The sequence below is a fragment of the Agrobacterium sp. a22-2 genome (assembly GCF_012276985.1).
Classification (GTDB): domain Bacteria; phylum Pseudomonadota; class Alphaproteobacteria; order Rhizobiales; family Rhizobiaceae; genus Allorhizobium.
Window position 1 is genome coordinate 57,672 of the sequence record NZ_JAAXMM010000017.1, and the last position, 57,671, is coordinate 115,342.

The 57,671-nt window shown below is 60.3% G+C and carries 51 protein-coding genes and 1 pseudogene (2 of these 52 cut by a window edge); 26 read left to right on the plus strand and 26 right to left on the minus strand.

Features of this window, described 5'->3' with window-relative positions; all coding sequences use genetic code 11:
* On the minus strand, positions 1-979 hold the 5' portion of the coding sequence (locus HFC70_RS22605) for a propionyl-CoA synthetase (RefSeq protein WP_168475558.1). Its footprint begins 941 nt before the window's first position; 979 of the gene's 1,920 nt are visible here — the first part of the coding sequence; it begins with the start codon at positions 977-979; its stop codon lies off the left edge, out of view.
* A gap of 161 nt (positions 980-1,140) precedes the next feature.
* On the minus strand, positions 1,141-1,800 hold the full coding sequence (locus tag HFC70_RS22610; RefSeq protein WP_168475559.1) for a YggS family pyridoxal phosphate-dependent enzyme: 660 nt from the start codon (positions 1,798-1,800) through the stop codon (positions 1,141-1,143).
* A 181-nt stretch (positions 1,801-1,981) separates the two neighbouring features.
* Here HFC70_RS22610 and leuS point away from each other — a divergent pair, with 181 nt between their 5' ends.
* The 3 genes from leuS to holA are packed head-to-tail and all read left to right on the plus strand — an operon-like array spanning position 1,982 to position 6,177.
* The gene (gene leuS, locus HFC70_RS22615) at positions 1,982-4,612 is read left to right on the plus strand and encodes a leucine--tRNA ligase (protein WP_168475560.1); all 2,631 of its coding nucleotides are present in this window, start codon (positions 1,982-1,984) and stop codon (positions 4,610-4,612) included.
* Positions 4,602-5,123: an LPS assembly lipoprotein LptE gene (gene lptE / locus HFC70_RS22620; protein ID WP_168475561.1), complete on the plus strand. Its 522-nt coding sequence runs from the start codon at positions 4,602-4,604 to the stop codon at positions 5,121-5,123. The genes leuS and lptE overlap by 11 nt, the downstream gene beginning before the upstream one ends.
* Before the next feature lie 13 nt (positions 5,124-5,136).
* Positions 5,137-6,177, plus strand: a complete 1,041-nt coding sequence (holA, locus tag HFC70_RS22625) for a DNA polymerase III subunit delta (RefSeq protein WP_168475562.1) — start codon at positions 5,137-5,139, stop codon at positions 6,175-6,177.
* 45 nt (positions 6,178-6,222) lie between these two features.
* Here the strand turns inward: holA and HFC70_RS22630 are convergent, their stop codons facing one another.
* The 8 genes from HFC70_RS22630 to hemE form a co-directional block, all read right to left on the minus strand.
* Entirely contained in the window at positions 6,223-7,101 is an 879-nt protein-coding gene (locus HFC70_RS22630) for a ParB/RepB/Spo0J family partition protein (protein ID WP_168475563.1), read from the minus strand.
* A gap of 35 nt (positions 7,102-7,136) precedes the next feature.
* A complete protein-coding gene (locus HFC70_RS22635; protein WP_168475564.1) occupies positions 7,137-7,931 on the minus strand; it encodes a ParA family protein in 795 nt (264 codons plus the stop codon).
* A 17-nt stretch (positions 7,932-7,948) separates the two neighbouring features.
* A complete protein-coding gene (gene rsmG, locus HFC70_RS22640) occupies positions 7,949-8,584 on the minus strand; it encodes a 16S rRNA (guanine(527)-N(7))-methyltransferase RsmG (RefSeq protein ID WP_168475565.1) in 636 nt (211 codons plus the stop codon).
* A 4-nt stretch (positions 8,585-8,588) separates the two neighbouring features.
* The gene (mnmG, locus tag HFC70_RS22645) at positions 8,589-10,472 is read right to left on the minus strand and encodes a tRNA uridine-5-carboxymethylaminomethyl(34) synthesis enzyme MnmG (RefSeq protein WP_246735919.1); all 1,884 of its coding nucleotides are present in this window, start codon (positions 10,470-10,472) and stop codon (positions 8,589-8,591) included.
* A gap of 43 nt (positions 10,473-10,515) precedes the next feature.
* Positions 10,516-11,832, minus strand: a complete 1,317-nt coding sequence (gene mnmE / locus HFC70_RS22650) for a tRNA uridine-5-carboxymethylaminomethyl(34) synthesis GTPase MnmE (protein ID WP_168475566.1) — start codon at positions 11,830-11,832, stop codon at positions 10,516-10,518.
* A 75-nt stretch (positions 11,833-11,907) separates the two neighbouring features.
* Positions 11,908-13,173 (minus strand): transcription termination factor Rho, encoded by a 1,266-nt coding sequence (rho, locus tag HFC70_RS22655; RefSeq protein ID WP_210259397.1) that lies wholly within the window; start codon positions 13,171-13,173, stop codon positions 11,908-11,910.
* 186 nt (positions 13,174-13,359) lie between these two features.
* On the minus strand, positions 13,360-13,902 hold the full coding sequence (gene hemJ, locus HFC70_RS22660) for a protoporphyrinogen oxidase HemJ (protein WP_168475567.1): 543 nt from the start codon (positions 13,900-13,902) through the stop codon (positions 13,360-13,362).
* Complete coding sequence (hemE, locus tag HFC70_RS22665; RefSeq protein ID WP_168475568.1) at positions 13,902-14,936, minus strand: uroporphyrinogen decarboxylase; 1,035 nt, start codon at positions 14,934-14,936, stop codon at positions 13,902-13,904. Before hemE ends, hemJ begins: the two co-directional genes overlap by 1 nt.
* A 402-nt stretch (positions 14,937-15,338) precedes the next feature.
* On the opposite strand from hemE, the gene HFC70_RS22670 reads away from it, so the two are divergent.
* The 5 genes from HFC70_RS22670 to dnaQ are packed head-to-tail and all read left to right on the plus strand — an operon-like array spanning position 15,339 to position 18,958.
* Positions 15,339-16,160, plus strand: coding sequence for a pyruvate, water dikinase regulatory protein (locus HFC70_RS22670; RefSeq protein ID WP_168475569.1), 822 nt, complete (start codon positions 15,339-15,341; stop codon positions 16,158-16,160).
* Between the two features lie 39 nt (positions 16,161-16,199).
* Positions 16,200-16,799, plus strand: coding sequence for a Maf-like protein (locus tag HFC70_RS22675; protein WP_168475570.1), 600 nt, complete (start codon positions 16,200-16,202; stop codon positions 16,797-16,799).
* Positions 16,792-17,652: a shikimate dehydrogenase gene (locus tag HFC70_RS22680; protein ID WP_168475571.1), complete on the plus strand. Its 861-nt coding sequence runs from the start codon at positions 16,792-16,794 to the stop codon at positions 17,650-17,652. Before HFC70_RS22675 ends, HFC70_RS22680 begins: the two co-directional genes overlap by 8 nt.
* Positions 17,649-18,248, plus strand: a complete 600-nt coding sequence (gene coaE / locus HFC70_RS22685) for a dephospho-CoA kinase (RefSeq protein ID WP_168475572.1) — start codon at positions 17,649-17,651, stop codon at positions 18,246-18,248. Before HFC70_RS22680 ends, coaE begins: the two co-directional genes overlap by 4 nt.
* Positions 18,249-18,250: 2 nt before the next feature.
* Positions 18,251-18,958: a DNA polymerase III subunit epsilon gene (gene dnaQ, locus HFC70_RS22690; RefSeq protein WP_168475573.1), complete on the plus strand. Its 708-nt coding sequence runs from the start codon at positions 18,251-18,253 to the stop codon at positions 18,956-18,958.
* A 69-nt stretch (positions 18,959-19,027) separates the two neighbouring features.
* Here dnaQ and secB read toward each other — a convergent pair whose 3' ends face one another.
* Together secB and HFC70_RS22700 are read right to left on the minus strand one after the other, a co-directional pair.
* Positions 19,028-19,510 (minus strand): protein-export chaperone SecB, encoded by a 483-nt coding sequence (secB, locus tag HFC70_RS22695; RefSeq protein WP_168475574.1) that lies wholly within the window; start codon positions 19,508-19,510, stop codon positions 19,028-19,030.
* A gap of 101 nt (positions 19,511-19,611) precedes the next feature.
* Complete coding sequence (locus tag HFC70_RS22700) at positions 19,612-20,109, minus strand: FxsA family protein (protein WP_168475575.1); 498 nt, start codon at positions 20,107-20,109, stop codon at positions 19,612-19,614.
* A 158-nt stretch (positions 20,110-20,267) separates the two neighbouring features.
* On the opposite strand from HFC70_RS22700, the gene HFC70_RS22705 reads away from it, so the two are divergent.
* The 5 genes from HFC70_RS22705 to gyrB all read left to right on the plus strand — a co-directional run bounded on the left by HFC70_RS22705 (position 20,268) and on the right by gyrB (position 25,578).
* Positions 20,268-20,966: a Tim44/TimA family putative adaptor protein gene (locus HFC70_RS22705; RefSeq protein ID WP_168475576.1), complete on the plus strand. Its 699-nt coding sequence runs from the start codon at positions 20,268-20,270 to the stop codon at positions 20,964-20,966.
* Positions 20,963-22,081, plus strand: a complete 1,119-nt coding sequence (locus tag HFC70_RS22710) for a murein transglycosylase A (RefSeq protein ID WP_168475577.1) — start codon at positions 20,963-20,965, stop codon at positions 22,079-22,081. Before HFC70_RS22705 ends, HFC70_RS22710 begins: the two co-directional genes overlap by 4 nt.
* Positions 22,081-22,638 (plus strand): Smr/MutS family protein, encoded by a 558-nt coding sequence (locus tag HFC70_RS22715; protein ID WP_168475578.1) that lies wholly within the window; start codon positions 22,081-22,083, stop codon positions 22,636-22,638. Before HFC70_RS22710 ends, HFC70_RS22715 begins: the two co-directional genes overlap by 1 nt.
* Positions 22,635-23,000, plus strand: a complete 366-nt coding sequence (locus tag HFC70_RS22720; protein WP_168475579.1) for a helix-turn-helix transcriptional regulator — start codon at positions 22,635-22,637, stop codon at positions 22,998-23,000. The genes HFC70_RS22715 and HFC70_RS22720 overlap by 4 nt, the downstream gene beginning before the upstream one ends.
* 142 nt (positions 23,001-23,142) lie before the next feature.
* Complete coding sequence (gene gyrB, locus HFC70_RS22725) at positions 23,143-25,578, plus strand: DNA topoisomerase (ATP-hydrolyzing) subunit B (protein WP_168475580.1); 2,436 nt, start codon at positions 23,143-23,145, stop codon at positions 25,576-25,578.
* 60 nt (positions 25,579-25,638) lie between these two features.
* Here the strand turns inward: gyrB and HFC70_RS22730 are convergent, their stop codons facing one another.
* Entirely contained in the window at positions 25,639-26,238 is a 600-nt protein-coding gene (locus HFC70_RS22730) for a nitroreductase family protein (RefSeq protein WP_168475581.1), read from the minus strand.
* A 350-nt stretch (positions 26,239-26,588) separates the two neighbouring features.
* On the opposite strand from HFC70_RS22730, the gene HFC70_RS22735 reads away from it, so the two are divergent.
* The 8 genes from HFC70_RS22735 (at position 26,589) to HFC70_RS22770 (ending at position 34,441) form a co-directional block, all read left to right on the plus strand.
* A complete protein-coding gene (locus HFC70_RS22735) occupies positions 26,589-27,866 on the plus strand; it encodes a polyhydroxyalkanoate depolymerase (RefSeq protein ID WP_168475582.1) in 1,278 nt (425 codons plus the stop codon).
* Between the two features lie 138 nt (positions 27,867-28,004).
* A complete protein-coding gene (locus HFC70_RS22740) occupies positions 28,005-28,442 on the plus strand; it encodes a DUF2852 domain-containing protein (RefSeq protein WP_168475583.1) in 438 nt (145 codons plus the stop codon).
* Between the two features lie 94 nt (positions 28,443-28,536).
* Positions 28,537-29,298, plus strand: a complete 762-nt coding sequence (locus HFC70_RS22745) for a M48 family metallopeptidase (RefSeq protein ID WP_168475584.1) — start codon at positions 28,537-28,539, stop codon at positions 29,296-29,298.
* 72 nt (positions 29,299-29,370) lie between these two features.
* Positions 29,371-30,045 (plus strand): phosphoribosylanthranilate isomerase, encoded by a 675-nt coding sequence (locus HFC70_RS22750; protein ID WP_168475585.1) that lies wholly within the window; start codon positions 29,371-29,373, stop codon positions 30,043-30,045.
* Positions 30,042-31,262 (plus strand): tryptophan synthase subunit beta, encoded by a 1,221-nt coding sequence (gene trpB / locus HFC70_RS22755; RefSeq protein ID WP_168475586.1) that lies wholly within the window; start codon positions 30,042-30,044, stop codon positions 31,260-31,262. Before HFC70_RS22750 ends, trpB begins: the two co-directional genes overlap by 4 nt.
* Position 31,263: 1 nt before the next feature.
* Entirely contained in the window at positions 31,264-32,103 is an 840-nt protein-coding gene (gene trpA / locus HFC70_RS22760) for a tryptophan synthase subunit alpha (RefSeq protein WP_168475587.1), read from the plus strand.
* Between the two features lie 39 nt (positions 32,104-32,142).
* Complete coding sequence (gene accD / locus HFC70_RS22765; RefSeq protein WP_246735920.1) at positions 32,143-33,051, plus strand: acetyl-CoA carboxylase, carboxyltransferase subunit beta; 909 nt, start codon at positions 32,143-32,145, stop codon at positions 33,049-33,051.
* 46 nt (positions 33,052-33,097) lie between these two features.
* Entirely contained in the window at positions 33,098-34,441 is a 1,344-nt protein-coding gene (locus HFC70_RS22770) for a folylpolyglutamate synthase/dihydrofolate synthase family protein (protein WP_246735921.1), read from the plus strand.
* A 60-nt stretch (positions 34,442-34,501) separates the two neighbouring features.
* Here the strand turns inward: HFC70_RS22770 and trxA are convergent, their stop codons facing one another.
* From trxA to HFC70_RS22830, 12 genes and pseudogenes are all read right to left on the minus strand, one after another.
* Positions 34,502-34,822 (minus strand): thioredoxin, encoded by a 321-nt coding sequence (gene trxA, locus HFC70_RS22775; RefSeq protein ID WP_168475588.1) that lies wholly within the window; start codon positions 34,820-34,822, stop codon positions 34,502-34,504.
* A 73-nt stretch (positions 34,823-34,895) separates the two neighbouring features.
* Positions 34,896-38,450: a double-strand break repair helicase AddA gene (addA, locus tag HFC70_RS22780; protein ID WP_168475589.1), complete on the minus strand. Its 3,555-nt coding sequence runs from the start codon at positions 38,448-38,450 to the stop codon at positions 34,896-34,898.
* Positions 38,440-41,631, minus strand: a complete 3,192-nt coding sequence (addB, locus tag HFC70_RS22785) for a double-strand break repair protein AddB (RefSeq protein WP_168475590.1) — start codon at positions 41,629-41,631, stop codon at positions 38,440-38,442. The genes addA and addB overlap by 11 nt, the downstream gene beginning before the upstream one ends.
* Positions 41,632-41,634: 3 nt before the next feature.
* On the minus strand, positions 41,635-42,366 hold the full coding sequence (locus HFC70_RS22790; RefSeq protein ID WP_168475591.1) for a nucleotidyltransferase family protein: 732 nt from the start codon (positions 42,364-42,366) through the stop codon (positions 41,635-41,637).
* On the minus strand, positions 42,363-43,886 hold the full coding sequence (tsaE, locus tag HFC70_RS22795) for a tRNA (adenosine(37)-N6)-threonylcarbamoyltransferase complex ATPase subunit type 1 TsaE (protein ID WP_168475592.1): 1,524 nt from the start codon (positions 43,884-43,886) through the stop codon (positions 42,363-42,365). Before tsaE ends, HFC70_RS22790 begins: the two co-directional genes overlap by 4 nt.
* 4 nt (positions 43,887-43,890) lie before the next feature.
* Complete coding sequence (locus tag HFC70_RS22800) at positions 43,891-46,377, minus strand: ATP-binding protein (RefSeq protein WP_246735924.1); 2,487 nt, start codon at positions 46,375-46,377, stop codon at positions 43,891-43,893.
* 316 nt (positions 46,378-46,693) lie between these two features.
* Positions 46,694-48,094: an adenosylhomocysteinase gene (ahcY, locus tag HFC70_RS22805; protein WP_168475594.1), complete on the minus strand. Its 1,401-nt coding sequence runs from the start codon at positions 48,092-48,094 to the stop codon at positions 46,694-46,696.
* A 182-nt stretch (positions 48,095-48,276) separates the two neighbouring features.
* Positions 48,277-48,561 carry an HPr family phosphocarrier protein gene (locus HFC70_RS22810; protein ID WP_168475595.1) on the minus strand — a complete coding sequence of 95 codons (285 nt, stop codon included), beginning with the start codon at positions 48,559-48,561 and terminating at the stop codon, positions 48,277-48,279.
* Positions 48,562-48,573: 12 nt separating this feature from the next.
* Positions 48,574-48,975, minus strand: a complete 402-nt coding sequence (locus tag HFC70_RS22815; RefSeq protein ID WP_168475596.1) for a PTS sugar transporter subunit IIA — start codon at positions 48,973-48,975, stop codon at positions 48,574-48,576.
* A gap of 108 nt (positions 48,976-49,083) precedes the next feature.
* Positions 49,084-49,563 carry an HPr kinase/phosphorylase gene (locus tag HFC70_RS22820; protein WP_168475597.1) on the minus strand — a complete coding sequence of 160 codons (480 nt, stop codon included), beginning with the start codon at positions 49,561-49,563 and terminating at the stop codon, positions 49,084-49,086.
* Positions 49,560-51,275, minus strand: a pseudogene (locus tag HFC70_RS22825) (stimulus-sensing domain-containing protein); the annotation flags it as partial. The gene HFC70_RS22820 and the pseudogene HFC70_RS22825, both read right to left, overlap by 4 nt.
* Before the next feature lie 149 nt (positions 51,276-51,424).
* Complete coding sequence (locus tag HFC70_RS22830; protein WP_210259398.1) at positions 51,425-52,153, minus strand: response regulator transcription factor; 729 nt, start codon at positions 52,151-52,153, stop codon at positions 51,425-51,427.
* Positions 52,154-52,490: 337 nt separating this feature from the next.
* Between HFC70_RS22830 and HFC70_RS22835 the strand changes: the two genes are divergently transcribed.
* The 5 genes from HFC70_RS22835 (at position 52,491) to HFC70_RS22855 (ending at position 57,114) form a co-directional block, all read left to right on the plus strand.
* The gene (locus HFC70_RS22835; protein ID WP_168475600.1) at positions 52,491-54,101 is read left to right on the plus strand and encodes a phosphoenolpyruvate carboxykinase; all 1,611 of its coding nucleotides are present in this window, start codon (positions 52,491-52,493) and stop codon (positions 54,099-54,101) included.
* Positions 54,102-54,211: 110 nt separating this feature from the next.
* Complete coding sequence (gene arfB / locus HFC70_RS22840) at positions 54,212-54,646, plus strand: alternative ribosome rescue aminoacyl-tRNA hydrolase ArfB (protein WP_168475601.1); 435 nt, start codon at positions 54,212-54,214, stop codon at positions 54,644-54,646.
* Positions 54,647-54,735: 89 nt separating this feature from the next.
* Positions 54,736-55,191, plus strand: a complete 456-nt coding sequence (gene lysM, locus HFC70_RS22845; RefSeq protein ID WP_168475602.1) for a peptidoglycan-binding protein LysM — start codon at positions 54,736-54,738, stop codon at positions 55,189-55,191.
* 50 nt (positions 55,192-55,241) lie between these two features.
* Positions 55,242-55,862, plus strand: a complete 621-nt coding sequence (locus HFC70_RS22850; RefSeq protein ID WP_246735922.1) for an alpha-ketoglutarate-dependent dioxygenase AlkB — start codon at positions 55,242-55,244, stop codon at positions 55,860-55,862.
* A gap of 46 nt (positions 55,863-55,908) precedes the next feature.
* The gene (locus tag HFC70_RS22855) at positions 55,909-57,114 is read left to right on the plus strand and encodes a glycosyltransferase family 87 protein (protein ID WP_168475603.1); all 1,206 of its coding nucleotides are present in this window, start codon (positions 55,909-55,911) and stop codon (positions 57,112-57,114) included.
* Positions 57,115-57,129: 15 nt separating this feature from the next.
* Here the strand turns inward: HFC70_RS22855 and coaA are convergent, their stop codons facing one another.
* Positions 57,130-57,671, minus strand: the 3' portion of a protein-coding gene (gene coaA / locus HFC70_RS22860) for a type I pantothenate kinase (protein ID WP_168475604.1). 454 nt of this gene lie beyond the right edge of the window; 542 of the gene's 996 nt are visible here — the last part of the coding sequence; the start codon falls outside the window, past its right edge — the gene reads right to left on this strand; its stop codon occupies positions 57,130-57,132.

Below are 57,671 nucleotides of genomic sequence, written 5' to 3' on the forward strand. Positions count from 1 at the left end.
GCCAGAAAGTGCCGGCATCCGGTGTTCCGATCGGCTTTCCTTCGAAAATCACCGTGGCATTGCCGGCCAGCAGGGGCCCATAGACGATGTAGGAATGACCGACGACCCAGCCGATATCCGAGGCCGCCCAGAACACCTCTCCGGGCTTGACGCCGTAGATATTCTCCATCGTCCAGCTAAGTGCGACCATATGGCCGCCATTGTCCCGCACCACGCCCTTGGGCTGACCTGTGGTGCCGGACGTATAGAGAATGTAGAGCGGATCGGTAGATTGCACCGGCACGCAGGGAACCGAAGTTCCGTTGACCTTCTCCACCTCGACGGCATGGGCGAGATCGACATCGCCATGCTCGTAGCGCAGCGGCGCATGCAGCTGATCCCTCTGCAGGATGAAGCAATATTCCGGCTTGACGGTGGCCATGTCGACCGCGTGATCGAGCAGGGGTTTGTAGGGCACGACACGGCCCGGTTCCAGGCCGCAACTGGCGCAGATCACCACCTTCGCCTTGCAGTCGTCGATGCGGGTGGCAAGTTCATGGGCGGCGAACCCGCCGAACACCACGGAATGCACCGCGCCGATGCGGGCGCAGGCCAGCATGGAGAACACCGCTTCGGGTATCATCGGCATATAGATGACGACACGATCGCCCTTGGATACGCCATGGTTCTTCAGCACCCCGGCGATGGCTTCGACCTCCGTCAACGCCTCGGTGTAGCTGAACCTCTGCTTGATGCCCGTGACCGGGCTGTCGTAGATGATGGCGACCTCGTCGCCGCGGCCCGCATGAACATGACGGTCGAGGCAATTGTGACAGGTATTGGTTTCGCCTCCCGCAAACCAGCGACCGTATTCGCCCTGGTCGGCGTCGAACACGGTGTCGAATGGTCGCGACCAGTCGAGCTTTTCCGCCGCCGCTCGCCAGAACTGCTCCGGATCCTCTTTCCAGGATTGATAAACGTCAGAATATTGGCTGTCCATTGGCATCCTCCCAGGCAACGCATGACAATTTCTGTCTCGCGATAATAGGGGAGGGTGCCGTTTCATGGATACCCAGACGAAAGCGGTATCACGAAGCGCTGCGACATTTTGACCTAGGGCGAACCGCGCACTTGCCCGCTGGATCAGCAGACCCGGTGTTTTCAGCGCGTTCCGAAAATGGCCGATCCGACCCGTACGCTTGTCGCGCCGAAAGCGATGGCCGTCTCGAAATCGCCCGACATGCCCATGGAAAGACGGGACAGTCCGCACGCCTCGGCAAGCTTGGCCAGCAACGCGAAATGCGGACCCGGATTTTCATCGGCCGGCGGGATGCACATCAGGCCTTCGACGGGAAGACCGAGCTCGCCACGGCATAAACCGACAAAAGCAACCGTGTCGTCGGGAGCAATGCCCGCCTTCTGTGGCTCAAGCCCGGTATTGACCTGGACATAGCAGCGAAGGGAACGGTCCTGTCGTTTCATTTCATCGGCTAGCGCCCGCGCAATCTTTTCACGGTCGACCGTTTCGATAACATCAAAGAGAGCCACGGCATCGGCGGCCTTGTTGGACTGCAAGGGGCCGATCAGGTGCAATTCAAGATCGGGCGTCTCGGATTTCAGCAGCGGCCACTTACCCTGCGCCTCCTGCACCCGGTTCTCGCCGAACACGTGCTGGCCGGCAACGATGACGGGCCGGATCGCATCGGCATCGAACGTCTTGGACACCGCAACCAGTTGCACGGCGTCGGGCTCGCGTTTGGCCTGGCGCGTGGCGTCAGCGATCCGTCCTTTGACCTCGACCAGTCTCTCTTCAATCGTCATCTTGCAATCCCGTCATTGAACACCATCATTTACGGGATGAGGTGCAAACACGGCAAGGGCGGAACCGATGAACTTCGCTGCTATTTGAAACATGGCCGCAAAGGCCTGAAAACTTGACGCTTGCCCTGTTTCATGGTGAAGGTCACCGCCAAATTCTCCTTGTTCCCGGAATAGCAGACAGATGAGCACCGAACGTTACAATCCGCGTGATGCCGAACCCCGTTGGCAGTCCAGATGGGCGGACGAATCCGTCTTCACCACCGACAATGACGACCCGCGCGAAAAATACTACGTGCTCGAAATGTTCCCTTATCCATCCGGGCGCATTCACATGGGCCATGTGCGCAACTATGCGATGGGCGATGTGGTAGCGCGCTATAAGCGGGCTCGCGGCTACAATGTCCTGCATCCCATGGGATGGGACGCGTTCGGCATGCCGGCTGAAAATGCCGCCATGCAGAACAACGTCCATCCCAAGGACTGGACCTACCAGAACATCGCCACCATGCGCGGCCAGCTGAAGTCGATGGGCCTGTCGCTGGACTGGTCGCGCGAATTCGCCACCTGCGACGTGGACTATTACCATCGCCAGCAGCATCTCTTCCTCGACATGATGGAAAAGGGCCTGGTCTATCGCAAGCAGTCCAAGGTCAACTGGGATCCGGTCGACCATACGGTGCTGGCCAATGAGCAGGTGATCGACGGCCGCGGCTGGCGCTCCGGCGCTGTCGTCGAGCAGCGCGAGTTGACCCAGTGGTTCTTCAAGATCACCGACTACAGCCAGGATTTGCTCGACGCCCTCGACACGCTCGATCATTGGCCGGAAAAAGTGCGGCTGATGCAGAAGAACTGGATCGGCCGTTCGGAAGGCCTGGTGCTGCGCTGGGAAATTGTGCCGTCCAGCCAGACGGCCGGCTTCTCGGAAGTCACCGTTTACACGACCCGTCCCGACACGCTGTTCGGCGCATCCTTCCTCGCCATTGCCGCCGATCATCCGCTGGCGAAAATGGTCTCGGAGAGCAATGCCGAGATTACCGCCTTCTGCGAAGACACACGGCGCGCCGGAACGTCGCTGGCCGCATTGGAGACCGCTGAAAAGAAGGGCATCGACACCGGCATTCGCGTTCGCCACCCCTTTGATCCCTCCTGGGAACTGCCGGTCTATGTCGCCAACTTCGTGCTGATGGACTATGGCACGGGCGCCATTTTCGGCTGCCCGTCCGGCGACCAGCGCGATCTGGATTTCGCCCGCAAATACGACCTCCCGGTCGTACCGGTGGTCATGCCGAAAGATGGTGACGCCGCGACCTTTGCCGTTGGCGACACCGCCTATGACGGCGATGGCGTGATGATCAATTCGCGCTTCCTGGACGGCATGACGACCGACGAGGCCTTCACGGCCGTGGCCGACAAACTGTCGGCGACAAATCTCGGCAATGCGCCGCAGGGCGAGCGCAAGGTGAATTTCCGCCTGCGCGACTGGGGCATTTCGCGCCAGCGCTACTGGGGCTGCCCGATCCCGGTCATCCATTGCGAGGATTGCGGTGTGGTCCCCGTCCCCAAGGCCGACCTTCCCGTCAAGCTGCCCGACGACGTGACCTTCGACGTGCCCGGCAATCCGCTCGACCGTCACCCGACCTGGCGCCATGTGGCCTGCCCCCAATGTGGCAAGGACGCCCGGCGCGAGACGGACACCATGGACACGTTCGTCGATTCCAGCTGGTACTACGCCCGCTTCACGGCGCCTTGGGAAGATAACCCGACCAATCCGGCCGTGGCCGATCACTGGCTGCCGGTCGACCAGTATATCGGCGGTATCGAGCATGCGATCCTGCATCTGCTCTATTCCCGCTTCTTTACCCGTGCCATGCGCGAGACCGGCCATGTCAACCTGAGCGAACCCTTCAAGGGCCTGTTCACTCAAGGCATGGTCGTGCACGAAACCTACCGCCTTGGCGAAGGCGCCGCGGGCCAGTGGGTGGCGCCGGCCGATATCCGTATCGAAGAGATCGACGGCGCCCGTCGGGCGGTCATGCTTTCGACGGGCGATGAAGTGGCCATCGGTTCGATCGAAAAGATGTCGAAGTCGAAGAAGAATGTCGTCGATCCGGACGATATCATTGCCTCCTACGGTGCCGACACGGCGCGTTTCTTCGTCCTGTCGGATTCGCCGCCCGAACGGGACGTCATCTGGTCGGAATCCGGTGTCGAAGGCGCACACCGCTTCGTGCAGCGCGTCTGGCGGCTGATATCCGAAGCAGCTCCCGTCCTGCGCGATGTCCGCGGGAATCCGGCTAAAGAAGGCGAGGGGCTTGCCGTTTCACAGGTCGCCCACCGGACGCTGAAAGCCGTTCAGGGCGACCTCGACAAGCTTGCCTTCAACAAGGCCGTGGCGCGCATCTACGAACTGGTCAATGCCCTGGCCGCTCCGCTGTCACGCGTGTCGGCCGGCTCGGCGGATCCGGCCTTTGTCGCGGCCGTCAGAAATGCAGCCGAAATCCTGATCCAGCTGTTTGCACCGATGACGCCGCATCTGGCCGAAGAATGCTGGGCGGTGCTCGGTAATGAAGGTCTTGCGGCCACCGCGCCCTGGCCGGTATTCGATGCCGATCTGGTGGCTGAGAACGAGATCATGCTTCCCGTTCAAATCAACGGAAAGAAGCGTGCCGAATTGACAATCGGACGCGATGCGGATCAAAATACCGTCGAAGCGGCAGCACTCGCACTCGATGCCGTCAAGACTGCCTTGAACGGGCAGGCACCGAAGAAAATCATCGTGGTCCCGCAGAGGATTGTGAACATTGTCATTTAATCCTTTTGCTGTCATGGCCGGCCGTTTCAGGCTTATCGCTCTATTGGGATTGCTGGGCCTTGTCGCCGGCTGCCAGGTCCGGCCACTCTACGACGAGGCCTCGGGCACCCAGCAAAGCCTGGGATCCATCGCCTTTTCTTCAGCGGACGACCGCGTCGAGCTGGAGGTTCGCAACCAGTTGATCTTTCTGGTGGCGGGCGGGGCCGGGGAGCCGGCCGCACCGGAATACACGGTCGACCTGAAGGTCAAGTCCGAGACGATCGGTGTGCTGCTGGAGCAGTCCTCCGATACACCGAGGGCTGGGCGTGTTGTCGTCAGCGCCGATTACACGCTGAGCCGCACAAAGGACGGAACGGTGCTGCGCATGGCGCATCGGCAGTCTGTGGCACTGGTGGATTTCCCTGAACAGGAATTTGCCAAGCTGCGCGCCATCCGTGATGCCGAGAACCGGGCAGCCCGCGAGCTTGCCGAACTGATCCGCGCCGACCTTGCAGCGGCCCTGAGCCGTTGAGGCGGCTCCACGCATGAGCGAAATCAAATCCCACGAATTTGATGCGTTCCTGCAGAAGTCGGTCAGGCACTACCGCCTCTTCGTGCTTTATGGACCGGATCATGGCTTGGTGTCGGAACGGGCAGCGGTCATAGCAAAGGCCTCCGGCGTCGATCTCGGCGATCCCTTCTCGCTGATCAGGCTCGATGGTTCCGACATTCAAGCAGACCCCGGACGGTTGATCGACGAGATGAACGCCTTCGGGCTGTTCGGTGGCGAAAAACTGGTCTGGATCCGCGGCGCCAACAATGAAAAAGGCCTGGTTGATGGCCTGCAATATCTCTCCGAGTCACCACCGGAAACCAGCACGCTTATCGTCGAGGCAGGGGATCTCAAGAAAGGGTCGGCCACCCGCAAGATCGCCGAGGCGGCCCGTTCAATCGCCATCACCGCCTGTTATCCGGACGACGCAAGAGCCCTGAATGCCCTGGTCGATGCTGAATTGGCCGCCGCCGGCAAGCGGATCACGCCCAGCGCCCGCAAGCTGCTGCTCGAATCGCTGGGGGGAGACCGCATCGCCTCCCGCAACGAACTGTCCAAGCTGCTGCTCTACTGTCTGCATGAGGCCTTGATCGACGACGATCACGTCATCGGTATTATCGGCGATGCCAGCGCGGTATCAACCGACCAGGCCGTCGACGCGGTTCTGACCGGCGACGCCCAGGCGCTGCTGCACGCGACCCAGAAGATCTCCACGTCGAAGACACCGATTTTCATGGTGCTGCAAGGCTGCCTGCGGCAATTCCAGCAACTGGACCTGATGCGCTGTGAGATGGATCAGAAGAAGCTGCAACCGGCGCAGGTCATGCAGACGCTCGGCCGCCAGGTGCATTTCAAACGTAAGCCGATCGTCGAGCGCGCCCTTCGCAACTGGCCTAGTACTGCCCTGGCGCAGGAAAGCAACCGTTTGCAATCGACCATTTTGGCAAGCCGCCAAAGGCCGGGCCTCGAAGACAGTCTGGCCCTTCAAACGCTTCTGGCTTTGACATTGCAATCGGCGCGGCGCAATCGCTGACCTGATCGTGCCGAGAGCCTGAAATACGGTTATTCGTGAAACGCCCTAACGGGCTTCCAACAGCCGGCAGATCTCTTCAAGCTGCTCGAGCGACTGATAATTGATCCGCAACTGGCCGCCGCCGCCCTTGTGGGTGATGGCGACGTTCAGGCCAAGACGGTCCGAAAGGCTGCGCTCCAGGGCGATCGTATCGGAATCCTTGGAAACCACACCGGCCGCCGGCTTCGGATCGTTCTGCGCCTTGATGCTGTTCTGCGCCAGCCGTTCGGCGTCACGCACCGACAGCCCCTTGGAGGCGATGGTCTTTGCCAGCGGAATGGGGTCGGATGTCGAGACCAGGGCACGGGCATGGCCGGCCGACAGGCTGCCATCAGCCAGCATGTCGCGCACCTGTTCCGGCAATTTCAACAGACGCAAGCTGTTGGCCACATGGCTGCGGCTCTTGCCGATAATCTCGCCAAGATCGTTCTGTGTGTAGCCGTGTTCGGCGATCAACTGCTCATAGCCAAGTGCTTCTTCGAGTGGATTGAGGTCGGCGCGCTGCACGTTCTCGACGATTGCCAGTTCCAGGGCCGTCCGGTCATCGACATCTCGCACGATCACCGGAATTTCCACCAGCCCGGCCAGCTGCGCAGCACGCCAGCGGCGTTCGCCGGCAATGATCTCGTAGCGGTCGCGCTCGGTCGGACGAACGACGACCGGCTGCACGATGCCATGCTGGCGGATCGAACCTGCGAGTTCCTGAAGAACGCTTTCGTCGAAATAGCGGCGCGGATTGCGGGGGTTGCGGGCGACGAACTCGATCGGCACCGTCCGGTCGGCACTGACCGCACGACTGTCGCCGACCGGCACGGGCTGGTCCATTTCGCCGATCAGGGCCGCAAGTCCGCGACCAAGGCGCCGTTTGGAAATGTCGTCACTCATACGCTAAAACCTCAAAAACCGTCTCGAAGGAACCCTCAGGCCGCCTTTCGCTGCCGCTCTCTCTGTATCACTTCCGAAGCCAATTGCAGATAGGCTTGGCTGCCGGCACATTTCAGGTCATAAAGGATAGCCGGCTTTCCATAGGATGGCGCCTCCGAAACCCTGACGTTGCGCGGAATAAGTGTACGGTACACTTTTTCACCCAGATGTGTGCGCACGTCATTGACGACCTGCTGCGCAAGATTGTTGCGCGCATCGAACATTGTGAGAACGATACCCTGAATATCAAGGCTCGGATTGACGCCGCGACGCACCTGGTTGATCGTTTCGAGCAGCTGGCTAAGGCCTTCCAGGGCAAAGAACTCGCATTGCAGGGGAACAAGCACGGAATGCGCCGCCGCCATGGCGTTCATTGTCAACAGATTGAACGACGGCGGGCAATCGACCAGAATATAGGAATAGGCGAGGCCGCCCGTCTGATCGAGCGCCTTTTTCAGGCGATAAACCCGGTCGGGCTGCTGAGAAATTTCCATTTCCAGCCCAAGCAGATCAAGCGTCGAGGGGATGATCGACAGATTGGGCACGGCGGTATCTATCGCGGCCTCTTCGACCGTGTGGCTGCCCACCAGCAGATCGTATGACGAGAGTTTGCGGTCGCGCCTCTGGATCCCGAGCCCGGTGCTGGCATTGCCCTGCGGGTCAAGGTCGACGATCAGAACCCGCTCGCCGATTGCTGCCAGCGCCGTCGCCAGATTGATCGCTGTCGTCGTTTTCCCGACACCGCCTTTTTGATTGGCGATGGTGATAATTCGGTTTCTCTCGCTAGCCATTCCGCACCCGACGATCGTTAAACCTTCAGCGCCTGATTGGTGATCTCCAAAATAACGGAATCCCTTTCCAGTGCACTTGGATGTATTACCAGATCAAACCGCCAGCGACCACGCGCTTTCTCGATTTCCGCCTGATAATCCCGGCCTTTGTGGAAAAGGCAGCGCAGATCAGGCATTTTTTTTGCCCAGGGATTCGTATAATCGAGCAGCAGATCGAGATCCGCCAGCGCGCGCGCCGAGATTGCTTCGCATTCGGTCACCTTTTGCCGCGCATCTTCAATACGGCAGACATGGATACTGCCGCGCGCACCGGTTTCGCTGAGAGCGAGACGCAGGAAACTGGCCTTCTTGTGATTGCTTTCGACCAGGTGAACCCATCCAGATCCGGCCTCGGCCAAGAGGATTGCGGTGATCACACCCGGAAAGCCACCACCGCTGCCGAGATCGACCCATTGTTTCGGTTCCGGCAGGATTTTAAAGAGCTGAGCGCTATCCGCAATGTGTCGTTGCCAGATCTGCTGTTTTGTCGATGGTGCGATAAGATTGATAGACCGCGACCATTTTTCAAACAGTGAAACGAAGTGATCAAGGCGTTCGGATGTTTCACGTGAAACACGCAATCCGATCATATCCGACAAAAGACTCTCCGACATTGAATCAACTGGCCTTTGCCAGCAACTCACCCTTCTTAAGGTAAGCCATGATAAGGGATAGCGCCGCTGGAGTCATGCCATCCACCCGCCCAGCTTGGGCAAGATTAGCCGGCCGGGCAGCCGTCAGTTTCAATCGAAGCTCGTTGGACAGTCCAGGCAAAGCCTCGAAGCTGAAATCAGCTGGAATAATCCGGACCTCATCGCGCCGAGTTGCGGCAATATCAGCGTCCTGGCGATCCAGATAGACGGAATAAGCTGCATGGATCTCAACCGCCTCCGCAATCCGATCAGACATTGGCGATAAATCCGGCCATGCGCGGTAGATATCATCCAACGTCCTATCGGGATAGGCAAGGATCTCCAGCGCGCTACGCCGACGGCCGTCCTGGTTGAGCGTCAACCCACGCTGGATCGCCTCATTGGGCGTAATGCTCAATTCCTGCAATTGCAAAATTGCTTGATCGAGGCTTGTCTTATAACTTGTGAACTTCACTTTCCGGGACGTGCTCACGCAACCAAGTGAAATGCCTAGAGGTGTCAAACGCATATCCGCATTGTCGGCACGCAAGGACAAACGGTATTCCGCCCTCGACGTGAACATCCGGTACGGTTCGGTAATCCCCCGCGATGTCAAATCGTCAATCATCACGCCAATATAGGATTCCGTCCGGCTGAACTCGGCAGGAGGCTTACCAGCTGCCAAGAGCGCCGCATTCAGGCCTGCAACAAGACCCTGAGCTGCTGCTTCCTCGTATCCCGTAGTTCCATTGATCTGGCCAGCCAGAAACAAGCCCGACAACCGTCTGAGCTGCAGATCGGATGTCAGTTCCCGCGGATCCACATGATCGTATTCGATGGCATAGCCCGTTTGCAGGATCGAGACGTGCTCCAAACCCGGCATCGTACGGATAAAGGCCTCCTGGACCTCTTCCGGCAGCGATGTCGAAATGCCGTTGGGATAGACGGTATGGTCATCGAGGCCCTCAGGCTCCAGGAAAACCTGGTGTCCGTCCCGGTCCCCAAACCGCATGATCTTGTCCTCGATGGACGGGCAATAGCGCGGACCAACCCCTTCGATCTGGCCGGAATACATGGCAGACAGGTGGATATTGTCTCGAATGAGCTGGTGGGTCGCCGGCGTGGTGCGGGTAATTCCGCACTCTATCTGTGGCGTGGTAATTTTATCCGTCATGAAGGAAAACGGCACAGGCACCTCATCGGCCGCCTGTGTGTCCAGCACGGCCCAATCGATCGTCCGCCCATCCAGGCGCGCCGGAGTTCCCGTCTTCAGACGACCAAGCCGAAGTCCCAAGCGTGCCAGCCTGTCACTCAAGCCAACAGACGGCGCCTCTCCGACCCGACCGGCCGGAATTTTTCGGTTGCCGATATGGATCAAACCGCGAAGGAACGTGCCACTGGTCAAAACCACCGTGCGTGCGCCGATCTCCCGGCCATCATTCAGAACCACGCCGCTAACGTGATTCGGCTCCTGTTGCAGGAGATCGAAAACGTCCCCCTCGATGATATCGAGGTTTTCGATCTCGAGAAGCGCCGCTTGCATGGCCGCCTTATAGAGCTTTCTATCGGCCTGCGTGCGCGGGCCGCGCACTGCCGGGCCTTTTTTTCGATTGAGAAGGCGAAACTGGATGCCGGCCGAGTCTGCACAACGGCCCATCAGCCCGTCAAGCGCATCGATTTCGCGAACCAAGTGACCTTTTCCAAGGCCCCCAATGGCAGGATTGCACGACATAGTGCCGATCGTTTCGGCTTTATGGGTAACCAGCGCTGTAGCAGCGCCCATGCGGGCCGCGGCGGCGGCGGCTTCGCAGCCGGCATGCCCGCCACCGATCACAAGCACATCATATTGCTTTTTCATCACTTTAGCCATCAGCCCAATTGCGCCAAATCTTCGTCGTAGTGTTTCACGTGAATCATTTCCCGATGCAAAATTCCGAGAAGATCTTTCCCAATAACGTTTCGACATCGACTCGACCGACGACCCGTCCAAGTGCCTCTGCAGACTGACGCAAATGCTCGGCGCGCAGCTCAAGGCCCTTTGCATCATCAAGCGCCAGGTCGATTTCGTCCAAGGCCGTCTGCAAAAACTGCCGTTGACGAATCCGGCTAGGGATAGCCAACGACCCACCATCAACACGACCCTTCACCGCAGACAGTATCAAATTGCGAACGGCGCCGACATCCTCGTCCCTTAAAGTCGAGATACAGATATCGAACCGATCCGATCGTTCCGCACCGCCTAGGTCACGCTTGGTGCCGACATTAAATTTCGGACCCGAAATGTCTGTCTGCTCAGCAACCTGATCGGTGGACATATCTGAGAGGAGCAACACCAGATCCGCCTCATCGATCTTTTGCTGCGCCCGGCGGATCCCCTCGCGTTCGACAACATCTGCCGTCTCCCGGATGCCTGCGGTGTCATACAGCTTAACCGCATAGCCTTCAATATCGAGATCGCACTGGATGACATCACGCGTCGTTCCCGCATATTCGGTGACGATGGCGATATCGCGGCGGGCAAGGGCATTCATCAGACTCGACTTGCCGGCATTTGGGGGGCCGGCAATGACAACCTTGAACCCGTCCCGAATGATCTCGCCGCGCTTTTCGTCATCTACGTTGCGGGAAATCTCGTCCCGAAGAATCACCAGAGATGCCCACACCCGATCGGACACCGCACCAGGCACATCGCTCTCATCGGCGAAATCCAGCTCCGCCTCAATCAACGCGCGGGCCGTCAACAACCGCTCACGCCAATCGTCAAACACTTTCGAAACATTGCCCAGGCTTTGCTCGATAGCCAACCGCCGTTGCATCTCTGTCTCGGCAACCAGCAGGTCGGCAAGGCCCTCGATCTCGACCAGATCGACCTTGCCGTTCTCAAATGCCCGACGGGAAAACTCGCCGGCCTCCGCCAGGCGACAACCGTCAAAACCCTGTAATTCTTCAAGCAGAGCCGAAATTACCGCCTTGCTGCCGTGAAGATGCAGTTCGGCGCAGTCCTCGCCGGTAAATGACCGGGGTCCGGGAAAGACAACAACCAACCCACGATCGAGAACAAGACCGTTGCGGGAGCGAATCGACCTCAAGGCGAACTCACGCGAGGCAGGAAGATCGCCGAACAAGTCCGTACAAACGGACAGTGTCCGCGGCCCACTGATACGAACCACCGCCACGCCAGAGGGCAAGGAGCCCGACGACAGCGCAAATATGGTATCCTGATGGGACATGACAATCCTCGCCGGCAGCCTGCCTGTCAAACCCGCTCCGATCGCGCGATGTATAAACAGGCAGGGTCAGCCCAACTAGGTGTTCATCGAATCGAAGAAATCGCCGTTCGTCTTGGTCTGTTTGAGTTTGTCGATCAGGAACTCGATGGCGTCGGTCGTGCCCATCGGCGCCAGGATACGACGCAGCACGAAGATCTTCTGCAGGTCCTGACGCGGCACGAGTAGGTCTTCCTTGCGGGTGCCGGATTTCAGAATGTCCATCGACGGGAAGATGCGCTTGTCGGCGACCTTGCGATCGAGCACGATTTCCGAGTTGCCGGTGCCCTTGAACTCTTCGAAGATGACTTCGTCCATGCGGCTGCCGGTGTCGATCAGCGCTGTCGCAATGATGGTCAGCGAGCCGCCTTCCTCGATATTGCGTGCCGCACCAAAGAAACGCTTCGGCCGCTGCAGGGCATTGGCGTCCACACCACCGGTCAGGACCTTGCCGGAGGAGGGGACAACGGTGTTATAGGCGCGCCCCAGACGGGTGATCGAATCCAGAAGAATCACCACATCACGGCCGTGCTCGACCAGACGCTTGGCCTTCTCGATGACCATTTCGGCCACCTGGACATGCCGGACCGCCGGTTCGTCGAAGGTGGAAGAGACGACTTCGCCGCGCACTGAGCGCTGCATATCCGTCACTTCTTCCGGCCGCTCGTCGATCAACAGCACGATCAGATAACATTCCGGATGATTGGCAGTGATGGAATGGGCAATGTTCTGCAGCAGAACGGTCTTACCCGTCCGCGGCGGTGCGACGATCAAGCCGCGCTGGCCCTTGCCGAGCGGCGCGATCAGGTCGATGACGCGCGCCGACAGATCCTTGGAGGTCGGCACTTCCAGTTCCATCTTGAAGCGCTCGTTCGGATAAAGCGGCGTCAGATTGTCGAAATGCACCTTGTGGCGGATCTTTTCAGGGTCTTCGAAATTGATCGTATTGACCTTGAGCAGGGCAAAATAGCGCTCGCCTTCCTTCGGACCGCGGATAGGCCCTTCCACCGTGTCGCCGGTCTTCAGCGAAAAACGGCGGATCTGTGAAGGGGAGATATAGATATCGTCCGGGCCTGGCAGATAATTGGCATTTGCCGACCGCAGGAAGCCGAAGCCATCCTGTAGCACTTCGACGACGCCCTCGCCGATGATCTCGACGTCCTGGCTCGCCAGCATCTTCAGAATGGCGAACATCAGCTCCTGCTTGCGCATCGTGCTGGCGTTTTCGACCTCGAGAGATTCGGCAAAGGTCAAGAGATCGGTCGGAGACTTGCTCTTAAGTTCTTGTAGCTTCATTTCAGCCATGAAGGGGGACCACATTCGATTTAAAGGGAAGGGCGTGCCGGGGGACATCGGTACTATCGCGAGAAACCGCAAATGACTGAATGTTATGCAAGCCGCGTAGGATAAGGTTGCCGGAAAATAGCGATTCACCTGGCTGGCTGCAAGGGAAAAGCAAAAATTCTCTCAAATAATAACAAATCCCATACGCTAAAACGGTTTTACGATGACCAGTATGACGATTGCGATCATCAGCACGGTCGGAACCTCGTTCATCAGCCGCCAGAAACGCGCCGTCCTGACATATTGGCCACGCTGGAAAGCCTTGACCGCCCGCGAGAAATAGAAATGCACCGCCGTCAGTCCGACCACGGCCGCAATCTTCGCATGCAGCCATCCGCCCATGAAGCCATAGGCGGCCCAGGCCAGATATAGCCCCAGCAGCCAGGAGAGACCCATGGCCGGATGCATGATGACCTTCATCAGCCGCTGTTCCATGATGCTGAAGGTCTCGGCCTGAACCGAACCTTTGTCCGCATCCATATGGTAGATGAAAAGCCGCGGCATGTAGAGCAGCCCGGCCATCCAGGAGATCACTGCAATCACATGCAGCGCCTTCAGCCAGAGGAAAGCGCGCTCCTTGCCGATCAAGAACAACAGGCCGGCAAAGCCGACAAACACGACCAGAGCGATTGAGGCGCGCAATCGCGCCTTGCGACCGGCCCCGGTTCCTGTTTCGCCCTCGCTTTTCATCAGCGGGCAATCCCCCGCACCCGATTGACCAGAGCCGCAACGGTCTCCGGATCGGCTTGCGGCGTGATGCCGTGACCCAGATTGAAGATCAGCGGGCCATGGCCCAGCGCATTCAGGATACGATCGATCCCCTCTTCGAGCGCCTTGCCTCCAGCCACGACCCGCATCGGATCGAGATTGCCCTGGATCGGCCCGTCTTTCTGCAGTTCCTCGGCAAATGACAAAGGCACAGTCCAGTCCAGACCGATGGCCGTCGCATCCGTCTTCTGCCGATAGGTTTTCAGCAATATCCCGGCGCCCTTGGCAAAGGCGATCACCTTGGCACCCGGGCGGCGGGCACGCACAGACGCGATCATGCGCTGCACCGGCCTGCAACAGAAGGCGTCGAATTCCTCTTCACCAAGCACACCGGCCCAGGAATCGAAGATCTGCACCGCATCCGCACCGGCATCGATCTGGGCGACCAGATAGTCGGCCGATAGATCCGCCAGAAACATCAGCAGCTGCTCGAAAGCCTTCGGGTATCGATAGGCAAAAAGTCGAGCCGGCGCCTGATCGCTCGTTCCATGGCCGGCGATCATATAGGTAGCGACGGTCCAGGGCGCTCCACAGAACCCGAGAAGTGTTGTTTCTGACGGCAGGTCGTGCCGCAATCTCCCGAGTGTCTCGAACACGGGCGCCAGATGCTGAAGGGCGTTGTCGTCCTTCAATGCAAAAATGCCGGCTTCGTCGATCGGATCCATCTGCGGACCATGACCTTCGGTAAACGTCACATTCCGATGCAGCGCATCCGGGATCACGAGAATATCGGAAAACAGGATGGCCGCGTCGAATCCGTAGCGACGGATGGGTTGCAACGTGACTTCGACGGCATGGTCCGGCGAATAACAGAGATCCAGAAAACTTCCCGCTTGAGCCCGTGTCTTGCGATATTCCGGAAGATAGCGACCGGCCTGACGCATCAGCCAGACCGGCGGCGGCGAGATCGTCTTGCCATTCAAGACGTCGATGATCTTTCGGTTCGTATCGCTCAAGGTCGATGGCCCTTTAAATTATAAAAGATAAGATTCTTCTTCTTCTATTTCTAAGAGTCTGTGACTATCAAGGCTTATCAATGGTCCACAGGTTAACCACTCCTCGGTGTGGCATCGTTCATCAGCGGGAAGATCTTTGATGGGATTTCATAGGTTCTGCGGATGAAATCGATTCAGATAAAAATATCAGTCATTTGAGAAGAAGCATCTGTGATGACAGTCTGTGGATAAAGTGTGGATAATTCCGAGACGCGATCAATTGTCCCAGCAATTCACATAGCTCTCTAAAACGGTGCCGAAAGCCAGGCTTGTGGACAACTCGGCACTTTTCCCCTTGCCTTCCGGCCGGCCCGGTCGCTAGCTGTCGCAGTCCCCGTTTATCAACAGGCTGCGGAATTTAGCGTGGAGAACAAAAAACATTTCTTTCATCTGCATCTGATTTCTGACTCAACGGGAGAGACTCTGATCTCCGCCGGCCGGGCCGCTTCGGCGCAGTTTCAATCCTCCAATCCGATCGAGCATGTCTATCCGCTGATCCGCAACCGCCGACAGCTTCTGCCGGTGCTGCAGGCAATCGACGACAAGCCTGGCATTGTTCTCTACACCATCGTCGATCAGTCTCTCGCTGACTTCCTGGATACGACCTGCGCGGAAATGGGCGTGCCAAGCGTCAATGTGCTGGAGCCGGTGATTGCCAAGTTTCAGTCTTATCTGGGCTCACCGTCGCGTCGCCGGGTCGGCGCGCAACATGCGCTGAATGCCGAATATTTTGCTCGGATCGAGGCACTGAATTATACGATGGACCATGACGATGGTCAGATGGCCGCGGGTTACGATGAAGCCGACGTCGTCCTCGTCGGCATCAGCCGGACATCCAAGACGCCGACTAGCATCTATCTGGCCAACAGAGGCATCAAGACCGCCAACATCCCGATCGTCTGTGGGGTTCCCTTGCCGGACAGCCTGCTGAAGGCGACCCGTCCGCTGATCGTCGGGCTGATTGCCACCACCGACCGGATATCCCAGGTGCGTGAGAATCGGGAGCTTGGATCGGCTGCCGGATTTGATCCCGGTGATTATACCGACCGGGCTTCGATCGCCGAGGAACTGAAATATGCGAGATCCCTTTGCGCCCGCAACAACTGGCCGGTCATCGATGTCAGCCGCCGGTCGATCGAGGAAACGGCTGCCGCAATCGTTGCCCTGCGGGTCAAGCTGCGCTAAGCCGAATCGCACGCCGACCCAATATAAAGAGTTGCATCCATGATCCATCCGTTGGTGCTCGCCTCATCGAGCCCATTCCGCCGACAGTTGCTGGAAAATGCCGGCCTTGTTTTCAAGGTCGATGCACCTCGTATCGATGAACGACAGATCGAGGCCCTGCCGGCTAATCGTGCCCTCGGTCCGGTGGACCTGGCCAGGACATTGTCCACGGCCAAGGCGATCGACGTCAGCCTTCGCAATCCCGATGCGATTGTGATCGGTGGCGACCAGACGTTGTCGCTTGGCAATACTGTCTTTCACAAGGCTCCCGACCTTGGCGCGGCGCGCGAACAATTGATGGAACTGCAGGGCAGGACGCACGATCTCAATAGCGCAATCACCTTGGCCCTGAATGGCAAGGTTCTATGGGAACATGTCGGTATCGCCAAGATGACGATGCGTTCGGTCAGCCCTGCTTTCATGGATGGCTATCTGGAACGTATGGGTCCGAAGGCATTGATGAGCGTCGGCGGCTATCAGTTGGAAGGGGAGGGGGTACAACTCTTTTCCGCGATCGAAGGCGACTATTTCACGGTGCTTGGCGTGCCTCTGTTGCCGCTTCTGGGTGAGCTTCGTACATTAGGGCAGATCGATGAATGATTCACGTGAAACAATTGGACCGGCCGCTTTTGTTGCCGGCTATCCAATCAGGCACTCCCGTTCGCCGCTCATTCATGGATACTGGCTTCGGCAACTCGGTCTGCCTGGCTCATATGGTCCGCTGGCAATCGCCCCGGAAGAGTTTGCCGACTTCATCTCCAGGCTGAAAGATGGCGGCTCGCGATATTGCGGCGGCAACGTCACCATTCCCCACAAGGAAGCGGCCTATGCTCTTGCTGATCGTCGTGACGATCGCTGCCAGGAATTGGGCGCTGCCAATACGCTCTATTTGTCAGAGGGAGAACTTCATGCCACCAACACGGATGGCTATGGCTTTGCCCGCAACCTCGATGACAGGCATCCGGGCTGGGATCGGGCTCGCAAGGCCGTGGTACTGGGAGCAGGGGGTGCCAGTCGCGCGGTGATCCAGGCGCTTCGGGATCGCGGCTTCACGGAAATCAACGTCGTCAACCGCACCGTCGATCGGGCGAAAGAGCTTGCCGATCGCTTTGGTGCGGTCATAGCCCCGCATCCGCTGGCCGCCTTGGACGAGGTGATGCAGGGTGCCGAATTCTTCGTCAATACGACGTCGCTCGGCATGGATGGCGAGGCAGCGCCGCAGATTCAGTTTGCCGGATTGGCGTCGGGCGCCCTTGTCACCGACATCGTCTACATCCCGCTGATGACGCCGTTCCTCGCACAAGCGGAGGCGGCGGGTTTTGCCACGGTGGATGGCCTTGGCATGCTGCTGCATCAGGCGGTGCCCGGATTTGCCCGATGGTTCGGCGTGACGCCGACCGTCACTCCGGAGCTGCGTCAGCTGATCATTGCCGACATGGAGCAGCATGCATGATCCGCATCGGACTGACCGGCTCGATCGGCATGGGCAAGTCGACCACGGCGGCGATGTTTGTCGAGCAGGGTATTGCTGTGCATGACTCCGATCGGGTCGTTCACGAGCTTTACCAGAACGAGGCCGTGGAGCCGATCGCCCGTGACTTCCCCGAAGTCGTCATCGGTGGTGTCGTCGATCGCGGTGCGTTGTCAAGGAATCTGGCGAAGAATCCGGCTAATTTCCAGCGCCTTGAAGCCATCGTTCACCCGTTGGTACGCGAACGTCAACGGCGCTTCGTGGAAGAGCAGGAACGGCTCGGGGCCGATATCGTCGTGCTCGATATTCCGTTATTGTTTGAGACCGGCGCCCAAGATCGTGTCGATTCCATTGTCGTGGTAACCTGTGATCCCGATATTCAACGGGCCCGGGTCCTGCAGAGACCGGGTATGACAGAAGAGAAGTTCGAGATGATCCTGGCGCGCCAGGTCGCCGATCTGGACAAGCGCCGCATGGCGGATTTCATCATCGATACGGGGCAGGGCATGGAGGCCGCGCGCCGGCAGGTCGCCGATATCATTGCGACCTTGCGAAGCAGGAAGGAAGGGAAGGACTAGCCATGCGGGAAATCATATTCGATACGGAAACCACCGGGCTGGAATCGAAGATCGACCGGGTCATTGAAATCGGCGCGATCGAGCTGTTCAATCACTTCCCGACCGGCCGCAGCTTCCATGTCTATATCAACCCGGGCGACCGTAAGGTTCATCCGGATGCACTCGCCGTTCATGGCATCACCGATGAATTCCTGAAGGACAAGCCGCCGTTTTCGGCGATTGTCGAGGAACTAGTCGAATTCTTCGAAGGGGCGAAATGGATCGCCCACAACGCAACCTTCGACATGGGCTTCATCAATGCAGAATTCGAGCGTCTTGGCCGGGCGCCGGTTCCCAATGACCAGGTCCTCGACACCTTGGCGCTCGCCCGTCGCAAGCACCCGATGGGTCCCAACTCGTTGGATGCGCTGTGCCGCCGCTATGGTATCGACAACTCGCACCGCACCAAGCACGGCGCCCTTCTCGACTCCGAATTGCTGGCAGAAGTCTATATCGAAATGCTGGGTGGTCGTCAGGCGACCTTTGGCCTTGATACAGCCAGCAATACTAAGGCGCGGCGCAACGAGGAGGAAGAGGTCATCGTTGTTTTGACCGAGCGGCCAAGACCGCTCACCGCACGACTGACCGAAGACGAGATCCTGGCCCATGAAGCCCTGAAGAAGCGGATCGGTGCAAAGGCCATATGGGCGAACTATCCGCAGCCTGAGTGACAGGCAGACCCAAAATGAAAAGGCCCGGAAAAATCCGGGCCTTGAAGCATTCACTTATTGGGCGGCAGTTCAGTTCGGAACGGCCTGAACCTTGGCGCGGGCCTGTTCCTCGGCAACCCGCTGGGTGAACATCTGGGCAAAATCGATCGGATCGATCATCAGCGGCGGGAAGCCGCCGTTTCGTGTCGCATCGGCAATAATCTGCCGGGCGAACGGGAAGAGCAGGCGAGGGCACTCGATAAACAGAACCGGCAGCATGTGCTCCTGCGGAAACCCGGTAATGCGGAACACGCCGCCATAGACCAGTTCGGTCGCAAACAGCACCTTGTCGCCTTCCTTGGCTTCCGCATTGAGCGAGAGCACGACGTCGAAGTCGTTGTCGGACAGCGGATTGGCGTTCACGTTCACATTGATGTTGATCGCCGGCGCCTTGTCGCGCGACTGCAGGGACCGCGGTGCACCCGGATTTTCAAAGGAAAGATCCTTGATGTACTGGGCCAGAATGTTCAGGGATGGGCTTTCCGGTCCCTTGTTGCTGTTGTCGTTCGCCATAGGGGTAGTCCTCGCAGCTTTGATGGTTGAGGCCATCTAACATTTCGCACCAAGCCTTACAACCCTTGAGCCCAACCCGCCCTAACGGCATCGTGCGCCCCTTATTTCGGCAGATTGTCCGACCAGGGCGAGTTCTTTTTGCCGTCGCGATGAAACTCTTCGGACTCCAGATCGATGACCGGGCCATCCTTCGTCGGGCCGGATTGGGGTGCATCGGGCCGAGTATAGGACCGGCTTTCGCTGCGGAACGTGACGATGCGGGGTGCGATCAGCGCCCAGAGGAATTTCCGCGCAAACGGCATCAGCAGCAACAGGCCGAGGAGATCGGTGAGAAAGCCGGGCACGATCAGCAGGAGCGATGCAAAGACCGTTATGGCACCGCGCACCAGTTCCTGGCCCGGATCGCCGGTCATCCGCGAAGCGTCGCGAAAGCGCATCAGCAGTCCCATTCCGTGTACCCTGAGCAGCAGGATGCCGGCCACCGTGCTGAGGATCACCAGCCCCAGCGTCGCCGCCACGCCAATGGCATTGCCGACGATCACGAAGCCGGCGATCTCGGCCAATGGCAGCAACAGCAGAAACAGCGGGGCGAATCGCATGGAGAATATCTCTCTTTGTCGTGGTGCCGCCACCGATCCTGTCTGCGGCTCGGTTCCTTCTTCGAACGAAAGAATGCGGCTTGGCTATTTGAATGAAGCGCAGATGCGGACTATATGGAGGACAAGAATGGGAAATTAAACAGTGGTGCCGGATTGCTATGGGTTCGAATGACTTTGTGACATTGTTTTTTCTGGTCGCCGCAGTGCTGATCTTCCTTCAGCTGCGCAGCGTTCTCGGCCGCCGGACCGGCAATGAAAAGCCGCCCTTCGAGCCCTACAGTCCGCGGGATCTTGCCAAGGGCCCCGGCAGCGATGACGGCAAGGTCGTGACATTGCCGCGCCGCGACGAGGTCGAGAGCGAAGAACGCTTTGCGTCGATCGATGCCTTTGCAAAGCCCGGCTCGGACCTGAACACAGCGCTGCGTGACATCAGCAAGGTCGATCCGAGCTTCAGCCCGAAGGAATTCCTGAACGGCGCGCGCATGGCTTATGAGATGATCGTCACCGCTTTTGCCGACGGCGACAGAAAGACCCTCAAGGGCCTGCTGTCGCGCGAAGTGTATGAGGGATTCGATGCGGCGATCACGGAACGTGAGAAGCGCGGTGAAGTGATGAAATCGACCTTCGTCGGTATAGAGAAAGCCGACATCACCCATGGCGATGTCAAGGATAATGAAGAGCAGATCACCGTACGGATTATCAGCCAGTTGATCTCTGCGACCTACGACCGGGATGGCAAGGTCATCGACGGCGATGCGGAGGGCGTGACCGAGGTCAACGACATCTGGACCTTTGCCCGTGATACCCGTTCACGCGATCCGAACTGGAAACTGATTGCCACCGAATCGGAACAATGACCGGCGGCGGTGCAGATTACTCGCTTCGCTCCATACCCTTCGCCGAATTGCGGGGATGGAGCGAGGACGATCCGTCGGCACTCTTCGTTGGGCTTCGAAACTGTCTTTCCCAGATCCGCGATGTAAAGCCCTATCGGGCAGGGTCATTGGGATTGACTGCGGCGGATCTCCAACCCCTCCTTGAAGCAGCAGCGGCCTTCACGCCTCGCGACGCTCAATCGGCCAGGGCCTTTTTCGAGGCGGAATGCGCTCCCTTTCGGATCGAGCGCCGCGATGCGCAGCCGGGTCTGGTCACAGCCTTCTACGAGCCGGAAGTCCAGGTGTCCGACCAACCCGACGCTGTCTTCCGCTTTCCTTTCTACCTCCGGCCCGACGATCTTATCGATCTCGATGAACGCAACAGGCCGGCCGAGATCGGTCCATCCTATGCCTTTGGCTGGCAGACGGAGGAGGGGGTCAAGCCCTATCCCGACCGCCAGATGATCGATCGCGGCTGGCTGGACGGCCGTGGTCTTGAGATCGCCTGGGCGAGTTCGAAGGTCGATGTGTTTTTCGCCCATGTGCAGGGCGCGGCCCGATTGCGCTTTCCAGACGGCCGCCTTCTCCGCATCACCTATGCCGCAAAAGCAGGGCATCCTTTCTCGGCGATCGGAAAATTGCTGATCGACCGCGGCCAGATTAAAGCCGCCGACATCTCGATGCAGTCGATCCGACAATGGCTGGCGGACCATCCGCACGAGACGGATGAGGTGCTCTGGCACAACCGATCCTACATTTTCTTCCGCGAGGCGCACGTCAGCGACCTGGAGCTCGGGCCGATCGCCGCCGCGAAAGTGCCGCTGCTGGCAGGGCGGTCCCTGGCGGTTGACCGGCAGATCCACACATTCGGCTTTCCGTTTTTTATTCGGGCGGAAACGCTGACCCGCCTCGACGAGGGCCGACCTTTTGCCCGGCTGATGCTGGCCCTCGATACGGGCTCGGCCATCCTCGGCTGCGCACGCGGTGATATATTCACCGGTTCGGGCGACCAGGCGGGCGACCTTGCAGGTGCTGTACGCAATGAAGCGGATTTTTATATACTGATACCGATGCGGGCGGCGGCGAGGTATTTGTAATGTCTGGCAAGGGCAAGATCAGCACGGAAGATCGCATCCTGTGGGGCAAGGTCGCCCGCAGTACGCGCGCTCTGCCGGGTCGCCTGGAGGACCTGACGGAATTCGAACGCAGCTTTCTGGAAGAGCTGCCCGATATAGCTCCGGCACCGAAGATACCTCCTGGTCCGGATCCCTTCGTCGTGCAGAAACCCGACACAAAAAAAGCGTCCGGCATGCACCATCCGCTGGAGCGGCCGGTCAAGAGAAAGCTTGCCCGCGGCCAGCTGGCGCTCGAGGCGAGAATTGACCTGCACGGCCTGATCCAGAGCGAGGCGCACGGCATCCTGCTGGATTTTCTCATTCGAGCTCATGAGCGCGGCCTCAGGCATGTCTTGGTGATCACCGGCAAGGGAAGCTCGATGGGCAGCGACGGTGCCCTGCGGCGCGCCGTGCCCATGTGGTTCTCAAAGACCGAATTTCGCTATCTCATCTCGTCCCACGAACAGGCGGCCCGTCATCATGGCGGCGAGGGCGCCCTCTATGTCCGCCTGTCACGATCTCCGGGAGACCACCGGTGACGCCGTTTGGAGAAGCGGTGCGCCGGTTGCGGCAGCGCAAGGGCGTGTCCCAGAAGGACATGGCCCAGGCGATCGGCGTGTCGCCCGCTTATCTCTCGGCGCTGGAACATGGCCGGCGCGGCAAACCGAGTTTCGATCTGCTGCAACGGGTGGCGGGCTATTTCAATATCATCTGGGACGAGGCGGAAGAACTGTTCATGATTGCCGGGGCGTCCGATCCGCGCGTCGTGCTCGACACATCCGGCCTCGGGCCGGAATACACAGCCTTCGCCAACCATCTGGCCCGTGCGATTCGCACTCTGTCGCCGGCGGTGATAAGAGAGTTCGAGGAAATTCTCAAAAAGACCGAGACAGTCGAATGAAACCTCCAAAATCCCCTGATTTGTGGCGCTGGCGGGTGTCCGGAGTTTGGAACTTGCCGCAAAGACCCTATAGTCATCCGACAGAAAGCTTCTGATTCGACAGATCGGAACTTTTCCCCGATTAGACTGGAAAGATCGCTGAATGACCGATACCCCCGTTGCTGAAAATGGTGCGAGCGCCGAATACGGCGCTGATTCCATTAAGGTGCTCAAAGGCCTCGATGCCGTTCGCAAGCGGCCCGGCATGTACATCGGTGATACCGATGACGGCTCGGGTCTCCACCACATGGTTTATGAAGTTGTCGACAACGCCATTGACGAAGCGCTCGGCGGCTATGCGGATCTGGTAACCGTCACGCTGAACGCCGATGGATCCGTGACCGTCACCGACAACGGCCGCGGCATCCCGACTGACATTCACACCGGCGAAGGCATTTCGGCTGCCGAAGTGATCATGACCCAGCTGCATGCCGGCGGCAAGTTCGACCAGAATTCCTACAAGGTCTCCGGCGGTCTGCACGGCGTCGGCGTGTCGGTGGTCAATGCCCTGTCGGTCAAGCTGAAGCTGAAGATCCGACGCGCCGGCAAGATCTACGAGATGAGCTTCACCCATGGCGTTGCCGATGCGCCCCTCGTCGCGACCGGCGATTGCGGTTCCGAGACAGGCACGGAAGTGACCTTCACTCCGAGCACGGAGACCTTCACGAATACGGATTTCGACTACGGTACGCTGGAGCACCGTCTGCGCGAGCTGGCATTTCTGAATTCCGGTGTCAGAATTCTCCTGACCGACAAGCGCCGTTCGGACATCCGCCAGGAAGAGATGCTCTATGACGGCGGTCTTGAAGCCTTTGTCGTCTATCTCGATCGCGCGAAAAAGCCGCTCGTGCAGAAGCCGGTCTCCATTCGCGGCGAAAAAGACGGCATCGTCGTCGAAGTCGCGATGTGGTGGAACGACAGCTATCATGAGAACGTCCTCTGCTTCACCAACAACATTCCCCAGCGCGATGGCGGCACGCATATGGCGGGCTTCCGCGGTGCGCTGACGCGGCAGATCGTCTCCTATGCCGATACGTCTGGCATCATGAAGCGGGAGAAAGTCTCGCTCACCGGCGACGATTGCCGTGAAGGCCTGACGGCCGTTCTGTCGGTCAAGGTTCCCGATCCTAAGTTTTCGTCCCAGACCAAGGACAAGCTGGTTTCCTCGGAAGTTCGCCCCGTCGTCGAGAGCCTGGTCAGCGAAGCGCTCAGCGTCTGGCTGGAAGAGCATCCCTCCGATGCCAAGATCCTCATCGGTAAAGTCGTTGAGGCCGCTGCTGCGCGCGAGGCAGCCCGCAAGGCCCGCGAACTGACCCGCCGCAAAGGTGCCCTCGATATCGCCTCACTGCCCGGCAAGCTTGCCGATTGCTCCGAGCGCGACCCCGCCAAATCCGAACTGTTCCTGGTGGAAGGCGATTCCGCAGGTGGCTCAGCCAAGCAGGGACGGTCGCGTGAATCCCAGGCCATCCTGCCGCTGCGCGGCAAGATCCTCAACGTCGAACGCGCCCGTTTCGATAAGATGCTGGGCAGCCAGGAAATCGGCACGCTGATCACAGCGCTCGGCACGTCGATCGGCAAGGACGAGTTCAACGCCGACAAGCTGCGCTATCACAAGATCATCATCATGACCGATGCTGACGTCGACGGCGCCCATATCCGGACCCTGTTGCTGACTTTCTTCTTCCGGCAGATGCCGGAACTGATCGAACGCGGCCATCTCTACATCGCCCAGCCGCCGCTCTACAAAGTGACGCGCGGCAAGTCGATCCAGTATCTGAAGGACGAGAAGGCTCTCGAGGATTATCTGATCGGCATGGGCCTCGACGAGGCGACGCTGAAGCTCGGCAATGGCGAAGTGCGTGCCGGCCCCGACCTGCGGGAGATCACCCAGGATGCGTTGCGGCTGCGCTCCCTCGTGGAAGGACTGCATTCCCGCTATAACCGCAATGTGGTGGAGCAGGCAGCAATCGTCGGCGCACTCAACCCCGAACTGACGGAAAACAAGGTTCGGGCAGAGCAGACGGCAGCAGAGGTTGCTCATCGTCTCGATCTGATTTCCGAAGAAACCGAACGCGGCTGGATCGGTATCGTGACGGACGAAGGCGGCATGCGCTTCGAACGCATGGTGCGCGGCGTCAAGGAGACGGCGGCGATCGATGTGGCGCTGATCGGCTCGGTCGATGCCCGTTATATGGATCAGTTGGCGTCGCGCCTGCGCGAGATCTATGGAACCCCGCCGGTGCTCAGCCGCAAGGACGGGACGCTGGAAATCTCCGGACCTCGCTCGCTGCTGGACTCCGTCTTCGCCTTCGGCCGCAAGGGCCTTTCGATGCAGCGTTACAAAGGTCTCGGCGAGATGAATGCCGAGCAGCTGTGGGAGACGACCCTGGATCCGAACGTGCGGTCCTTGCTGCAGGTGCGGGTCAACGACGCGACCGATGCGGACGGGTTGTTCTCCAGGCTGATGGGCGACGAAGTCGAACCGCGTCGCGACTTCATTCAGGAAAATGCCCTCAACGTCGCCAATCTGGATATCTGATCTGTTTTCACGTGAATCATTCGTTAACCGTGATTCACGTGAAACACTTTTGGGCGCAGGCTATTCCTTCGGGAAAGACCCCTCGAACGCGACGGCACTGAGCGGCTTGCGGCCGTTGGGTATTTCCCGGGCTTTGAGCTGGTCCGGCAATAGGGCAGGGTCGCTCAGGCGACCGATTGCGACCGCAGCCTCAGCCCGATAGCCCGGCGGAACGTCCAGTTCCTCAAGTGCTCTGTCAAAATCCACACCGCCCATGCCATGGGCAAAATAGCCGGAGTAACACGCCTGCAGGGCAAGCATTGCCCAGGCAGCGCCTGCGTCAAAGCTGTGGCTGCGAAACGGCCGGGGCTCGCTGCCGTCGTCTTTCCGGTTGAGCGTGTCTGAAAAGATCACGACGAGAGCGGATGCGGATTTGGCCCAGACCTGATTGGATTCGTTGAGCAGGCCGAGGAGTGTGCCCCAATGCCCATCGCCCCTGAGCGCATAGACGAAGCGCCAGGGCTGGTAATTGGAGGCCGATGGTGCCCAATGAGCCGCCTCCAGAATGGTCATCAGCGACTGCTTGTCCATGGTCTCGCCGGTAAAGGAGCGAGGTGACCAGCGATCCAGAAAGATGGGATTGATGGGATAGTCCGATTGGCGATGATTGCTTTGGGTCATGCTTGTCCCTGAATTGATTTTGAACGACTGATAGTGCGCATCGCTCCTGCTTCGCGCAACCATCGACTGGCACGATGGGCATATGGGAAGAGAGGTTCGCCAATCAAGGCGATGGCGACCTGGAACCATTCGGATCGCTCTCCCACTATTAACCAGCTTCGCCACCGGAACTTTAACGCCTCGATGTCATTGTGAAACTGTGGCTGGCAAAAGAAAAAATCGTATATGCGGCTTTCCTACTTTGGTCGGCCTGACAACAAAAGTGTTACTATTGGACCGAATTCTGCTAGTTTCGGCGGTTGCGATGGATATCGCGGCACCTGGATGGAAATCGAAAGGCGGCTCTGCTCATGTTTTATCAGCTCTATGAAATGAACCATGCAGTGATGGCTCCATTTCGAGCCACCGCCGACGCAATGCGGCTCGCCTATGGCAATCCGCTCAATCCGCTGACCCACACAGTCGTCGGCCGTACGATGGCAGCCGGCTTCGAAGTCTTCGAGCGCGCCACCCGGCGTTACGGCAAACCGGCGTTCGATCTTCCGACCACGCAGATCGCCGGCCAGACTGTCGCCGTCCGCGAAGAGATCGTCTGGCAGAAGCCGTTCTGCAACCTGATCCATTTTGCCAGGAACCTGTCGGCCGATCACGGTGACGATCCCAAGATCCTGATCGTCGCGCCGATGTCCGGTCACTACGCCACGCTTCTGCGCGGAACGGTCGAGGCCCTTCTGCCGAGCGCCGATGTCTACATTACCGACTGGATCGATGCCCGCATGGTCCCGGTGACCGACGGCGCCTTCGATCTGGACGATTATATCGACTATGTCATCGAGATGCTGCACCATCTCGGTCCACGCACCAATGTGGTGGCTGTCTGTCAGCCATCGGTTCCGGTGCTCGCCGCAGTGGCGGTCATGGAAGCCGCCGGCGATCATTGCGCTCCCGCCTCGATGACCCTGATGGGTGGTCCGATCGACACCCGGTGCAATCCGACGGCTGTCAACGAACTGGCGCAGAAGAAGCCGCTCGAATGGTTCAAGGACAATGTCATCATGAACGTGCCCTGGCCGCAGCCGGGCTTCATGCGCGCCGTCTATCCGGGCTTTCTGCAACTGTCCGGCTTCATGTCGATGAACCTGGATCGCCACATGATCGCGCAGAAGGATTTTTACATGCACCTCGTCAAGAACGACGGGGACTCTGCCGAGCGGCATCGCGACTTCTATGACGAATATCTGGCGGTCATGGACCTGACGGCGGAATTCTACCTGCAGACCGTCGACACCGTCTTCATCAAGCATTCCTTGCCGAAGGGCGAGATGATGCACCGCGGCAAACGTGTGGATACGGCAGCGATCCGCAAGGTCGCGCTGCTGACCGTAGAAGGCGAGAACGACGATATCTCCGGCGTCGGCCAGACCAAGGCGGCGCAGACCATCAGTCCGAATATCCCCGACGACAAGCGTATGCATTATCTGCAGCCCGATGTCGGCCATTACGGCGTCTTCAACGGATCGCGCTTCCGCAAGGAAATCGCGCCGCGCATCATCGCCTTTGCCCGGAAACACTCCGAAGTGGTCAAGCCCAGCATCAAGCGGGTCATCAAGGGTGGCAAGTCCGCCTGACGGCCTTTGATTTCTGATAGCTAATACAGTCCTTTGCGGGATTTGACCGGCGGATGTCTTGAAGGGCGCCCGCCGGTTTACCACATCGATTTCCATCGGGCGGCATTCCGCCCCCGAGGAAAACGAGGGTAATTGATGATGAACCAATCAGCATTGCTGCGCCCGGACTGGACGCCGGCAACCGTCGTTCTGATGGTACTCGGCTTCATGGTGTTCTGGCCTTTGGGCCTTGCCATGCTTGCCTATATCCTTTTTGGCGATCGCTTCAAGGAATTCAAGCGCAACGCCAATGAAGCCGCTGACGGAATGTTTTCGAAGTGCCGTCCCGGCAAGTATCGCGGCCGCTCGCCTTTTTCGACAGGCAATGTCGCCTTTGACGACTGGCGCAAGGCCGAACTGGAGCGTCTCGACAACGAACGCCGCAGGCTCGATGAAATGCGCGAGGAGTTTGACTCCTATGCGCGCGAACTGCGTCGCGCCAAGGATCAGGAAGAGTTCGATCGCTTCATGCGCGAACGCAACGCCATGAAGCGCACCGACGGCGATGGCCCTGCCTCGGCCTTTTCCACGAACTGAACGAACAGTGGCCAAACCAAAAGCATGCCGGCATCGAGCCTGATGCCGGCTTTTTTTGCGCCGCAACGCCCTTCGAATCGGCTAAGAACACATCATGTTCGCGATGTTGAAAAAGACAGTCAGGAGATCGAGCAAGCCGAAAGCGCCCGAGAGCCGGGTGCTGGAGGTTGCCGGCAGGGCAGTGCCTTTGACCATTCGCCAGAATGCCCGTGCCACCCGCATCACCCTTCGCATCGAACCGGGTGGCCGGGCCTTGAAGATGACGGTGCCGACGGGACTTCGCGATATCGAAGTTCGCGATTTCCTGGACCGGCATCAGGGCTGGTTGAACATCAAGCTTGCAAAGTACAACACCGATAACCGGCTGCGACCCGGCGCCGAAATCCTGCTCAGGGGCACCCCCCATCTGATTGTTCACACCGGCCTGTTGCGCGGTATTACCGAGGTAGCCGAGGTCGATGGCCGGCCTGTGGTGAGAATCAGCGGGCTGGAGGAACATGCCGGCCGGCGCCTGTCCGCCTTCCTCAAGAAGGAAGCGCGCGCCGATCTGGAACGGCTGGTGGCCGAGCATACGCGGACCATCGGCCGAAAGCCCGGTGCACTGTCGATGAAGGACACCCGCAGTCGCTGGGGTTCCTGCTCGTGGGATGGCAATCTGAGCTTTTCCTGGCGGATCGTCATGGCGCCGCCCAGCGTCATCGATTACCTGGCCGCCCATGAAGTGGCGCACCTGCGCGAGATGAACCACGGTCCGGCCTTCTGGGCGCTCTGCCGAAAGCTTTGCCCGCACATGGAGGAAGCCAAGCTCTGGCTGAAACGCCATGGCTCGCAATTGCACGCCATCGACTTCGACTGATTCATCCAAGGTGAGCGCGCGCGCGTCGCAAATTGGCTCGACTCTTTTGTGTTTTCATGTCACTTCGCTGCCATGAAGCCCGATATCAAGATTTGCGGATTGAAGACACCGGAAGCGGTCGATCGCGCCGTCGAACGCGGTGCGACCCATATCGGCTTTATTTTCTTTGAAAAGAGCCCGCGCAACATCGAGCCGGATATTGCCGGACGGTTGGCCGACCGCGTTCGCGGCCGGGCCAAGATCGTCGCCGTGACCGTCGATGCCGGCAATGACGAACTGGATGAGATCGTCGACCTGCTGAAGCCCGACATTCTGCAATTCCACGGCAAGGAAAGCGCCGAACGGCTGCTCACCGTCAAGGCGGTCTATGGCCTGCCGGTCATGAAGGCTTTCTCGATCCGCGATGCCGATGACTTGAAGAAGATCCCGCCCTATATCGGTATTGCCGATCGATTTCTGTTCGATGCCAAGCCGCCAGCCGGTTCCGACCTTCCTGGCGGCAATGGCGTCTCCTTCGACTGGCAATTGCTGCGGACGCTTGACGACGATGTCGATTACATGCTTTCCGGAGGCCTGAACAAAGACAATATCGAGGCCGCGCTGCGAGAAACCGGCACGCGCGGCCTCGATGTGTCCTCCGGGGTCGAAAGCGCGCCAGGCGTCAAGGATCTGGATATGATGGACGAATTTTTTGCCGCGGTTGAACGCGCAATGGCGCCAGCACCGGTATCAGGGAGCGTAAAGTGAACCAGACACCCACACCCAATTCGTTTCGCGAAGGTCCTGACGAGGATGGCCGCTTCGGGATCTTCGGCGGCCGGTTCGTTGCGGAAACCCTGATGCCGCTGATCCTGGATTTGCAGGCGGAGTGGGAAAAAGCCAAGACCGACCCCGTGTTCCAGGCCGAACTTGCCCATCTCAACAAGCACTATACCGGGCGTCCGAGCCCGCTTTATTTCGCCGAACGCCTGACCAACGAGCTGGGCGGCGCCAAGATCTACTTCAAGCGCGATGAGCTGAACCACACCGGGTCGCACAAGATCAACAATTGTCTCGGTCAGATCCTGCTGGCCAAGCGCATGGGCAAGACCCGCATCATCGCGGAAACCGGCGCCGGACAGCATGGCGTCGCCTCGGCCACGGTGGCCGCCCGCTTCGGTATCCCTTGCGTCGTCTACATGGGCGCAACTGATGTCGAACGGCAGGCCCCCAATGTCTTCCGCATGAAGCTGCTCGGTGCGGAGGTTATCCCCGTTACCTCAGGTCACGGCACCCTGAAGGATGCCATGAACGAAGCGCTGCGCGACTGGGTCACCAATGTCGACGATACCTATTACATGATCGGCACGGCGGCTGGCCCGCATCCCTATCCGGAAATGGTCCGCGATTTCCAGTCGGTGATCGGCCGGGAAACCCGCGAACAGATGATGGAAGCCGAAGGCCGGCTGCCCGATCTGCTGGTCGCAGCCGTCGGCGGTGGTTCCAACGCCATCGGTCTTTTCCATCCCTTCCTCGATGACGAGAGCGTCAAGATCGTCGGCGTCGAGGCGGGCGGCAAAGGCCTGGACGGCGACGAGCATTGCGCTTCTCTCACCGCCGGTTCGCCGGGCGTCCTGCATGGCAATCGCACCTATCTGCTGCAGGATGCCGACGGACAGATCAAGGAAGGCCATTCGATCTCGGCTGGCCTCGACTATCCCGGCATCGGCCCGGAGCATTCCTGGCTGAAGGACAAGGGCCGCGTCGAATATGTCCCGGTCATGGATGTCGAGGCACTGGCCGCCTTCCAGGTTCTGACCCGCACCGAAGGCATCATTCCCGCCCTCGAGCCGTCCCATGCACTGGCCGAAGTCATCAAGCGGGCGCCGAAGATGGGCAAGGATCAGATCATCGTCATGAATCTCTGCGGCCGCGGCGACAAGGACATCTTCACTGTCGGCAAGATCTTGGGTATGGGGCTCTGACATGACCGCACGTATGGACAAACGCTTTGCCGATCTGAAGGCTGCCGGTCGCCCGGCGCTGGTTACCTATTTCATGGGCGGCGATCCGGACTATGAGACCTCGCTCGCCATCATGAAGGCACTTCCGGAAGCCGGTGCCGACGTCATCGAACTCGGCATGCCGTTTTCCGATCCGATGGCCGATGGTCCGGCGATCCAGTTGGCCGGCCAACGCGCCCTGAAATCCGGGCAGACGCTGGTCAAGACCCTTCAGCTTGCCCGTGAATTCCGCAAGTCGGACCAGGACACACCGATCGTCATGATGGGCTATTACAATCCCATCTATGTCTTCGGCGTCGAACGGTTCCTCGACGAAGCCCTGGAAGCCGGCATCGACGGCCTGATCATCGTCGACCTGCCGCCGGAAATGGACGACGAACTGTGCCTGCCGGCGCGCAAGCGCGACATCAATTTCATCCGCCTGGCAACGCCGACCACCGACGACAAGCGTCTGCCGATGGTTCTGCGCAATACATCCGGCTTCGTCTATTATGTCTCGATGAACGGCATCACCGGTTCGGCTCTGCCGGATCCGGCCCGTGTCTCCGGCGCGGTCGGCCGCATCAAGAAGCACACCGACCTGCCTATCTGCGTCGGCTTCGGCGTCAAGACCGCCGAGCATGCCCGGCTGATCGGCGCCAACGCCGACGGCGTCGTGGTTGGCACGGCCATCGTCAACCAGGTGGCCCTGAGCCTGACCAAGGACAACAAGGCCACCGCCGATACGGTACAGGCGGTCGTCACCCTGGTGCGCGGCCTGTCGAGCGGCGTCCATGCGGCGCGCCTTGCTGCTGCCGAATAGCGACACCATATTGAGTAGCGTCAATCAGGAGTATTTCAATTGAACTGGATCACCAACTACGTGCGGCCGCGGATCAATTCCATGCTTGGCCGGCGCGAAGTCCCGGAAAATCTCTGGATCAAGTGCCCTGAGACCGGCGAAATGGTCTTCCACAAGGATCTCGAGGGAAACAAGTGGGTCATTCCGACATCGGGCTATCACATGAAGATGCCGGCCAAGGCGCGCCTTCTCGATCTGTTCGACGGCGGCCGCTATGAGGCCTTCGTGCAGCCGAAAGTGGCCCAGGACCCACTGAAATTCCGCGATTCCAAGAAATATTCCGATCGGCTCCGCGACAGCCGGGTCAAGACCGAGCAGGAAGACACGATCCTGGCCGGCCTTGGCACGGTCAAGGGCCTGAAACTGGTTGCCGTTGTCCATGAGTTCAATTTCATGGGCGGTTCGCTCGGCATTGCCGCAGGCGAGGCGATCATCAAGGCCTTCGAGCGTGCCATCGAGGAAAAATGCCCGCTGGTCATGTTCCCCGCCTCCGGCGGTGCCCGCATGCAGGAAGGCATCCTGTCGCTGATGCAATTGCCGCGCACCACGGTGGCGGTCAACATGCTGAAAGAAGCGGGCCTGCCCTATATCGTCGTGCTGACCAATCCGACGACCGGCGGGGTCACTGCCTCCTATGCCATGCTGGGAGACCTGCACATTGCCGAGCCCGGCGCCGAGATCTGCTTTGCCGGCAAGCGCGTCATTGAACAGACGATCCGCGAAAAGTTGCCGGAGGGTTTCCAGACGTCGGAATACCTGTTGGAGCATGGGATGATCGACATGGTCACCAAGCGCCATGACATACCGGATCTGCTGGCTCGCGTTTTGAAGATCATGACCAAGCAAGCTGGCGATGCTGTCAAGAATACCCTGCCGGCGGTCGCTGCTGCGCAGGATGTTCCGGCCTGATATCACATACGCTCTCGATCACGCCGAATCCGCGGAATTCCTGACCATGAATGAGCCTGCCCATAGTGAGGCCGAACGGGAGATCGAGGTGCTGATGGGATTGCATCCCAAGGGCTTCGATCTCTCGCTGAACCGCATACGCCGCCTGCTGGGCAATCTCGGCAATCCGCATTTGAAGCTGCCTCCGGTCATTCATGTGGCCGGCACAAACGGCAAGGGCTCCGTGACGGCTTTCTGTCGCGTCCTGCTGGAAGCAGCGGGGCTGAGCGTGCATGTGCACACCTCACCCCATCTTGTGCGTTGGCATGAGCGATACCGGATCGGCGTCAAGGGTGGGCCGGGCCAATTCGTCGACGATGCGGTCTTTGCCGATGCCCTGCGCCGGATCGCGGCCGTCAATGCCGGTGAGCCGATCACGGTCTTCGAGATCCTGACGGCGGTGACCTTTCTGCTGTTTTCCGAACAGCCGGCCGATGTGGCCATCATCGAGGTCGGTCTTGGTGGGCGGTTTGATGCGACCAATGTCATCGACAACCCTGCCGTTTCGGTGATCATGCCGATTTCTCTGGACCATCAGCCCTATCTTGGCGATCGGGTCGAACTGATTGCCGCCGAAAAAGCCGGGATCATGAAGCGTGGCCTTCCGGTGGTCATCGGCCATCAGGAGCATGATGCGGCGCGCGACGTGCTGGTGACGACGGCCGAGCGCCTGAATTGTCCTCTCTCGGTGTTCGGCCAGGATTATTTTGCCCATGAGGAGTTCGGGCGGCTGATTTACCAGGACGAATTCGGCCTGTCCGATCTGCCGCTGCCCCGTCTGCCCGGCCGCCATCAATATGGCAATGCCGCAGCCGCTATACGCGCCGTCAAGGCGGCAGGCTTCACCGTTACCGATGCGATGGCCGAAACCGCCATGACCTCGGTCGAATGGCCGGGACGGCTACAGAGCCTGTCGGAAGGAAAGCTGCTGGTCCATGCGCCGGAAGGCGCCGAAATCTGGGTCGACGGCGGACACAATCCGGGCGCCGGCGAAGTGATTGCCGAGGCCATGGCCGGTTTCGAGGAACGCCAGTCGCGCCCTCTCTATCTGATCATCGGCATGCTCAACACCAAAGATCCGATCGGATATTTCCGCGCCTTCTCGGATATCGCCGTGCATGTCTTCACGGTTCCCATTCGCGGCACCGATGCGGCCATCGATCCCGTTGTGCTGGCCCATGCCGCCTATGATGCGGATCTGGTCGCCGAACCGATGTCGTCGGTTGCCGAGGCGCTGGAAGCCATCCGCGAACGTGCCGATCCCGATATGCCGGCGCCGCGCATTCTGATCGGCGGATCGCTTTATGTCGTCGGCAATGTGCTGGCCGACAACGGCACGCCCCCCAAATGAAAAAAGCCCGGACGAACCGGGCTTCTTTCAAGTCATTCGGATTGATGTCCGCGCTGCGGCTCAAGCGGCGCTGGAAATCCAGCTGCTCAGCGCCGTCTTGGGCTTGGCGCCAGCCTGGATGTCGGCCACTTCGCCACCCTTGAAGATCGCGAGGGTCGGGATCGAGCGGACGCCGAATCGTGCGGCAAGCTCGGGGTTTTCATCAATGTTGACCTTGGCAATTTTCACCTTGCCGGCCATTTCCGTCGAAATTTCTTCAAGGCTTGGTGCGATCATCTTGCACGGACCGCACCATTCAGCCCAGAAATCAACGACGACGGTTTCTGAGGAATCCAGGACTTCTGCCTGGAAATTGGCATTATCGACTTTTACCGTAGCCATTGGCTGCTCCTTTGTCGGTATCTGTTGATGTCTATTTGATGCTTGAGCGCCGGTTTTTCAATATCCCCGTATCTCACGTTGTCTTGAGCTCGGCAAGAGAGCGGGCCAGATCCGCTTCCGGTACCGAGAGAACCCGCGCATCCTCGGTATAGACCAGCAGGCAATCGAAGACCTTGCCGGGATAAAGGGGGCCAAGGATCTCGCGGTAGATGGCCAACTGGGCGCGATGGGCGAAGGGCAGCTCCGCCAGCGATTTTGGCGGCATGCGGTTCGTCTTGTAGTCGAGCAGAATGACACGGTCCGCGGTGACGGCCAGCCGGTCGATCCGGCCCGAGACGGTTCTTTCCTCGCCGTTGAGCAGAAATGTGCCCATGACCGATACTTCTGCCTGTCCGTGGGCGGAGAACACCTCCTGGAGCTGCGGATGGTCGAGCACGGCCATCACATCGTCCAGCAGCCGGGCACGATCCGCCGCCGGCCAGAAACGCGCGGCCCGCCCCACGTAGCGTTCAGCGGCCTCGAAGCGCTCGGCCTTTGAAAAGGCCGGCAGAACCTGCAGCATGCGGTGCACCAGCCGGCCCTTTTGCAGCGCGAGCCCGGCATTCTGCTTTTCCCCGAATAGCGGCGAACTGACCAGGAGATCGCCGGCGTCGTCGTCGATCACCGTTCCGGCGCCCGATGGGCTGAGCGGCCGCGGCAACCGTGTCTGTTGCGGCGCGGGCCGCGACAGCGCCTCGGGCAGCGGTTCGGAAACCCCGGTCTTCTCGCTTTCCTTTCGAGCTTCAAAGGTCCGGCCTGAAGGAGGCAATTGCCAGGACAGGCCGCCCCAGTCGCCGTCCGGGCCGGAAAAGCGAACCGGCTTACAGCGATCGGCATCAAGCGCCAGGGCGCCGGTAATCATGCTGTGCCAGACATCCGGTTGCTGCTGCTTGCCGCGATAGCCGCAGACGATCAACCGGTCTGCGGCGCGTGTCATGCCGACATAGAGCAGGCGCCGGTATTCTTCCTCGGCAAGCCGCTTGACCCGGGCCGTATCTGCCGAGGTCACTGAATTGTCGAGCCCCTTGACCGGCGTCCAGATCGGTACGGGCGGACGATCCGGATCCATGGGGATCATCCGGAACTTGGCGAGATGCGTGTGGTTGAAGGCCTTGGCGCCATCATCGACTAGGAAAACGATCGGTGCTTCCAGGCCCTTGGAGGCATGCACCGTCATCACCCGCACTTCGCTGCGTTCCTTGTCCTGTTCGCGCTTGACCTCGGGCGCTTCCTGTTCGAGCACGGTCACGAAGGATTGCAGGCCCGGAAGGCCTGATGTCTCGTAGGCGAGCGCGAAATTGAGGAACTCGTCGAGGATATCGCTGACCTCGCTGCCGAGGCGCGCCAGAAAGGCACGCCGGCCGCCCAGCGACCCAAGGACATGGGCATAGAAATCGTGCGGCGGAAGACGGCGGGAGAGCGAGATGTAACTGGACAGACGCGCCAAAACCGTCTGCCATGGAGACTCGTCTGCATGAGCCAGCCGCTGCAAGGCCTGCCAGACGCTTTCGTGTTTCTCCCGCAAGGCGCAAACCGTGAAGACATGGTCCTCGGTCAGGTCGAAGAGCGGGCTCTTCAGAATGGCGGCCAGCGACAGGTCGTCGGCCGGCAGCAGAACGAACCGCCCAAGCGCCAGCAGATCCTGGACCGCGATGTGGCCGGTGAGCTTCAGCCGGTCGGCCCCCGCCACCGGAATATTGTCCCGTCTTTTCAGGGCACGGGTCAGGGCATTGACGAAAGCGCCGCGCTTGCGCACCAGGATCAGAATGTCGCCGGCCTCTATCGGCCGCTCCACATCCTTTTCGATGATCGTTTCCTTGCCGATCATCGCCTCGATCCGATGGGCGATGCGCCGTGCCAGGATGGAGGACGGGGCGCTTTCCGGTGTGGCATCGAAGGGCGCGGTCCAGTCCTCTTCCTTGTCCAACGGTTCCGCCGCCACCATGTCCCAGAGATCGACAGCACCCGGATGCCCAGAGCGGCTGGACATGTGCACCACCGCGTCGTTAGCTGCACTCAGGCCCCGGGCATTGTCAGCTTGCGAAAAGACCTGGTCAACGGCGGACAGCACGGCCGATGTCGATCGAAACGACAAAGGCAGCCGCACGGCACTGAAGGTCTCGCCGCCGGTCTGGACTTCCTGCGCGGTGAGCGACCCTTCCTGCGAAAACCGTTCCGGCCGGGCGCCCTGAAAGGAATAGATCGACTGCTTCTCGTCGCCGACGGCAAAGAAGGTGCGTGTCACCGTGCGGGCGCTGGCGCCGGAAAAGAAGTCCTCGCGCAGCGAGCGGATCACCGACCATTGCACGGGACTGGTATCCTGGGCCTCGTCGACGAGGATATGATCGATGCCCTGGTCCAGCTTGTAATGCACCCATGGACCGACCTGGCTCTTGGTCAGGAGCGCTGCCGATCGTGCAATCAGGTCCTCGAAATCCAGCTGGCTGCGTCCCTTCTTCAGGTCCTCGTAATCGTGGTCGAGCCGCTGGGCGAGCAGCAGGGCAGCGCGGGTGGCGGTATAGAGCCGAAAGATCCGCAAGCGATCACGGCAGGCCACCACATGCTCCCGTGCCGCGATCACGGCATCCATCAGGTCGGGCGCTGCCTTGCTCATGGCGGCGGCCAGCAGCGTCCTGTCGGCTTTCGGCTTGTCAGCTTGCGTGTAGAAACAGCCCTCCAGCACTTCGGCGCGGCGGATAGGATCCGTCTCTTGAACCGCCTGTTCCAGCCCCGAGGCAATCGTCTGGACACTCTCGCTGCCCTTGGTCCGGGCAAGGTCGATATAGGTTGAGAGAACGGAACCGCTCAGGCCGGGCAGGGGCCAGTAGTTGGCGGCAAGACTGATTTCCGTATCGTCGATGGAGATCGCCAAGGCTTCGCGAAGCGCAACATCGCTGCCGCCCCGGCGCTCCGCCCATTCCATGAACGTGCGCACCGCATGCCGGTTGGCGACGATATCGCCGAGCAGGGCCTCCAGCTCGAATTCGTCGCCGAGACTGAGTGCCAGGGAAAAGGCATCGGCCAGTGCTGCGTCACCTTCCGCCGTCGTTGCCGTCAGCAGCGAGCGACGGGCATCGGACAGGAGCAGGGCCGAAGCCCGGTCGTCGAGCACGGAAAAATGCCCTGCCACATTGGCCTCGAGCGGAAACTGGTGCAGGAGCGCTTCGCAGAAGGCGTGAATGGTCTGGATCTTCAGGCCGCCGGGCGTCTCCAGCGCTCGGGCAAACAGCCGCCGCGCCGCGGCAATTTTTACCCGGTCCGGCGCTCGACCTTCGATCTGCGCAATGCGCCCGGCGAGCTGTTCGTCGGGCAGGGTCGCCCATTCCGCCAGCCGTTCGAACACCCGGTTCGACATTTCGGAAGCCGCTGCCTTGGTATAGGTCAGGCAGAGAATGGACGACGGGCGCGTTCCCGCCAGGAGCAGTCGGATCACCCGCAGCGTCAGCACATGGGTCTTGCCCGAGCCGGCATTGGCCGACACCCAGGCCGAGCGGCCCGGATCCGAGGCCAGCGCCTGCTGGGCCGAGGTCCAGTCGATCCAGGCGAGCGGGCTGTCGCTGTCGGGCAGATGGTCGATTTCACTCGTCACCGGCCACCTCCTCGGCTTCCGCCGTCGACCATTCGGCGACCCGGGCGAGATGGTCGTATTCGCCGCTGAAATCGTTCTGCTGGGCCGGCATCAGTCGGGAGACGAAACCCTTCTCTCCGGCCTGCAACAGGGCAACAAACCGCACCAGCTCGGCAATCGACTGTTCGCCAAGATCGACCGCCGACTTGGCATTGTCGCCGCGCCCCGTCAGCTCGTTGTTGACCGCCTCCGCCTTGAAGCGGTGGCCCGGCCGCAGCCGCACATAGAGAAGGTTTTCCGGCGTCAACCGGCCCGCATTGCGGAAGGCGCCGGCCTTCAAGGCCGCGGCCTCCAGCGCCAGTTGCGGATCAAGCAGGCTGCGCGCCTGCGACACGCTGGGGCTCGATCCGGTCTTGTAGTCGATGATATCGGCAAAACCGCCACCTTTGATATCGATGCGGTCTGCGACGCCGGTCAGCCTGATACCGATCTGCTCAAGCTCCATGCCGGCCGGCACCTCGGTGAGGATTCTGGTCGCGGTCCGGTCCCGTGTCCTTTCCCAGTGCAGAAATGCGCGGCCGACATCGACAAACCGCTGGCGCCAGACCACGTCGATATGGGGCGGCAGCCGTTCGGCATCAAAGACCTCTTGAGCAATAGCATGCAGCCGTTGCGCAGCATCGGGGTCCTGAGGTGAGGGTACTTCACGAACAAAACGCTCGACGATCCGGTGATAGAGCGTTCCTCGCTCGGATGCGCCGGGGTCGCGGTTGAACGGATCGACCGGATCGAGCCGCAGGATACGTCGCGCGTAGATCGCATAGGGGTCGCGGCGCAGCCGCCCCACTTCGCTGAACGAATAGCGTTTGGGCTGAAGCTCCACAGGCGGTGTCGGTGCGGGTCGCATGGCTGGCGCCTGGTCGCTGCCGCTGTCGATCAGATCGGCAAAATGGCGATAGCGATTGCCCCGCGCCTTCAGGTCACTGGCAAAGCCCTTGCCTCCCAGAGCCAGCAGGCGCTGCAGCCAGCGGGATGCGACGGTCGGTGCCGAGCCTTGCCGCAAGGCGCGGGAATAGATCAGCTTGCGGGTGCCGTTTGCCATCTCGAAATCGTGGGCCAACTGGCCGATCTGCTGTTCCGGCGGTTCCAGGCCCATCTGCGTCTTCATGCTGCGCGACAGGAAGGGATTGTTGGTGGTCTGGCCGGGCCATGAGCCCTCGTTCAACCCACCCAGCACCAGCGTATCGACGGACTGGAGGCGCGCCTCCAGCGTACCGAACACAAAAATCCGGGGGTGCCGCATGGCAGCCGGCTTGACGGCTTCGCCAGCCACCAGCGCCATGGCGATATCGATCCATTGCGGGCCGTCGGCCTCGATCTGTCCGTCCGTCTGCATGACTTCGCTTAAGAGTCGCGCCAGGGTTTCGCCGGCTTCATCGGACCAGAGCGCTGCAAGATTTCCGTCCGGCTCGGCACATATGGCCTCAAGCACCCGACCGCTGCGCTCGGCCCAGCCGGACAGCGACAGGCGGCTGGTCAGGTGCCCGCCATCCGGCCGTTGGACGACGAGGCCCGCCAGCGGCTCGACGGCAAGAGCGATGGTCCGCGCAAGCTTGCCCGCCCTATCCAGTGCCTCTTCCGACATGGACACACGCCATTGGCGCTTATGCCGGTCCTCCGCCTGGGCTTTTGCCTGGGCTTGAAGCAGCGGTTCAAGGGCGCTGATGTCGACGGATCCGATGCCGCCGCGCAAGGCGATGATCTCCAACGTATCGACCGCCTCGCGGCAGTCGGCCTCGGTGAAACCGAAACGGGCGAGGGGATGCTTCAACAGGGCGACGATGGCGACCGGATCGCCCGGCCGCAGTGCCGCTTCGAGTGCCAGGTTGAGAAGCGTTCCTTGCGGCGTCGCGCTGAACGGCGTACCGGCCGAATCGTCGGCGATGATCCCGAAACGTGCCAGTTCGGCAGTCACCCGCCGGGCCAGGTTCCTGTCGGGCGTGATCAACGCCGCGCGGCTGTCGCCGTCGGCACCGGGCTCCTCCAGCGCCAGCCGAAGGGCAATGGCAATGGCGGTGGCTTCCTCCCGCTCGTTGGCAGTCTCGATCAGCGCCACATCGGCAAAGGCTCGGTCGAAGCGGTCGTCGTCGAAGGTGTCGCGCCAGGCTGTCCAGCCGTCCGTGGCACCGGCAGGCGCCATGGCGCGGGACAGGATCTCGGCGCGGTCGCTCAAGGTCTCGTCGGCTGGGTCCAGCAGGGTGACGTCGTCGCGGGTCACATGCAGCTTTTCGAGCAGTTTAAACAGTCCGTATTGCGGGTGCCCGCGGCCAGCTGGGTCCGATAGCCCGCCGGCATCTGCCGGGCCGCCGATCGTCTGCCATTGCTCCTGCGGCATGGACAGGTCGAGCCCCGGCAGGACGACCACCCCCTGCGGCAACGAGGCGATTGCCGCGATCAGGTCGGTGGCTGCCGGAATCGATCCGGTCGAGCCGGCCACGATCACCGGCCCGCCGTCGCCAAGGCCGGCGATCCGCCGCGCCTCGGCGCGCAAAAGGGCGTTGCGGTGCCGCACGGGAGAGGCTCGGCCCAGTTCTTCCAGGCGCGCCGGCCAGAACAGGCTGGCAATCCGCAGGAATTCCAGCGTCAGCTGCCACCACGAGGCGTAGTCGCGGGCATCCAGTCTGTCGAGATCGGCCCAGTCCCCGTCTTCCGTTTCCACCGCGTCGATCAGCTCGATCAGCGCCCGCGCCAGCCAGACCGCGTCCGCCGGACTTGCGGGTGCCACCAGCGGCGTGTCCGAATGAATGCTGAGAACGATAGCCGGCAAACGGTTTCGCCAGGCCAGAATGAGCTGCGCCAGTTCAAGCAGCCTGACCGTGTTGCTGATCGCCGGTGCCAGATCAAAAAGCGCCGGCGCATCGCTTTCGAAGAAGCCGCTATCGTCATCGGTTTCGCCAAGCGGCCGGATCACGGGGAGGATGGCGGATTGTCCGCCCAGCAGGTCCACGAACTCCGAGCGCAGGGAGCGGGCGGCGCGCCGCGTCGGCACCAGGATCGTCACTTTTGCCAGCGACAGCGGATCGGAAGGGTCGTATCGGAAACCGTCGCAAAGGCGCCCGTCACAAAGGGAAGCGGCCAATAACCTTAGAAAGGGCTGGCCCGGCGGTATGGTCAGGACGTTGCGGCGACTGGCCTCTTCCATGATCTATACGCCGACTGTGAGGCGGGCGATCACGTCTTCCGCCGCGCCGATCGCGTCGGGCGTGCCGACCGTCAGCCAGTGGCCGTCCAGGCCGATGCCATAGAGCCGCCCGGCAGCGATCGCCCGGTCGAAATAGATGTTGAGGTTGAAGGCATCGTCCGGCGCATCGTCGAGCAGACCGGGCTGCATGGCCAGGGCGCCGGCATAAATGACCGGATGGGGATCCCCGGCCTGGTAGCGGGTCAGCAGTCCGTCCGCTGCCAGGTTGAAATCATTCTTGCCGTTATGGCCGGTGGTGCGGGCGGGATCGGCGCAGAGCATCACCATATCCATCCGATCAGGGTCGAAGGCGTCGCCAAGCCTTTGAAGATTGGTTTTCGCCGCCGTTTCGCTTTCGATCCAGAACAGATCGGCGTTCATGACAAGTACGGTGCTGCGATCGAGCAGCTTCAATCCCTTGGCAAGCCCGCCGCCAGAATTCATCAGCCCAGCGCGTTCATCGGAAACGATGATCTCCAGCCGAGGATAGTCCTTGAGATGATCCACCATCTGGTCGGCGAAGTGATGGACATTGACCACGGCACGGCGCACACCCGCCTCCGCCAGCAGGTCGAGCGCATAGTCGATCATCGGCTTGCCGGCGACACGGACCAGCGGTTTGGGGATCTGATCGGTTATCGGCCGCATCCGGGTGCCGAGCCCGGCTGCCAGAACCATCGCATTGGTGATTGTCATCGTTCCTGCAGGGTTGATTCGGTGTGTCCGATTCCAACTCTTGCACACCATTCCCGCAAGGGGGCAAGCGCCTCGTGCTCGAAGGCCACCGAAAGATGCCAGAGCGTGCGCGGCATGTGCTTCATATAGGCGGGCTTCTTGTCCCTCTGCATCAGGCGAACCCAAAGCCCGTTGAGCTTGCAGGCCCGCTGCGCCGACATGATCGCCCAGCTCTTCAGGAACGAGGCCTCATCGAAGCTTCCGCCCGCCCGCCGTGCGGCCAGATAATCCTGCATCAGCTGGTCCGCCAAAGGGCGATCCACGGTCACGCGGGCATCCTGGACGATCGACACCAGGTCATAGGCAGACGGGCCGATCATCGCATCCTGGAAATCGATCAGTCCGATCCGCTTTATGCCGTCCTCCTGTGCCCGCCAGATGATGTTCGGCGAATGGAAGTCGCGCAGCACCAACGTCTTTTCAACGGTGGAGAGCTGGTCGATCAGTCCGTCCCAGATGGCAAGATACTGCTCCCGCTCAACTGTTGTGGCCGGCGCGTTGCGTTTCCATGGCAGGTGCCAGTCCAGCAGCAGTTCGACCTCCATCTTCATGGCGGTCCGGTCAAAATCGGGGATGCGGTGGATATGGTCGCCGGTGACGGCAATGTCCCGCTCGAAGGGCGTCTGGTGAATACGGGCGAGACAGGCGACCGAGGCACGATAGCGCTCGGCAATCGGCCGGCCCGCCTCATCGATCACCATGCCGGTGCCGAGGTCTTCGATCAGCAAAATGCCCTGCTCGTAATCGCCGTCGAGAATCTTCGGTGCGGCAAATCCCTTGCTTCGCAGAGTTTTCGCCAGCGCGACGAAGGGGTAGACGTCTTCGGCGAGATGGGCGATCTGCGAATAGGGCTTTCCGTCGCGGATCGGCGGGCCGTTCGGCTGGCGCGGCGCATCCATCAGAACCATACGGTCGCGGCCGGTCGCCAGAACATACTCATAGGCACGTGTCGAGGCGTCGCCGGTCAGATGTCGGCGTTGCGCATCACCAAGCCCTTGGCTGGCGAGAAATTGCCGGATGACGAGAACGCGGCGAATGCGGGCAAGCCTCGGCTCGGATCCGCTGATAGTCAGACGTCGGCCGCCGGCGGGTTCGAAGCCGAAAGTCAAGGTGATCAGGTCGGTCGGCAGCAGATCGGCAGCCTTGTCAGGCCATTCCACCAGGCAGACGCCGGCTTCCAGCGCCTCCTCGAAGCCGAGTTCATAAAGTTCCGACGGATCACCCAGCCGGTAGAGGTCGAAATGGGCGATGGGCAGACGCAGATCGTAGGTCTGGACCAGGGTGAAGGTGGGACTTGGAACTTCAAGGTGGTCGTCATCGGCCATGGCGCGCAGCAATGCCCGCGCCAGCGTCGACTTGCCCGCGCCCAGATCACCCGACAGCGCCAGGCAATCGCCTTTCCGGACGGCAAGCGCCAGATCTTCTCCAAGCCTTGCCGTATCGGTTTCGCTGGCAAGCGAAAGAGAGATTGTTCCGGTCATGGCATCATTCGGCAGCGATGGACTGCGGCATGGTATTGGACGGAATGCGGCAGAGAACCGTCGTCCCTTGTCCCGGGCTGCTCTCGATCGACACGGCACCGTTGTGAAGGCTGACGAAGCTCTCGACGATCGACAGCCCCAGGCCGGCGCCGCTGCGCTTGCCGCCCTTGCCGCTTGCCGAGAACCGCTGGAAGACGGCAGGGAGCATATCTTGGGCAATGCCGCAGCCGCTGTCACTGACGGAGAAGACGAAGTCTTCGCCCTCGCGCCAGCATTTGAGCGTGACGGAACCGCCTTCGGCCGAAAAATTGACGGCATTGGTCAAGATCTTGATGAGGATCTGCTTCAGGCGCTGCTGATCGGCAATCAGAGTTCCAAGCTGCGCCGGTGCCGAAATTTCCAGCGTCACGTTGCTTTCCTGCAGCCGGTCGGTCATCTGGATCGATACGTCATCCAACAGGTCGCCAAGATCGATCTGCGAATAGTTAAGCCGCATGATCCCCGCATCGACGGTCGCCAGATCAAGAATGTCGTTGACGATGGTCAGCAGGACCGACGACGAGGTGGAAATATGATCGACATATTCCGACTGGCGCTGGTTGAGCGGGCCGGTCGAGGGGGCCTTCAGAAGATCGGTGAAGCCGATGATATTGGTCAGCGGCGACCGTAGCTCATAGGAGACATGCTGGACGAAATCGTTCTTGAGCTCGTCGGCCTTGCGAAGCGCTTCATTCTTTTCCTTCAGTGCCCGTTCGGCACGAACGCTGTCGGTCATGTTGACGAAGGTCAGCATGGTCTGGGCGTTGGGCAGCGGGATCACTGCATAGTCGAGGACGAGGCCGGAAAACAGCTCGATGGTACCGTCGCTCGATGGCCGCTCGTCTTCAAAGCTGGTGATCATCTGGCTGAACGCCTTCCAGCCATCCGCTTTGTCATAGGACGGTGCGCAGGCGGTTTCGATCGCCCGGATATGGGTGCCCGGCGTCGCCTCGGCCTCGCTGATCCCCCAGAGGGCCCGGAAAGCCGGATTTGAAAGCCGGATGCGTCCGTCTGGCCCGAACACGGCGACGCCTTCCGACAGATGATCGATGGTCTCGCCCTGAACCCGTACCAGCGTGTTGTATCGTGTCTCAAGATCGACCTGCTCGGTCAGGTTCTCGAAGACCCAGGTCGCGCCGCCCTGCGGATGGGCGGAGGCGATAACCCGCAGCGTCTGTCCGTTGGGCAGATGCCAGAGATCCGTCTGGGTATCGATGGCGCGGTAGACGGAAAGCGTATTTTCCTTCCAGGTCTTCCAGTTCAGCTGCTCCGGCAGCTTGTTGGCAGACCGCAGGCGATCGAGCAGCTCGCTATTGTCCGGTCGCGTTTCGAGGAACGCCGGCTCAAGGCCCCAAAGCTGTACGAAGGCCTGGTTGTAGAACTGCAGTCGGCGGTCGCCGTCAAAGATGGCGACGGGGGTTGCCAGATGGTCGAGTGTTTCGGCGTGGCTTTTCAGGGTTCGTTGCAACTCTTCCTTCAATGCTTCGGCACGCGAAACGTCGATGGCCATGCCGCATGACCCGGCCGGCGTCTTGGTGTCGACCACATCGAAAAAGGTGCGGTTGCCGTGAACCACGGTGGACACTGTGTCGTGGAACGCTGTTTCCGGCGTCAACACAGCACGGATTCTCTCCCGTACAATCGAGCCTAGAACCTCGCGGCTTTCGCCGATGGCCTGGCCTGGCGAACTGGCTTCGACCGCCTCGCTATAGGCGTGGTTGACCCAGGTCAGGCGGCCTTCATTGTCGCGCTGCCAGACCGGCTGTTCGATCGCGTCGAGCAATGCCTCGAAGGTCTCGACGGCATTCTTCATCCGAGCTTTTTCGATCTTCAGCTCGGCCAGTTCGGCGCGCAGGTTGTTGAGCGCCACGAACCGCGCAAAGGCGCGGCCGCCGGAGACGCGCCCCTGGATCTCCAGGACCTCGTCCCGTTGGGTCTCGACGATCAGATCGAAACTCTGGGCATTGAAGCGCAGCCGCTCGATCGCCTGTTCCAGTTCGGTTGCCGAAGCGGCTCTCAGCCATTTGCCGAAGGCCAGGAAGTCGTTGTCGTTCTGCGGCGCGCCGGTTTCACCCGGCAGATGCCCAAGAAATTCGGGCTTGCCATTGTGTCCGTCCCAGATGACGATCCGCCGGTTCTTGTCGGCGATCAGGGCCTGATAACGGGATATGCGCTGTTGGGCGTCGGAGAGCGCCGAGCGGATTTCCTGGCTCTCCGCTTCGATGCTGCCCCGTTGCCGCTGCAGCCAGAGAGCCGAAAGGGCAGTCGCCGAGATGGCGCCGACGACCAGTGCCAGGCCAACGATCTCGAAGGAGGTAATGCTGGACGTCGATGCGGGAAGCAGGGTTTCGGCCCGCGCCGCACCCGCTCCGATGGCAAACCCGGCAAGCACCGTTCCGGCGCGAAGAAGATGGCAGGCGTCAATCACCGCGCGACCCCGGCTGCGGCCCATGATTCCGCATCGAAACAGACCGCCTGCCGAGGACTGGATCCAGCCACGCGTCGCTGTTTCATCGGCGCCGCCCTTGGTGACCGGGGCGCTCGAAAATTCTTTTTTTACCGACATCCTCGGTCTGTCTCCGTCATATGTGCCGCATCGTCGACAAGACATCCCAATTTCGCATCGCTGCAGGAACGCAAGCGGTGCGAATCAAGTTCTAAAACAATACCGTCTAAGGGAATCTGCGGGAAGGGCGTGCCCCAAAAAAGAAAACGCGGCCTTTGTCAAGGCCGCGTTACACTATATGTTGTGGATATGAAGAGGTCTGTTAATATCTGTAGTGGTCTGCCTTGAACGGTCCGGTCGTCGTGACGCCGATATAGGCGGCCTGCTCGTCCGAGAGTTCGGTCAGCTTGACGCCGAGCTTGGCGAGATGCAGGCGAGCCACCTTCTCGTCGAGGTGCTTGGGCAGGACATAGACTTCGTTCTTGTAGTGGTCAGGCTTGGTGAACAGTTCGATCTGGGCCAGAACCTGGTTGGTGAACGAGGCGGACATCACGAAAGACGGATGACCGGTGGCGTTACCGAGGTTCAGCAGGCGGCCTTCCGACAGAAGGATCATGCGGTTGCCCTTGGGGAACTCGATCACGTCGACCTGCGGCTTGATATTGGTCCATTTCAGGTTCTTCAGCGCGGCAACCTGGATCTCGTTGTCGAAGTGGCCGATGTTGCCGACGATCGCCATGTCCTTCATCTCGCGCATATGCTCGATGCGGATGACGTCCTTGTTGCCGGTCGTGGTGATGAAGATGTCGGCAGACGAGACGACGTCTTCAAGGGTTACCACTTCGAAGCCGTCCATGGCGGCCTGCAAAGCGCAGATCGGATCGACTTCCGTCACCTTGACGCGGGCGCCGGCGCCGCGCAGCGACGCGGCCGAACCCTTGCCGACATCGCCGTAGCCGCAGACGACGGCAACCTTGCCGGCCATCATCACGTCGGTGCCGCGGCGGATGCCGTCGACCAGCGATTCCTTGCAGCCGTACTTGTTGTCGAACTTCGACTTGGTCACGCTGTCGTTGACGTTGATCGCCGGGAAGGGAAGGAGACCCTTCTTCGACAATTCGTACAGACGGTGAACGCCCGTGGTGGTTTCTTCGGTCACGCCCTTGATGGCGTCGCGCTGTTTGGTGAACCAGCCGGGCGATGCCTTGAGGCGCTTCTTGATCTGGGCCACCAGAATGACTTCTTCTTCGGACTGCGGATTGGACAGCACGTCCTCGCCGGCCTCGGCGCGGGCGCCAAGCAGGATATACATGGTGGCATCGCCGCCATCATCCAGGATCATGTTGGAGAAACCGCCATCGGCCCACTGGAAGATCCTGTCGGTATATTCCCAGTAGTCCTCAAGGCTTTCACCCTTGATCGCGAAAACCGGAACGCCCGTTGCGGCGATTGCGGCGGCGGCGTGATCCTGGGTGGAGAAGATGTTGCAGGATGCCCAGCGAACCTCGGCGCCCAGCGCCGTCAGGGTTTCGATCAGGACAGCCGTCTGGATCGTCATGTGCAGCGAACCGGTGATCCGGGCGCCCTTCAGCGGCTTGGACGCGCCAAGCTCTTCGCGGCAGGCCATCAGGCCGGGCATTTCAGTTTCAGCGATGTCCAGTTCCTTGCGGCCGTAGGCGGCAAGGCCGATATCGGCGACAACGTAGTCCTTGTGTGTGCTCATGAAGCTCTCCAGGCGTGGATTGAGGCGCTTCCGACCTGTTCTTCCGATGGGAATGACAGCTCTGACGCCGATGGCACCCGCGCTTTTGGGCGACGGATCTCTGCCTGCCGTTTAGCAGGCTTTCCACAGTCTGGCAATAAAGATATAAAGAGGTCTTTATATCTTTATGTTTGCTTTCTGAATCAGATTTCCTCGCCGAACCGGTTGGCGATCAGTTCTGCAAGAGCCTCCAAGGCTTCGCAGGCCTGGTTGCCGCTTGCGGTGACGAGAATGGTGCTGCCGGGGCTGGCGGCCAGCATCATCAGGCCCATGATCGACGTTCCGCCGACGGTCGTGCCGTCCCTGGCGACGGTGATCGCCGCGTCGTAGCCCTGAACGGTCTGGACGAATTTGGCCGATGCCCGGGCATGAAGTCCACGCTTGTTGATGATCAGCAGTTCGCGGGAAAGGGGATTGGACGAATTCAAGGGCCTGACCCGCTATTTGCCGCTGAGAACGCGGCTTGCGACATTGATGTATTTCCGTCCCGCTTCGGAGGCATCGACCAACGCTTTTTCCATGTTGTTCTCGCCGCGCACACCCGCCAGCTTGATCAGCATGGGCAGGTTGACGCCGGCGATAACCTCGATCCGACCGTTGTTCATCACCGAGATGGCAAGATTGGAAGGTGTTCCGCCAAACATGTCTGTCAGAATGATCACGCCATGACCGTCATCGGCGCGCATCACCGCGTCTAGTATATCCTGACGGCGCTGATCCATATCATCTTCCGGACCAATGGATACCGTTTCAATAAACTTCTGCGGGCCGACCACGTGCTCCACAGCGTAACGAAACTCTTCAGCCAGCTTGCCATGAGTGACAAGCACAAGTCCGATCATTCGATTATCGCTCCCTAGCTTTACGCTACCGATCGCCAGTTACCGCAATGCAACAGGTTCGTCCATCATCGGGCCGCCATCTTGGCAATGAAAATGCGAAGTGCAAGCTTAAAATGATAGTCCTTTGGACAGGGGCGAGCCTGTGCGAGCGGAAATCAGCGCCGCAATGGCCGCCAATGGCTCACCGATATCGCGCGGCACGCGTATCCCCGGCAGCCTGCAATGCGGCAGGACGTCGACCATTTCACCGTCCGGAGGAAGCCGTTCCGCCTCGTCCCCCGCCACCGGAAGAATAGCATAGTCCAGCACCGCGGCACCGATATGCGGGACCGTCACGATCCCGCCGTAGCGCAGTTCGAGAAGCCCCTTGATGCTCTCCGGCCCGCTGGCAATCAGCCGGTCGCCGTGCAGAGAGACGATAACTCGGTCGTCGGAGACAAGCGCGGCGAATTGCTGCCTTCTACGGGCGTCGGCCATGCATGCAAAGGCCAGCGACGACTTCCCCGCACCTGACGGGCCAATGAACAACAGGCCCGTCGTGCCGATAACGATCGCGGTCGCATGAACATTGGCCTGCACCGTGGTCATGATGCGGGTTCGGCTGGCAAGGTCAGAACGAAACGGGCGCCCTTTATGCTGCGCGTCTCGCTGTCAATGATATTCTCTGCCCGCAGCGTGCCACCATGCGCTTCGGCGATCTGCCGGCTGATCGACAGTCCGAGGCCGGAATTCTGGCCGAAACTCTCGCCCTCCGGCCGGTCCGTGTAGAAGCGCTCGAAGATCCGATCGATGTCTTCCGCCTGAATGCCGGGACCGTTATCCTCGATCTGCACCGTGCAGCGTCCGCGAGTGCGCGACAGCCTGACAGAAATCTTGCCGCCCTTCTCCGGAACGAAGGAGCGCGCATTTTCAATCAGATTGGTAATGATCTGGCTAAGCCGCAGGTCGTGGCCGTTGACCATGAAGCGTGTCCGGCTGCCGGGCTTCTGGTCGATCAGGTAATCGAGCTCGACAGGCTTCTTGGTGCTTCGGATCTGTCGTGACACTTCGACCAGATTGCCGAGCAGCGCCTCCATGTCGACCGGTTTCGCATCGGCGCGCGCCAGTTCGGCGTCGAGGCGCGAAGCGTCGGAAATATCGCTGATCAATCGGTCGAGCCGGCGCACGTCGTGCTGGATCACATCCATCAGCCGCTGCTTCGATTGGTCGTTGCGGGCAAGCGGCAGGGTCTCGACGGCGCTGCGAAGCGAAGTCAGCGGGTTCTTCAGCTCGTGGCTCACATCGGCCGCAAAGCTCTCGATCGCGTCGATCCGATCGTAAAGCGCTGTGGTCATTTCTCGCAAGGCGATGGAAAGATTGCCGATCTCGTCCTGACGGGCGGAGAAATCCGGTATCTCCTCGCGCTCTTTCGCTCCGCGCCGGACCCGGATGGCGGCAGCCGAAAGGCGGCGCAGCGGGTTGGCGATGGTGGAGGACAACAGCAGCGAGACGATGATATTGACAAGGGTCGCAACTCCGAACACCCGCAGGATTGCCAACCGTTCTGCATGGACGATCTTGTCGATATCGCCGGCCTGGGTCGACAGGAGCAGCACGCCGAGCACGGCGCGGAAGCGTTGCACGGGCACGGCGACCGAAACGATGAGTTCGCCATTGTCCGTCACACGCACGACGGCACCGCGCACGCCGGTCAGCGCATTCATCACTTCCGGATAGATCGATCCGTCGCCGCCGGGCGTTTCCTTGTAGAGTGGCAGGTTGCTCGGCTGCAGCAGCTTGTTGAATATGCGCGCCGGCCATTCCGCCCAGCCGCCATTCTCGGTCTCCAGCGGCGGCAGATCGAAGCGCAGCACCTGCCCACGCGAATAGAGGTGCCGGGAATCCAGCAGCAGGTTGGCATCCGCGTCAAACAGCCGGGCGCGGGTGCGGGTCGGCGAAATCAGCCGGCGCAACACCGGCGCGACGCGTTCCGGATTGATCGGAAATTCGAGATCCTCATCGTTGGGGACCGGCGTGATGCTCTGTCCCGCCTGCAATTCGAGCAGTTTCTGCGGGTCGATGGTGATGGAGTTGGTATCGACCGATGCAGAGGCCGAGATTGCCCCGGCGATGATCTCGCCCTGGGTCAACAGGCTTTCGACGCGGGCATCGATCAGCCCCTCGCGGAACTGGTTGAGATACATGATGCCGCCGACCAGCACGACCAGGGCCGCAAGATTGAAGAACACGATGCGGCGCGTCAGGCTGGAGAACACCGCATTACCGAATATGCGGCGGATCAATGTGAAGGGATGGGAAAAGAACGCTTTTGGCTCTTCGTCAAAGCCATCCAGCCTGTCCGCTTCCCTATCCGACAACCGCCTTTCCAACTCTCAAACCTTTCGGATCGTACCACCACGCCACGCAGGCGCCGCCTCCGCCAAGGGCATAGCGGCCGCCTGGGCGCTTGTCACGCTGCTTCGCGGAAACGGTAGCCGACCCCGTAGAGGGTCTCAATCATATCGAAATCCGTATCGACCATTTTGAACTTCTTGCGCAGGCGCTTGATATGGCTGTCGATCGTGCGGTCGTCCACGTAGACCTGTTCGTCATACGCGGCATCCATCAGCGCGTCGCGGCTCTTCACGACGCCCGGGCGCTGGGCCAGGGAGTGGAGGATCAGGAACTCGGTAACGGTCAAGGTGACCGGATCACCCTTCCAGGTACAGGTGTGGCGCTCCTGGTCCATCACCAACTGGCCGCGCTCGAGATTGCGGGCCTGCTGCTCGCCGGCCGTCTTCGGAGTTCCACCGGTGCCGGCCGCTGCACCTTCGCGGCTCGCGGCCCGCCGAAGAATGGCTTTCACCCGCTCGACCAGCAGGCGCTGCGAGAACGGTTTGGTAATGAAGTCGTCGGCGCCCATCTTGAGGCCGAACAATTCATCGATTTCCTCGTCCTTCGAGGTCAGGAAGATGACCGGCAGATCCGACTTCTGCCGCAACCGCCGCAAAAGCTCCATTCCGTCCATGCGCGGCATCTTGATGTCGAAGATCGCCAGTTGCGGCGGGCGCGCCAACAGACCGTCCAGCGCCGAAGCGCCATCGGTATAGGTCTCCACCTTATACCCTTCCGCCTCGAGTGCGATCGACACCGACGTCAGAATGTTGCGGTCGTCATCAACAAGCGCGATTGTTTGCATGCAACTGGTCTCCGTCATCATGAAGCGCAACTCCTGGCATTTTCCCAGCCCGGGCTATGGCAGCGTTGAAGCGCTTAATGAGGATAAAGGTGGAACAAATTGTGGCAAAGATAAAGGGCCGGCCAGCAGAGACCACCAAATCGGGTGTATGAGGCGGCGTGCGAGCCTGCCAAAAGGGGCTTTTCAAAACGATTAAAAAAGCTCGCGGCAAATTTAAATCGATTAAATCTTTGAATTTATTGATATATTTTCTAGAGTATCTTGCGTTTGTCGAAAAGCGCCTCTAGGTTCGCCCCAAATTCAAACGCATTCACCCAACTGAAAAGGAAGAGTGACCATGGAGGAGCTTGGAGTGAACAATCCCTTGATCGGGGTGGAGACGATTGGTCTGGGCGCTGCCGCCCGCGTCCACTACAATGCCCAGCCGGGTGAACTCTACGAAGAGTCGATCAGGCGTGGCGAGGCTGTTCTGACCGCCGATGGCGCCCTTTGCGCCGACACCGGACAGCATACCGGCCGCTCGCCCAAGGACAAATACATTGTTCGCGACCACAACACCGCCAGCCAGATCTGGTGGGACAACAACAAGCCGATGTCTCCCGAGCAGTTTGCCCATCTGCATCAGGACATGCTGGCCCATGTCGCCGGCAAGGACCTGTTCGTGCAGGATCTGATCGGCGGTGCTGATGAGCATAATGCGCTGCCGACCCGCGTCATCACCGAACTCGCCTGGCATTCCCTGTTCATCCGCAACCTGCTGATCCGGCCCGACCGCTCGACGCTTGCCGATTTTCAGCCCAAGTTCACGATCATCGATCTGCCGAGCTTCCGTGCCGATCCCGAGCGTCATGGTTGCCGTTCAGAAACGCTGATTGCCTGCGACTTCACCAACAATATCGTGCTGATCGCCGGCACGATGTATGCAGGCGAGATCAAGAAGTCGGTGTTCACCGCCCTCAACTATCATCTGCCTGCCAAGGGCGTCATGCCGATGCATTGCTCGGCCAATGTCGGCCCGGACGGCGACGCCGCCGTCTTCTTCGGCCTGTCCGGCACCGGCAAGACCACCCTGTCTGCCGACCCGACGCGCACCCTGATCGGTGATGACGAGCATGGCTGGGGCGAAGATGGCATCTTCAACTTCGAAGGCGGCTGCTACGCCAAGACCATCCGCCTGTCGGCTGAAGCCGAACCGGAAATCTATGCCACGACCAAGCGTTTCGGCACCGTGCTGGAAAACGTCGTCCTGGACGAGAACCGCGTCCCCGATTTCAACGACGGCTCGAAGACCGAGAATACGCGTTGCGCCTATCCGCTGCACTTCATTCCGAACGCATCGGACACCGGCATCGCCGGCCACCCGAAGACGATCATCATGCTGACGGCCGATGCCTTCGGCGTCATGCCGCCGATCGCCCGCCTGTCACCCGAACAGGCCATGTACCACTTCCTCTCAGGCTACACCGCCAAGGTGGCCGGTACCGAGCGGGGCGTGACCGAGCCTGAAGCAACCTTCTCGACCTGCTTCGGTGCACCCTTCATGCCGCGCCATCCCGCCGAGTACGGCAACCTGCTGCGCGATCTGATCGATCGCCACGGCGTGGATTGCTGGTTGGTCAACACCGGCTGGACCGGCGGCGCTTACGGCACCGGTCACCGCATGCCGATCAAGGCGACGCGCGCGCTCCTGACCTCGGCCCTGAGCGGCGACCTGAAGAAGGTTGAGATGCGGATCGATCCGAATTTCGGCTTCGCGGTTCCGGTCGCGGTGGATGGCGTGGACAATGCCATTCTCGATCCGCGTTCGACCTGGGCCGATGGCAGCGATTATGATGCCCAGGCCAAGAAGCTGGTGGCGATGTTCATCACCAATTTCGCCAAGTTCGAAGACCATGTCGACGGCAAGGTTCGCGACGCCGCGCCGAGCGCCAATATCGCCGCCGAGTAAACTGCGGCCCATCCGATCCCGAAGCCCGGCGAAAACAACTTCGCCGGGCTTTCGCATTTTTTCCACAAGGCTGTTTTCGAGACGCGCCGGATATGGGATAGACCGATATCATGGCCAGCGACGCACTCTTCATCAATGACAGGATCACCATTGCCGGTTGGGAACTGACCGAGCAATTCGTGCTGGCCGGCGGTCCCGGCGGACAGAATGTCAACAAGGTCTCGACCGCCGTTCAGCTGTTCTTCAATCTCGTCGGTTCCCCCTCCCTTCCCGATCGTGTCAAGGATAATGCCGTCAGGCTTGCCGGCCGTCGCCTGTCCAAGGAGGGCGTGCTGCTGATTGAGGCGAGCCGTTTTCGCAGCCAGGAACGCAATCGTGAGGATGCGCGCGAACGGCTGAAAGAACTGTTGCTGAAGGCCGCGGAGCCGCCGCCTCCGCCCCGTCGCAAGACCAAGCCGACCAAGGGATCGGTAGAGCGTCGCCTGAAGGCCAAGACGGGGCGAGGCGAAATCAAGAAGCTGCGCAAAGGTCCGGACGGCGATTGAATGTCTGCTATGTAATTTAGCAAATCGCTTGTATTTTCGGCGCACCTGGTTTCATCTGCAGGTAGGAGACACAAAAAGGAGGTCGTCCCATGGGATTGTTCAGCTTTATCAAGAATGCCGGCAAGAAGCTTGGTCTGGGTAGCGACGATGACGCACCGGAGGCCGCCGCCGTCGAGAAGGAACTGGCGTCGCACGATCTCGGTACCGACAAGGTCCAGGTGACCGTCGTTGATGACAAGGTTGTGCTCAAAGGCGAAGTGAAGGATCAGACAGCGTTTGAAAAGGCCATCATTGCCGTTGGCAACACGCTCGGCATTTCCGCAGTCGAGGCCGGCGAGTTGAAGGTTGCCGATGCGCCCGCCGCCAAGGAGCCGGTGTTCTACACGGTGAAGAAAGGCGACAATCTCTGGAAGATCGCCGAAGCCCAGTACGGCAAGGGCAAGGGTGCCAAGAACACGGTGATCTTTGAGGCCAACAAGCCGATGCTGACCCATCCCGACAAGATCTATCCGGGTCAGGTCCTGCGCATTCCGGACCTCGACTAGGATTAAGGACTGGTGAAGCGGCCCTCTCAGGCCGCCTTTTCATCAGATTGATGCGTGCTGCACCGATGATCCTGTCGAATGGTATTCGCTATAGTCCTGGCTATTTGGACGAGGCCCGGCAGCGGGCATTGGTCGAGATGATTCGCGAGATCGTGGCGCAGGCGCCGCTCTATGTGCCGGTCATGCCGAAGACCGGCGTTGCGATGTCGGTCCGCATGACCAATTGCGGTTCGCTTGGCTGGGTCACCGACAAGGACCGTGGCTACCGGTATCAGTCGACCCATCCGGTGACCGGCAGGCCTTGGCCGGCCATTCCCGAAGCTTTGCTGGATATCTGGGCGGATCTGGCCGACTACTCCAAGCCACCGGAGGCCTGCCTCATCAATTTCTACGAGGACGGTGCTCGGATGGGGCTGCACCAGGATCGTGACGAGACCGATTTCGCAGCACCGGTCGTCTCGCTGTCGCTCGGCAATACCTGCCTGTTTCGCATTGGCGGCACCTCTCGCAAGGACAGCACACAATCCCTGAAACTGAAAAGCGGTGACGCCATCGTCCTTGGCGGGGAGGGCAGGCTGTGCTTCCACGGCGTCGACCGGATCTATCCGGCGACGTCGACGCTGCTCAAAAATGGCGGACGTATTAACCTCACATTACGGCGCGTCACTTAGCCTTGGCCACAGACACGAACAATGGCGATAGCGCGGGCAGGTGGCAATGGATCGGCAGACAGACGGGACGAGAAGCGATGTCAAATTCGCGCTTTTCATCATCGTTGCGGGCCTGCTGATCGGCATCCGTTACCATTACCTGCTCTGGCAATTAAGCCCGGACGGTCTGTCCCCCATCACCAAGGGCACACCCTACTGGGATTTCAGCAATCTCTGGGCCGGCAGCCGCATGGTGCTGGACGGCCATCTGGCCTATCTCTTTGATGTTGATGCCTATCGGGCCGAACTCCGCCGCATGTTTATGCCTGATATGGCCAATCAGGAATGGAGCTATCCGCCGTCGATCCTGCTGATCGGCGCGCCGCTGGCTCTCCTGCCGATCCAGGCCGCCTTTGTTCTCTGGACCGTACTGACAGCCGGCCTGTTGTTTCTGGCCATGCGGCCCCTGGGCGTTCCGACCACCTATCGCCTGGCTGTCCTGCTCAGCCCGCCGGTCCTGGTCAATGCCGCCTTCGGGCAGAATGGTGCGCTCACCGCGGCCTTGTTGATCGGCGGCCTTGCTTTGTTGCCAAAACGGCCCGTCATCAGCGGCATTCTGATCGGTATCCTGACGATCAAGCCGCATCTTGGCATCCTGCTGCCCTTTGCCCTTCTGGCCAGCGGCAGTTTTCGCGCCTTCGCGGCGGCCGCTGTCACGGCGCTCGCTATCGCGATCATCACGGGCCTTCTGTTCGGTTTTGAGACCTGGCATCTGTTCGCTGCCAAGACCATGCCGCTGATGTCAACGATCATGGAAGCCCCTTATCCGCAGCCCTATCATTTGAACGCGGTGACGAATTTCATCATGGTCCGATCCTTCGGCCTGGGACTTGGTGCCGCTTATGCCTGGCAGGGCATCGTGACCTGCGCGGCGATTGCTGCCACGGTCTGGACCTGGCTGCCGCGCACGAAGCTGGATCATGGCACGCGGACTTGCCTGACGGCCTTGATGGCGCTGCTCGCCACGCCTTACGGCTACACCTATGACACCATACCGGCTGCGGTGGCGGCGATGTACTTTTTCGCAAAGGGCATCGCAGTGCCGCGCCTTCTGCTGGTCGCGCTCTGGATGTTGCCGGTGCTGACGCTCGGTCTGAAGGCGTTTTTGATCGCCGTCACCATCCTCATTCCGCTTTGCGCCGTCGTCTGGGTGATTGTCGGACGGCTGGTCGCGGGGAATAGGATCGCCCGGCCGAGCAATGCCGCGGTCTGAAGCACCCGCCGGAATCTACAGCTTTCTCAGCGCAACCTGCTCGATCAGGTGATTCTCGCCCTTCTGCAGGATGAGATCGGCACGCGGTCGGGTCGGCAGTATGTTTTCGCGCAGGTTCTTGAGGTTGATGTTGGTCCACAGACCTTCGGCAATGTCCAAGGCCGCCGTCTCGCTGATCGCCGCATAGCGATTGAAGTACGAATTCGGATCGCGGAACGCCGTTTCGCGCAGCCGCATGAAGCGTTCGACATACCAGTGGTGGATCAGTTCTTCCTTGGCATCGATATAGATCGAGAAGTCGAAGAAGTCGGAGACGATCGGCACGATCTTGCCATCGGCTGGCAGATCACGCGACTGCAGGACATTGATTCCTTCGAAGATCAGGATATCCGGGCGGTCGATGATCTTGTGCTCGTTCGGCAGCACGTCATAGGTCAGATGCGAATAACACGGCGCCTTGACATTCGGTCGTCCGGCCTTGATCGCCGACAAAAAGCGCAGAAGTTGGCCGGTATCGTAGCTTTCCGGAAAACCCTTGCGGTTCAGCTTGTTTTCGC

What these genes read in the sequence shown, in the direction of transcription:
- HFC70_RS22715 (WP_168475578.1), top strand. Translation starts at nt 22,081, where the DNA reads ATGTCTGGCAAGGGCAAGATCAGCACGGAAGATCGCATCCTGTGGGGC.
- HFC70_RS22820 (WP_168475597.1), bottom strand. Translation starts at nt 49,563, where the DNA reads ATGACCACGGTGCAGGCCAATGTTCATGCGACCGCGATCGTTATCGGC.
- tsaE (WP_168475592.1), bottom strand. Translation starts at nt 43,886, where the DNA reads ATGACCGGAACAATCTCTCTTTCGCTTGCCAGCGAAACCGATACGGCA.
- trxA (WP_168475588.1), bottom strand. Translation starts at nt 34,822, where the DNA reads ATGGCTACGGTAAAAGTCGATAATGCCAATTTCCAGGCAGAAGTCCTG.
- HFC70_RS22835 (WP_168475600.1), top strand. Translation starts at nt 52,491, where the DNA reads ATGGAGGAGCTTGGAGTGAACAATCCCTTGATCGGGGTGGAGACGATT.
- HFC70_RS22740 (WP_168475583.1), top strand. Translation starts at nt 28,005, where the DNA reads ATGAACCAATCAGCATTGCTGCGCCCGGACTGGACGCCGGCAACCGTC.
- HFC70_RS22630 (WP_168475563.1), bottom strand. Translation starts at nt 7,101, where the DNA reads ATGAGTGACGACATTTCCAAACGGCGCCTTGGTCGCGGACTTGCGGCC.
- ahcY (WP_168475594.1), bottom strand. Translation starts at nt 48,094, where the DNA reads ATGAGCACACACAAGGACTACGTTGTCGCCGATATCGGCCTTGCCGCC.
- mnmG (WP_246735919.1), bottom strand. Translation starts at nt 10,472, where the DNA reads ATGGCTAAAGTGATGAAAAAGCAATATGATGTGCTTGTGATCGGTGGC.
- rsmG (WP_168475565.1), bottom strand. Translation starts at nt 8,584, where the DNA reads ATGTCGGAGAGTCTTTTGTCGGATATGATCGGATTGCGTGTTTCACGT.
- mnmE (WP_168475566.1), bottom strand. Translation starts at nt 11,832, where the DNA reads ATGTCCCATCAGGATACCATATTTGCGCTGTCGTCGGGCTCCTTGCCC.
- HFC70_RS22745 (WP_168475584.1), top strand. Translation starts at nt 28,537, where the DNA reads ATGTTCGCGATGTTGAAAAAGACAGTCAGGAGATCGAGCAAGCCGAAA.
- HFC70_RS22710 (WP_168475577.1), top strand. Translation starts at nt 20,963, where the DNA reads ATGACCGGCGGCGGTGCAGATTACTCGCTTCGCTCCATACCCTTCGCC.
- HFC70_RS22800 (WP_246735924.1), bottom strand. Translation starts at nt 46,377, where the DNA reads ATGGGCCGCAGCCGGGGTCGCGCGGTGATTGACGCCTGCCATCTTCTT.
- HFC70_RS22700 (WP_168475575.1), bottom strand. Translation starts at nt 20,109, where the DNA reads ATGCGATTCGCCCCGCTGTTTCTGCTGTTGCTGCCATTGGCCGAGATC.
- HFC70_RS22675 (WP_168475570.1), top strand. Translation starts at nt 16,200, where the DNA reads ATGATCCATCCGTTGGTGCTCGCCTCATCGAGCCCATTCCGCCGACAG.
- hemJ (WP_168475567.1), bottom strand. Translation starts at nt 13,902, where the DNA reads ATGAAAAGCGAGGGCGAAACAGGAACCGGGGCCGGTCGCAAGGCGCGA.
- HFC70_RS22635 (WP_168475564.1), bottom strand. Translation starts at nt 7,931, where the DNA reads ATGGCTAGCGAGAGAAACCGAATTATCACCATCGCCAATCAAAAAGGC.
- HFC70_RS22730 (WP_168475581.1), bottom strand. Translation starts at nt 26,238, where the DNA reads ATGACCCAAAGCAATCATCGCCAATCGGACTATCCCATCAATCCCATC.
- gyrB (WP_168475580.1), top strand. Translation starts at nt 23,143, where the DNA reads ATGACCGATACCCCCGTTGCTGAAAATGGTGCGAGCGCCGAATACGGC.
- leuS (WP_168475560.1), top strand. Translation starts at nt 1,982, where the DNA reads ATGAGCACCGAACGTTACAATCCGCGTGATGCCGAACCCCGTTGGCAG.
- arfB (WP_168475601.1), top strand. Translation starts at nt 54,212, where the DNA reads ATGGCCAGCGACGCACTCTTCATCAATGACAGGATCACCATTGCCGGT.
- HFC70_RS22705 (WP_168475576.1), top strand. Translation starts at nt 20,268, where the DNA reads ATGGGTTCGAATGACTTTGTGACATTGTTTTTTCTGGTCGCCGCAGTG.
- secB (WP_168475574.1), bottom strand. Translation starts at nt 19,510, where the DNA reads ATGGCGAACGACAACAGCAACAAGGGACCGGAAAGCCCATCCCTGAAC.
- rho (WP_210259397.1), bottom strand. Translation starts at nt 13,173, where the DNA reads ATGGCTGAAATGAAGCTACAAGAACTTAAGAGCAAGTCTCCGACCGAT.
- trpA (WP_168475587.1), top strand. Translation starts at nt 31,264, where the DNA reads ATGACCGCACGTATGGACAAACGCTTTGCCGATCTGAAGGCTGCCGGT.
- HFC70_RS22790 (WP_168475591.1), bottom strand. Translation starts at nt 42,366, where the DNA reads ATGACAATCACCAATGCGATGGTTCTGGCAGCCGGGCTCGGCACCCGG.
- HFC70_RS22830 (WP_210259398.1), bottom strand. Translation starts at nt 52,153, where the DNA reads ATGCAAACAATCGCGCTTGTTGATGACGACCGCAACATTCTGACGTCG.
- lysM (WP_168475602.1), top strand. Translation starts at nt 54,736, where the DNA reads ATGGGATTGTTCAGCTTTATCAAGAATGCCGGCAAGAAGCTTGGTCTG.
- addB (WP_168475590.1), bottom strand. Translation starts at nt 41,631, where the DNA reads ATGGAAGAGGCCAGTCGCCGCAACGTCCTGACCATACCGCCGGGCCAG.
- HFC70_RS22855 (WP_168475603.1), top strand. Translation starts at nt 55,909, where the DNA reads ATGGATCGGCAGACAGACGGGACGAGAAGCGATGTCAAATTCGCGCTT.
- HFC70_RS22735 (WP_168475582.1), top strand. Translation starts at nt 26,589, where the DNA reads ATGTTTTATCAGCTCTATGAAATGAACCATGCAGTGATGGCTCCATTT.
- HFC70_RS22750 (WP_168475585.1), top strand. Translation starts at nt 29,371, where the DNA reads ATGAAGCCCGATATCAAGATTTGCGGATTGAAGACACCGGAAGCGGTC.
- HFC70_RS22770 (WP_246735921.1), top strand. Translation starts at nt 33,098, where the DNA reads ATGAATGAGCCTGCCCATAGTGAGGCCGAACGGGAGATCGAGGTGCTG.
- HFC70_RS22680 (WP_168475571.1), top strand. Translation starts at nt 16,792, where the DNA reads ATGAATGATTCACGTGAAACAATTGGACCGGCCGCTTTTGTTGCCGGC.
- holA (WP_168475562.1), top strand. Translation starts at nt 5,137, where the DNA reads ATGAGCGAAATCAAATCCCACGAATTTGATGCGTTCCTGCAGAAGTCG.
- coaE (WP_168475572.1), top strand. Translation starts at nt 17,649, where the DNA reads ATGATCCGCATCGGACTGACCGGCTCGATCGGCATGGGCAAGTCGACC.
- HFC70_RS22610 (WP_168475559.1), bottom strand. Translation starts at nt 1,800, where the DNA reads ATGACGATTGAAGAGAGACTGGTCGAGGTCAAAGGACGGATCGCTGAC.
- HFC70_RS22815 (WP_168475596.1), bottom strand. Translation starts at nt 48,975, where the DNA reads ATGATCGGACTTGTGCTTGTCACTCATGGCAAGCTGGCTGAAGAGTTT.
- dnaQ (WP_168475573.1), top strand. Translation starts at nt 18,251, where the DNA reads ATGCGGGAAATCATATTCGATACGGAAACCACCGGGCTGGAATCGAAG.
- HFC70_RS22850 (WP_246735922.1), top strand. Translation starts at nt 55,242, where the DNA reads ATGCGTGCTGCACCGATGATCCTGTCGAATGGTATTCGCTATAGTCCT.